This window comes from Actinopolyspora lacussalsi subsp. righensis (assembly GCF_900116555.1).
GTDB classification, from domain to species: Bacteria; Actinomycetota; Actinomycetes; order Mycobacteriales; family Pseudonocardiaceae; genus Actinopolyspora; species Actinopolyspora lacussalsi.
Window position 1 is genome coordinate 1 of the sequence record NZ_FPAT01000001.1, and the last position, 57,671, is coordinate 57,671.

General features: G+C 64.7%; 51 protein-coding genes and 4 pseudogenes (1 of these 55 running past the window's edge). 30 read left to right on the forward strand and 25 right to left on the reverse strand.

Going from position 1 to position 57,671, the window contains the following annotated elements; translation table 11 throughout:
- Window positions 1–69 precede the first annotated feature (69 nt).
- The gene (locus tag BM394_RS00005) at window positions 70–360 is read left to right on the forward strand and encodes a DUF4158 domain-containing protein (protein WP_092972503.1); all 291 of its coding nucleotides are present in this window, start codon (window positions 70–72) and stop codon (window positions 358–360) included.
- Window positions 332–1,069 carry a Tn3 family transposase gene (locus BM394_RS00010; protein WP_175529891.1) on the forward strand — a complete coding sequence of 246 codons (738 nt, stop codon included), beginning with the start codon at window positions 332–334 and terminating at the stop codon, window positions 1,067–1,069. The genes BM394_RS00005 and BM394_RS00010 overlap by 29 nt, the downstream gene beginning before the upstream one ends.
- Here the strand turns inward: BM394_RS00010 and BM394_RS00015 are convergent.
- A complete protein-coding gene (locus BM394_RS00015; RefSeq protein WP_217643252.1) occupies window positions 1,047–1,925 on the reverse strand; it encodes an SDR family oxidoreductase in 879 nt (292 codons plus the stop codon). The two genes, BM394_RS00010 and BM394_RS00015, sit on opposite strands and share 23 nt — an antisense overlap.
- Here BM394_RS00015 and BM394_RS00020 point away from each other — a divergent pair.
- Window positions 1,902–2,126 (forward strand): annotated as a pseudogene (locus tag BM394_RS00020) (helix-turn-helix domain-containing protein); the annotation flags it as partial. The gene BM394_RS00015 and the pseudogene BM394_RS00020 sit on opposite strands and share 24 nt — an antisense overlap.
- 577 nt (window positions 2,127–2,703) lie before the next feature.
- Here BM394_RS00020 and BM394_RS00030 read toward each other — a convergent pair.
- Complete coding sequence (locus BM394_RS00030; protein ID WP_217643253.1) at window positions 2,704–3,657, reverse strand: SDR family NAD(P)-dependent oxidoreductase; 954 nt, start codon at window positions 3,655–3,657, stop codon at window positions 2,704–2,706.
- A 199-nt stretch (window positions 3,658–3,856) separates the two neighbouring features.
- Between BM394_RS00030 and BM394_RS00035 the strand changes: the two genes are divergently transcribed.
- Together BM394_RS00035 and BM394_RS00040 are read left to right on the forward strand one after the other, a co-directional pair.
- The gene (locus BM394_RS00035; protein ID WP_217643254.1) at window positions 3,857–4,648 is read left to right on the forward strand and encodes an SAM hydrolase/SAM-dependent halogenase family protein; all 792 of its coding nucleotides are present in this window, start codon (window positions 3,857–3,859) and stop codon (window positions 4,646–4,648) included.
- Between the two features lie 155 nt (window positions 4,649–4,803).
- On the forward strand, window positions 4,804–5,448 hold the full coding sequence (locus BM394_RS00040; protein WP_092972511.1) for a class I SAM-dependent DNA methyltransferase: 645 nt from the start codon (window positions 4,804–4,806) through the stop codon (window positions 5,446–5,448).
- 486 nt (window positions 5,449–5,934) lie between these two features.
- On the opposite strand, the gene BM394_RS00045 is transcribed toward BM394_RS00040, so the two are convergent.
- Together BM394_RS00045 and BM394_RS23850 are read right to left on the reverse strand one after the other, a co-directional pair.
- Window positions 5,935–6,588, reverse strand: a complete 654-nt coding sequence (locus tag BM394_RS00045; RefSeq protein ID WP_207227266.1) for a response regulator transcription factor — start codon at window positions 6,586–6,588, stop codon at window positions 5,935–5,937.
- Complete coding sequence (locus tag BM394_RS23850) at window positions 6,585–7,262, reverse strand: sensor histidine kinase (RefSeq protein ID WP_092972513.1); 678 nt, start codon at window positions 7,260–7,262, stop codon at window positions 6,585–6,587. Before BM394_RS23850 ends, BM394_RS00045 begins: the two co-directional genes overlap by 4 nt.
- Window positions 7,263–7,615: 353 nt before the next feature.
- On the opposite strand from BM394_RS23850, the gene BM394_RS00055 reads away from it, so the two are divergent.
- Both BM394_RS00055 and BM394_RS00060 read left to right on the forward strand, forming a co-directional pair.
- The gene (locus tag BM394_RS00055; protein ID WP_092972515.1) at window positions 7,616–8,434 is read left to right on the forward strand and encodes an SDR family NAD(P)-dependent oxidoreductase; all 819 of its coding nucleotides are present in this window, start codon (window positions 7,616–7,618) and stop codon (window positions 8,432–8,434) included.
- Window positions 8,435–8,903: 469 nt separating this feature from the next.
- Window positions 8,904–9,533 (forward strand): ScbR family autoregulator-binding transcription factor, encoded by a 630-nt coding sequence (locus tag BM394_RS00060; protein ID WP_092972518.1) that lies wholly within the window; start codon window positions 8,904–8,906, stop codon window positions 9,531–9,533.
- Window positions 9,534–9,887: 354 nt separating this feature from the next.
- Here the strand turns inward: BM394_RS00060 and BM394_RS00065 are convergent, their stop codons facing one another.
- Window positions 9,888–11,420 (reverse strand): AMP-binding protein, encoded by a 1,533-nt coding sequence (locus tag BM394_RS00065; RefSeq protein ID WP_092972520.1) that lies wholly within the window; start codon window positions 11,418–11,420, stop codon window positions 9,888–9,890.
- 196 nt (window positions 11,421–11,616) lie between these two features.
- Between BM394_RS00065 and BM394_RS00070 the strand changes: the two genes are divergently transcribed.
- From BM394_RS00070 to BM394_RS00085, 4 genes and pseudogenes are all read left to right on the forward strand, one after another.
- The gene (locus BM394_RS00070; protein WP_092972522.1) at window positions 11,617–12,552 is read left to right on the forward strand and encodes a DUF389 domain-containing protein; all 936 of its coding nucleotides are present in this window, start codon (window positions 11,617–11,619) and stop codon (window positions 12,550–12,552) included.
- A 354-nt stretch (window positions 12,553–12,906) separates the two neighbouring features.
- Complete coding sequence (locus tag BM394_RS00075) at window positions 12,907–13,167, forward strand: hypothetical protein (RefSeq protein ID WP_092972524.1); 261 nt, start codon at window positions 12,907–12,909, stop codon at window positions 13,165–13,167.
- A pseudogene (gene kynU, locus BM394_RS00080) lies at window positions 13,160–14,453 on the forward strand (kynureninase). The gene BM394_RS00075 and the pseudogene kynU overlap by 8 nt, the downstream one beginning before the upstream one ends.
- Window positions 14,454–14,831: 378 nt before the next feature.
- A complete protein-coding gene (locus BM394_RS00085; protein ID WP_092972526.1) occupies window positions 14,832–15,026 on the forward strand; it encodes a CPBP family glutamic-type intramembrane protease in 195 nt (64 codons plus the stop codon).
- 79 nt (window positions 15,027–15,105) lie between these two features.
- Here BM394_RS00085 and BM394_RS00090 read toward each other — a convergent pair whose 3' ends face one another.
- The 4 genes from BM394_RS00090 to BM394_RS00105 all read right to left on the reverse strand — a co-directional run bounded on the left by BM394_RS00090 (window position 15,106) and on the right by BM394_RS00105 (window position 22,111).
- Window positions 15,106–16,971 carry a glycoside hydrolase family 3 protein gene (locus tag BM394_RS00090; RefSeq protein ID WP_245779869.1) on the reverse strand — a complete coding sequence of 622 codons (1,866 nt, stop codon included), beginning with the start codon at window positions 16,969–16,971 and terminating at the stop codon, window positions 15,106–15,108.
- A gap of 181 nt (window positions 16,972–17,152) precedes the next feature.
- Window positions 17,153–18,193: a LacI family DNA-binding transcriptional regulator gene (locus tag BM394_RS00095; RefSeq protein WP_092972528.1), complete on the reverse strand. Its 1,041-nt coding sequence runs from the start codon at window positions 18,191–18,193 to the stop codon at window positions 17,153–17,155.
- 128 nt (window positions 18,194–18,321) lie between these two features.
- Window positions 18,322–21,132: a beta-L-arabinofuranosidase domain-containing protein gene (locus tag BM394_RS00100; protein WP_092972530.1), complete on the reverse strand. Its 2,811-nt coding sequence runs from the start codon at window positions 21,130–21,132 to the stop codon at window positions 18,322–18,324.
- Between the two features lie 286 nt (window positions 21,133–21,418).
- The gene (locus BM394_RS00105; protein WP_092972532.1) at window positions 21,419–22,111 is read right to left on the reverse strand and encodes a GH12 family glycosyl hydrolase domain-containing protein; all 693 of its coding nucleotides are present in this window, start codon (window positions 22,109–22,111) and stop codon (window positions 21,419–21,421) included.
- Between the two features lie 419 nt (window positions 22,112–22,530).
- Between BM394_RS00105 and BM394_RS00110 the strand changes: the two genes are divergently transcribed.
- Entirely contained in the window at window positions 22,531–25,533 is a 3,003-nt protein-coding gene (locus BM394_RS00110) for a glycoside hydrolase family 3 protein (RefSeq protein WP_092972534.1), read from the forward strand.
- 349 nt (window positions 25,534–25,882) lie between these two features.
- Window positions 25,883–26,887 carry a LacI family DNA-binding transcriptional regulator gene (locus BM394_RS00115; RefSeq protein WP_092973554.1) on the forward strand — a complete coding sequence of 335 codons (1,005 nt, stop codon included), beginning with the start codon at window positions 25,883–25,885 and terminating at the stop codon, window positions 26,885–26,887.
- Between the two features lie 118 nt (window positions 26,888–27,005).
- Here BM394_RS00115 and BM394_RS00120 read toward each other — a convergent pair whose 3' ends face one another.
- Window positions 27,006–27,755 carry a class I SAM-dependent methyltransferase gene (locus tag BM394_RS00120; protein WP_092972536.1) on the reverse strand — a complete coding sequence of 250 codons (750 nt, stop codon included), beginning with the start codon at window positions 27,753–27,755 and terminating at the stop codon, window positions 27,006–27,008.
- Between the two features lie 569 nt (window positions 27,756–28,324).
- Window positions 28,325–29,077, reverse strand: a complete 753-nt coding sequence (locus tag BM394_RS00125; RefSeq protein WP_245779871.1) for an NPP1 family protein — start codon at window positions 29,075–29,077, stop codon at window positions 28,325–28,327.
- A gap of 412 nt (window positions 29,078–29,489) precedes the next feature.
- Here BM394_RS00125 and BM394_RS00130 point away from each other — a divergent pair, with 412 nt between their 5' ends.
- Window positions 29,490–29,744: a hypothetical protein gene (locus BM394_RS00130; RefSeq protein ID WP_092972541.1), complete on the forward strand. Its 255-nt coding sequence runs from the start codon at window positions 29,490–29,492 to the stop codon at window positions 29,742–29,744.
- Between the two features lie 39 nt (window positions 29,745–29,783).
- Here BM394_RS00130 and BM394_RS00135 read toward each other — a convergent pair whose 3' ends face one another.
- The gene (locus BM394_RS00135) at window positions 29,784–31,007 is read right to left on the reverse strand and encodes an MFS transporter (protein WP_217643256.1); all 1,224 of its coding nucleotides are present in this window, start codon (window positions 31,005–31,007) and stop codon (window positions 29,784–29,786) included.
- A 293-nt stretch (window positions 31,008–31,300) separates the two neighbouring features.
- Here BM394_RS00135 and BM394_RS00140 point away from each other — a divergent pair, with 293 nt between their 5' ends.
- Window positions 31,301–32,113: a metal-dependent hydrolase gene (locus tag BM394_RS00140; RefSeq protein ID WP_175529892.1), complete on the forward strand. Its 813-nt coding sequence runs from the start codon at window positions 31,301–31,303 to the stop codon at window positions 32,111–32,113.
- Window positions 32,114–32,149: 36 nt separating this feature from the next.
- Here the strand turns inward: BM394_RS00140 and BM394_RS00145 are convergent, their stop codons facing one another.
- The 3 genes from BM394_RS00145 to BM394_RS00155 are packed head-to-tail and all read right to left on the reverse strand — an operon-like array spanning window position 32,150 to window position 34,407.
- The gene (locus tag BM394_RS00145; protein ID WP_092972548.1) at window positions 32,150–33,349 is read right to left on the reverse strand and encodes a hypothetical protein; all 1,200 of its coding nucleotides are present in this window, start codon (window positions 33,347–33,349) and stop codon (window positions 32,150–32,152) included.
- Window positions 33,346–34,116, reverse strand: coding sequence for a bestrophin-like domain (locus BM394_RS00150; protein ID WP_092972550.1), 771 nt, complete (start codon window positions 34,114–34,116; stop codon window positions 33,346–33,348). Before BM394_RS00150 ends, BM394_RS00145 begins: the two co-directional genes overlap by 4 nt.
- Window positions 34,117–34,407, reverse strand: a complete 291-nt coding sequence (locus BM394_RS00155) for a helix-turn-helix domain-containing protein (protein ID WP_092972552.1) — start codon at window positions 34,405–34,407, stop codon at window positions 34,117–34,119. It abuts the gene before it with no gap.
- 553 nt (window positions 34,408–34,960) lie between these two features.
- On the opposite strand from BM394_RS00155, the pseudogene BM394_RS23570 reads away from it, so the two are divergent.
- The 6 genes and pseudogenes from BM394_RS23570 (at window position 34,961) to BM394_RS00185 (ending at window position 43,654) form a co-directional block, all read left to right on the forward strand.
- A pseudogene (locus BM394_RS23570) lies at window positions 34,961–36,375 on the forward strand (family 2B encapsulin nanocompartment shell protein).
- Window positions 36,376–36,379: 4 nt separating this feature from the next.
- Window positions 36,380–38,524, forward strand: a complete 2,145-nt coding sequence (locus BM394_RS00165) for a terpene synthase family protein (protein ID WP_092972554.1) — start codon at window positions 36,380–36,382, stop codon at window positions 38,522–38,524.
- Between the two features lie 96 nt (window positions 38,525–38,620).
- Complete coding sequence (locus BM394_RS00170; protein WP_245779872.1) at window positions 38,621–40,018, forward strand: family 2B encapsulin nanocompartment shell protein; 1,398 nt, start codon at window positions 38,621–38,623, stop codon at window positions 40,016–40,018.
- Window positions 40,019–40,090: 72 nt separating this feature from the next.
- A complete protein-coding gene (locus tag BM394_RS00175; protein WP_217643257.1) occupies window positions 40,091–41,131 on the forward strand; it encodes a family 2 encapsulin nanocompartment cargo protein polyprenyl transferase in 1,041 nt (346 codons plus the stop codon).
- A gap of 418 nt (window positions 41,132–41,549) precedes the next feature.
- Window positions 41,550–42,017 (forward strand): hypothetical protein, encoded by a 468-nt coding sequence (locus BM394_RS00180; RefSeq protein ID WP_092972558.1) that lies wholly within the window; start codon window positions 41,550–41,552, stop codon window positions 42,015–42,017.
- Between the two features lie 74 nt (window positions 42,018–42,091).
- A complete protein-coding gene (locus BM394_RS00185; protein WP_092972560.1) occupies window positions 42,092–43,654 on the forward strand; it encodes an ArnT family glycosyltransferase in 1,563 nt (520 codons plus the stop codon).
- A gap of 54 nt (window positions 43,655–43,708) precedes the next feature.
- Here the strand turns inward: BM394_RS00185 and BM394_RS00190 are convergent, their stop codons facing one another.
- Window positions 43,709–44,209, reverse strand: a complete 501-nt coding sequence (locus tag BM394_RS00190) for a hypothetical protein (protein ID WP_139235102.1) — start codon at window positions 44,207–44,209, stop codon at window positions 43,709–43,711.
- Between the two features lie 154 nt (window positions 44,210–44,363).
- Between BM394_RS00190 and BM394_RS00195 the strand changes: the two genes are divergently transcribed.
- The 3 genes from BM394_RS00195 to BM394_RS00205 are packed head-to-tail and all read left to right on the forward strand — an operon-like array spanning window position 44,364 to window position 46,905.
- Complete coding sequence (locus BM394_RS00195) at window positions 44,364–44,639, forward strand: FeoA family protein (protein ID WP_245779873.1); 276 nt, start codon at window positions 44,364–44,366, stop codon at window positions 44,637–44,639.
- A 5-nt stretch (window positions 44,640–44,644) separates the two neighbouring features.
- On the forward strand, window positions 44,645–45,493 hold the full coding sequence (locus tag BM394_RS00200; RefSeq protein WP_092973558.1) for a FeoB small GTPase domain-containing protein: 849 nt from the start codon (window positions 44,645–44,647) through the stop codon (window positions 45,491–45,493).
- A complete protein-coding gene (locus BM394_RS00205) occupies window positions 45,490–46,905 on the forward strand; it encodes a nucleoside recognition domain-containing protein (protein WP_092972566.1) in 1,416 nt (471 codons plus the stop codon). The genes BM394_RS00200 and BM394_RS00205 overlap by 4 nt, the downstream gene beginning before the upstream one ends.
- A gap of 119 nt (window positions 46,906–47,024) precedes the next feature.
- Here BM394_RS00205 and BM394_RS00210 read toward each other — a convergent pair whose 3' ends face one another.
- The gene (locus tag BM394_RS00210; RefSeq protein WP_092972568.1) at window positions 47,025–48,215 is read right to left on the reverse strand and encodes a macrolide family glycosyltransferase; all 1,191 of its coding nucleotides are present in this window, start codon (window positions 48,213–48,215) and stop codon (window positions 47,025–47,027) included.
- Between the two features lie 182 nt (window positions 48,216–48,397).
- Entirely contained in the window at window positions 48,398–49,303 is a 906-nt protein-coding gene (locus BM394_RS00215; RefSeq protein ID WP_092972570.1) for an LLM class F420-dependent oxidoreductase, read from the reverse strand.
- A 175-nt stretch (window positions 49,304–49,478) separates the two neighbouring features.
- Here BM394_RS00215 and cmtR point away from each other — a divergent pair, with 175 nt between their 5' ends.
- Window positions 49,479–49,835 carry a Cd(II)/Pb(II)-sensing metalloregulatory transcriptional regulator CmtR gene (cmtR, locus tag BM394_RS00220; protein ID WP_092972572.1) on the forward strand — a complete coding sequence of 119 codons (357 nt, stop codon included), beginning with the start codon at window positions 49,479–49,481 and terminating at the stop codon, window positions 49,833–49,835.
- Window positions 49,835–50,638, forward strand: a complete 804-nt coding sequence (locus BM394_RS00225; protein WP_092972574.1) for a cation efflux transmembrane domain-containing protein — start codon at window positions 49,835–49,837, stop codon at window positions 50,636–50,638. The genes cmtR and BM394_RS00225 overlap by 1 nt, the downstream gene beginning before the upstream one ends.
- Before the next feature lie 203 nt (window positions 50,639–50,841).
- Here the strand turns inward: BM394_RS00225 and BM394_RS00230 are convergent, their stop codons facing one another.
- The 6 genes from BM394_RS00230 to BM394_RS00255 form a co-directional block, all read right to left on the reverse strand.
- On the reverse strand, window positions 50,842–51,330 hold the full coding sequence (locus BM394_RS00230; protein ID WP_092972576.1) for a GNAT family N-acetyltransferase: 489 nt from the start codon (window positions 51,328–51,330) through the stop codon (window positions 50,842–50,844).
- A gap of 133 nt (window positions 51,331–51,463) precedes the next feature.
- Window positions 51,464–51,895 carry a hypothetical protein gene (locus BM394_RS00235; protein ID WP_092972578.1) on the reverse strand — a complete coding sequence of 144 codons (432 nt, stop codon included), beginning with the start codon at window positions 51,893–51,895 and terminating at the stop codon, window positions 51,464–51,466.
- A 66-nt stretch (window positions 51,896–51,961) separates the two neighbouring features.
- Window positions 51,962–52,714, reverse strand: a complete 753-nt coding sequence (locus tag BM394_RS00240; protein ID WP_092972580.1) for a M24 family metallopeptidase — start codon at window positions 52,712–52,714, stop codon at window positions 51,962–51,964.
- Window positions 52,715–53,152, reverse strand: coding sequence for a DUF6314 family protein (locus BM394_RS00245; protein WP_092972583.1), 438 nt, complete (start codon window positions 53,150–53,152; stop codon window positions 52,715–52,717).
- Window positions 53,153–53,172: 20 nt separating this feature from the next.
- The gene (locus tag BM394_RS00250) at window positions 53,173–53,859 is read right to left on the reverse strand and encodes a histidine phosphatase family protein (protein ID WP_175529893.1); all 687 of its coding nucleotides are present in this window, start codon (window positions 53,857–53,859) and stop codon (window positions 53,173–53,175) included.
- Window positions 53,860–53,894: 35 nt separating this feature from the next.
- Window positions 53,895–54,716, reverse strand: coding sequence for an undecaprenyl-diphosphate phosphatase (locus tag BM394_RS00255; protein WP_281246409.1), 822 nt, complete (start codon window positions 54,714–54,716; stop codon window positions 53,895–53,897).
- A gap of 299 nt (window positions 54,717–55,015) precedes the next feature.
- On the opposite strand from BM394_RS00255, the gene BM394_RS00260 reads away from it, so the two are divergent.
- The 4 genes from BM394_RS00260 to BM394_RS00270 all read left to right on the forward strand — a co-directional run bounded on the left by BM394_RS00260 (window position 55,016) and on the right by BM394_RS00270 (window position 57,294).
- Entirely contained in the window at window positions 55,016–55,951 is a 936-nt protein-coding gene (locus BM394_RS00260; RefSeq protein ID WP_092972585.1) for an aldo/keto reductase, read from the forward strand.
- Between the two features lie 119 nt (window positions 55,952–56,070).
- Entirely contained in the window at window positions 56,071–56,730 is a 660-nt protein-coding gene (locus tag BM394_RS00265; RefSeq protein ID WP_245779874.1) for a YncE family protein, read from the forward strand.
- Window positions 56,731–56,767: 37 nt separating this feature from the next.
- Window positions 56,768–57,076, forward strand: coding sequence for a YncE family protein (locus BM394_RS23150; protein ID WP_245779875.1), 309 nt, complete (start codon window positions 56,768–56,770; stop codon window positions 57,074–57,076).
- Window positions 57,073–57,294: a DUF5703 family protein gene (locus tag BM394_RS00270; protein WP_092972587.1), complete on the forward strand. Its 222-nt coding sequence runs from the start codon at window positions 57,073–57,075 to the stop codon at window positions 57,292–57,294. The genes BM394_RS23150 and BM394_RS00270 overlap by 4 nt, the downstream gene beginning before the upstream one ends.
- A gap of 75 nt (window positions 57,295–57,369) precedes the next feature.
- On the opposite strand, the pseudogene lplAB reads toward BM394_RS00270, so the two are convergent.
- Window positions 57,370–57,671 (reverse strand): annotated as a pseudogene (gene lplAB / locus BM394_RS23575) (lipoate-protein ligase LplAB); it runs 748 nt beyond the window's last position.

Sequence of the window (57,671 nt, forward strand, 5' to 3'; positions counted from 1 at the left end):
GGGGTGCTGGTGAGGAAGGTGTCATGAGCCGTCATTCGTTTCGGTTCGGGTGATCGGTAGCGTTCGCGCATGGTGTGGGAGGTGGATCAGGACGGGCTGGTCGTGCACTGGACGCTGGTCGGTGACGATCTGGACCGGGTGGCGGGCAAGCGTGATGCGGCGAAGCTGGGTTTTGCCTTGTTGCTGAAGCTGGTGCAGTCGTTGCGGTTCCGGTCGAACAACACCATGCACGCGCCGATCATCGACGGCGGCGAACTGGTGCGACGCTACGCCGACTCGAGTACGCAGACTTACCGCCGCGGTGAGCAGGTGCCCATCCGGGGTGTGGTGGGTGGGGACTGGCTGGAACTGCTCTACTGAGGCGGCCTCCAGCCGGGTGCAGCGCAGCGTCTACGAGCTGGGCCTGTTCACCGCGTTGCGGGAACAGCTGCGCTGCAAGGAAATCCGGGTTGAGGGGGCGGACAAGTGGCGCAACCCGGAGACCGATCTGCCCGCTGACTTCGAGACCCGTCGCGTGGAGCACTATCGGTCCCTGGCCAAGCCGCTGGATCCGGTGCTGAACGTGCTCAAAGAAGCCGCCCTGCGGGTGGGGCTGCTCGAGCACTTCGCCCTGGCAGGGTGCCGGGAGAGCATGAACCGTGACGAGCTGGCCGAGAAGCTCATCCTGTGCATTTTCGGCTACGGCACCAACATTGGGCTGCGCTCCATCGCCGGTGGCGAGCACGGCCGCGCCGAGGACGAGCTGCGCTACGTCCGTCGCCGCTACCTGTCGGCAGCAGGGGCTCGCTCGTTTACCGCGGTGATCGCCAATGCCACCTTCACCGTCCGTCAGGTGGCGATCTGGGGCGAGGGCAGCTCGGCCGTGGCCATCCATTCCCAGCGGATCTCGTGTACCGCCTCCGAACTCGCCGCGATGATCGAGGGCGCGATCCGGCACAGCACCGACATGCAGCTCGAGGCCAACTACGTCGACTCCCACGACCACTCCGAAATCGGATTCGGCCTGGATCCCCGGCCTCGGACAGACGCGTCCGTAAACGGATCGGTCACTGAACAGGGTCTTGTGTGAGTTCGCCGACGATGGTGTCGAGTTGGGGTGCGAGTGTATGGCGGAAGCAGCGCTCCCAATGTGGTTGGCTCCCATCTGTGTCGGTGAAGTCGTATTCTTCCGCCAGATCCCACGTTGCCAGTGACTGCCCGGTCTTGGACAACACTTCGGGGTCAGTGGCGAGGGTGACCACAGCGCGGCCAAGGAAGGTCGGTGTTTCCGAATAGGCGAAATGCGGGTCTTTGCCGATCCCGTCACGCCAGGTGTGCTCGGTAACGCCGAGGTGCTCGAGCACGGCTTCCGAGCGCAGAAAACCGGGGGTCAATGCGACAGCGGCGACACCATGCTTGCGTAGTTCCGCGGCCTGGATTCGGGCCAGTCGGATCACGCTTGTTTTGGCGAGGTCGAAAAACGGGCTGCCACGGTAACCATCGGGGAACAGCGCGTTGGTGGCTTCGTCGCCGTCGGTGACCTCGACGACCAGGCCGGCGCGACGAGCGGTCATGAGCGGCAGCGCGAAGTGGCTGATGATCAGGTGTATGTCGACTGCGCGGTGCAGCAGGGACAGGCCATCTTTGAGCGGATGTTGCCACAGCGGTGCCCAATGCACCAGTGCGTCGCCGCCCCACACATCGTTGACCAGGATATCCAGGCGACCATTCTGTTCAGCGGTGATGCGGTTGATCAGGTTCCTCACCTGGTGGGCATCCGCATGGTCGCACTGCACAGCGATCTCCGTGCCGCCGGCGGCGGTAACGTACTCGGCGGTGTCCTCGATCGTTTCGGGACGGCCCAGATCGGATTTGGCGGCGCGGGTGCTGCGGCCGGGAACGTATACCGTGGCACCGGCGGCGCCGAGTTCGAAGTCGACCTCCAACGCATGCGCACCCGCGAAGGCATGGCCGTGGCGAAGGCGAAGGGCAAGCTGCGCGGCAAACAGCCCAAGCTCAGCGCCAAGCAGCAGACCGAGCTCTGTCGCATGCACAGCACCGGGGACCACAGCATCAACGACGCTGAGTTGTTCTCGATCGGCAGGACGACCGTGTACCGGACGCTGGAGCGCAAAGGCTGCTCATGACACGTTCCTTACCGGAACCCCTTGTCCTGTGAGGTTTTCTGAGGAACATCGTGACCGAGTCGGACGCGATCGGCGTCTTCGTGGGACTGGATGTCGGCAAGGGCGAACACCACGCCCGGGCTGTCACCCCGGCCGGGCGGCAAGAATATACTGGACAAACGGCTGCCCAACCGCACGCGCCACGGGCGCAGACATCGCGGGTCCGGCTCCCGACGACACCGTGGCTGCCCCGTCGATACTGTGCGGTCACGATGATGATCTCTTCGCCGAAGCCCCCGCGTGCGCAACCGGCTACGCGGGCTGTTGATCCAGATCCACCCGGTCATAGAGGCACCCGACACTCACATCGATGACTGTCGTCCATGACGCCGAGTGTCGGGTGGCCTGACCGCCCTTTCGTGTCGATCCCACAAATCGGTAAGCACATCATGAGGGCGGTCAAAACGTAATAAAAACTACGTGATTCATGATGAGGGACAGTGGCCTCGACTCTCGATCGCGAGAAAAAGGACATGGCGGAAAAATGGCCGAGATTACTTTATTGTTTCGGCTGTCGGCGGCACTCGCGACTATCCTTTTACCACATGAACTGGCCGCCATCGACGATCAATTTTTGTCCAGTGATGTAACGTGACTCATCACCCGCGAGGAATTCCAGCGCGTCAGCCATTTCTTCTGGAGTACCAATTCGCTCCTGAGGTATACTCGTGAACATGCTTTCGCGGTGCTCGGCCGGCGCGTTCTGAACTCGCATCCGCATGTCCTCGGTGTCAATCATACCGGGAATCAGTGAATTCACGCGTATTTTCGGGGCGAGCTCAAGGGCCAAGCACTTGGTAAGGTGCAGCAGACCCGCTTTGCTCGAACAATAGTTCACTCCATTGAATCGAGGGCGGATTCCAGTTGTGGCGGCGATATTGATGATGGAGCCACCACCAGCCTCGAGCATCGGCCCGGCAAATGATCGCGCCATGTAGAAGGGCCCTGAAAGATTTGTATCCAACACCGCCCTCCAGTCACTGTCCGAAATTTCGGTAAGGGGTTTGTCGATATTTCTTCCGGCATTGTTCACCAGAATTCGCGGAGCTCCGTATTCATTGATTATGCGGTTCGCGACACGGGACACTTCCTCAGGGGACGACACGTCCACCTGAATCGCCGTGCTTTCGGCCCCGAGTTCCTTCGAGGCCACGTCGGCGGATTTTTGATCATGTCCGTAAAGTGCTACGACACGGTACCCCATTTTTCTCAACCTCTTTGCGAGGGCGAGCCCAATTCCCTTGGTTCCGCCGGTAACAACAGCTGTTTTCATGGGGTCGGCATCGGGAACGTGTTCGTTCATTTTGATCAAGCTCTCCGAAGCGAGGATGTCATACAAACTGGCGTGAAATATCGCTTCTGTAGTCGCGTACGTGTTCGTTCCAGGCAAACCGATTGGCGAATACCCTTCTTTGGAAGTCTGGGGTAAAAATTTCTTCCAGTCAATCTCCTTTCGGTCAATAACTCGAGCAACGAGATGTACGTACGTCACACTTTGTGCGTATCACGGTAAAACCATGGTCGTATCAAATTCGTGCTGTACAGCTTGCGTACGTCCCGCGTACATCGAAAGTAGCATCGCGGATGGAGATATCTATGAATTGTTTTGTCGTGCGACGCCGAAGATTATATTTAGGAACCCGCACAGAACACGGAAAGGGAAAACAGTGGGAAATCCCATCATCGCCTACATGTCCGATATCGGCTCGCACGACGAAGCGCATGCTCTAGGCAAGGGCCTGATGCACAAGATCGCACCAGGGGTGGATATCGTTGATCTCACTCACCAGGTGAAACCGTTCGATGTTCGTGAGGGAGGGCTGTTCCTCCAGGACACTCCGGACTCCTTCCCCGATGACACGATCATCTGCGCTTACGTCTACCCGGAGACCGGTAGTCTGCTCCGCACAGTCGTAGTCCGCAATGAGAAGGGTCAGCTGCTGGTCGCACCCAATAACGGGCTTCTGACATGGGCACTCGAATCTTGTCCGGCAGTTGAGGCATATGAAGTCACTTCACCCGAGGTGATGAATCAACCGGTCACTCCGACGTGGTACGGCAAGGACGTGGTAGTAGCATGTGCGGCCCATCTCGCGGCAGGGGTCGATCCCTCCACGGTTGGTCCCGAACTGGATCCGGCTGATTTGGTGACGCTGCCCTACAACCCGGCAAAACGCCAGGCAGACGGCTCTGTACACGGTGAAGTTGTCCGTATCGACAAGAACTTTGGCAATGTATGGACCAACATCACCCTGAGTGATCTGTCCGATGAGATCAGCCTGGAGGGTAAGTCGCTTCAGCTGACGGCTAACAACATCACGTTGGAGATCCCTTATTACTCAACCTTCAGTGAAGTTCCCGTGGGAAAGCCACTTGCTTATACCAATAGCCGCGGCAAGGTCGCTTTCGGCCTCAATCAGGGTAGTTTCCTCGAGAAGTACGGATTGAAGCAGGATTCAGCGCTGACACTGATGTTGACCTGATTTCTCTCGCTGGGACGGTGAAAGGAGCGGAAGATGACTCTTTCCGCTCCTGCCACCGACCAAGTGGGATGGCGATCCGTTTCGGTGGATTGCTCGCTCGCGCCAAAAATACACTCAAAAAATACGTTTATTATTCACTCGGAGAGCAGGTTTAAATGACTAGGCCCGAAGTCGTGCAGAAATCTCATCAACTCGGTGGTGATCCGGCGCTGCTCAGTGCGTACTACGGTAACTGGGCCACCACATACGAGAAGGATGCTGGAAATCTGGGATATGTGGGACCACGCGTGGTAGCCGATCTATTCGGGGAATTGGCCACCAGATACTTCCCAGGGCAGAAGGAGATCACAGGGTTGGACGCGGGCTGTGGTACGGGCTTGGCCGGCCCACCACTTCTCGAACGTGGTGTGAGCGCGCTGGACGGACTGGATCTTAGCCAAGGAATGGTTGCCCAAGCCGCTGAAACGGGAGCGTATCGCATCCTATCAAGCGGAGTTGACCTCAATCTCGGACTTTCCCAGTTCGCGGAGGATGTCTATGACGTCACGATAAGCTGTGGGGTCTTCATTCGTGGGCATTTGAATCCCACTGCCGTAGACGGGTTGGTGCGTGTTACCCGCCCAGGTGGAATCATTTTGATCACAACTGGGCAGAATTATCTCGACGAAACGGACTTCGCGGGATACATAGCGGATCTGTCGTCGAAAAATCAGGTCAACCTTATCGAGATTCGCCCCAATCAAAACTATCTTATGGACGAGCCCGCGCATTACTGGGTGCTTCAGGTTCCCCCGGGATAGATATGTGGTCGTTTCTGCTTCTCCGGATCGTGGCTCGGCGACGCTAAAACGGTGAAACTCCTGGTAGAACGAGAAGATTCCAAGATTTCTCTCTGCCAGGAGTTCGTTGCTGCCAAACTCTCTCCCTGGCTGGAAGCAAGTATGCGACCCAGCATCGGTCATCCTGCTTTTGTTATGCCCTCTCAGTACTGAGAGGGCACTTCACCAGCAGAATTCACTGGCCGGAAACAAACAATCTGTTCCAGTGTGCGAAACAGTCGATCGAATCGATCGTTCAACTCTCCGCGAAAACGGATGCATTGAACCACCAATTCGATCGCCGCGACTGTTCTTCTAGTTATCAAAATTCTTCGGTTTCCCGTAGGCTTGTAGCTCGTCGACGAACAAGTACGGTACCCCTGTGGCCATATAGCTATGACGATGGGGCGTTCACGAGTGCTCGCGGTCAATTAAGCACAAACAGGACTATGATTGTATCCGTACAAGCTAATGATTTCCATTCGGAAGCAATCCCATTGAGCTGGCTTTGTTTGTAGCGTTCAGTCGGGAATTCACCTCGAGCTTGAGGTATATGTTGGTCAAATGTCGCTTTACGGTTCCTTCCGATATGAAGAGTTCATCGGCGATCTGTGAATTAAGCAGTCCGCGCGCCACGAGCGCTAGAACCTCTAGCTCGCGCGCTGATAATGGTCCATCTGCGGGATTCTCCAGCCGGTTTAGGGTCTCCTTTGCGACGGACAGTACGACACGGTCGGAAGAACGCTGCATCGCACGGATAGCGGCCAGTAGTTCCTCGCTCGTCGAACTCTTGGAGATGTACGCGTGAGCGCCGATCTCCAGGAGTTTGCTCATCATCCGCGCGTCGTCATGCATGGTCAAAATAGCCACTCGTGGTGGACGCGGAACGCTCAGTACTCGTTCCAGCGTGTCCTCCGCGCCACGTCCGGGCATCTCTACATCGAGCAGCATCACATCCGCGGTACCTCCGTGGAGAAACGCGATCGCACCATCACCGTCATTGACTTCTCCGACGACGCTGATGTCGGGCTCTGCCGTGCAGATCTCGACAATCCCTTCCCGGAACAGAGTGTGGTCATCGGCTATGACCAGTTTGATCATTTCTCCGGTGTCGGTGGTCATCGCGATGCCCCCATCGGCAGGGTCACAGTTACCCGAGTCCCGTTCAACGGTCCCGGTGCTACGATGAACGAGCCACCGAGCAAAGCCGCTCGCTCGTTCATCGAGTTCAGTCCGAGCGTGGAAGAGAACTCACGAACGTCACGGTCGATTCCCGCACCGTCATCTTCCACGACAGCAGTCATGCTGTTCCGTCCGCTACACAGCTGAATGGTGATGTTGTCAGCCTCTGAATGGCGCAACGCATTGTCCACCGCTTCCCGGAGAATTGTGAATACTTCGTCCTTGTCCGGCAGATCCGAGCTGACACTGACACTGCTGGGGCTGTGCTCTGACGCGTTACCGGATGTACGAACACTGGCGGACAATGCCCTGGTGGCCTCCAAAGCTTGCCAGAGGGTTCGGTTCGCGGTGTCGAGCTTGACTCGCGCTCGTTCCGAGTTCCCCTCGTTGGTGTATCTGTCACTCAGCTCCAAGCATTGCAAACCGACCGCGATGGAGTGCGCGACACTGTCGTGTAGTTGACGGCTGAGGTCGAGTCGTTCGAGTTGAGAGAGTGGCTGAGCTTCCTGGAGGTCATCACCGGAAGCGGGTTCCGCGGATGCTTGGGTACTCTTCCTCGCTGGATGTCCTGGTAAGACACGAAGAGACGCTTGTCTCGAATGTGCTGTCACCACAGCTCCTTCCTCGGCAACCGCAAGCTTGCACTATGCGTGTATCAACTCGGTTCTCACGATCGTGATGTGTGGTTACAGCCGAAGCTGTAGTGGGTCGACCACTGTCAGCATAACAAATAGACCGTTCTTTTTTCTATTGTTGCTCATCACTACTTGCGCAAGGTCTGGAGGCACTGCCACTGGCGACTCCGCTGCCGCTAGCCCGAACGGTGTCCGTCCTGCGGCCAACGTCACGTCTTCCTGGTAAACATACGATGATCCCGTACTCAGTACGGTCGTACGACGCGAAGAACCGGATACGGTGCGCCCTTCGTCAGATGTGGCTAACAGGCTTCTCGAGAGATGCTTGGCTCATGACCAACACTGCGAGATCAAATGCTGAAGTTGCCGTCGTAACCGGTGCGAATCAAGGTATTGGACGCCAAATAGCCGAGAAGCTGTCCGGCCAGGGGTACCAACTCGCCTTGCTTGACCAGGTTTCGCCGAAGAAGGTCGTCGAGGGGATCGACGCGGAGGCGATCGCGATCACCGCCGACGTCTCCGACGAAGACGCCGTGAATTCCGCCAAGGACCAGGTTTTGGAGCACTTCGGGGAGGTGAACCTGCTGGTGAACAACGCCGGTATCAACAGGATCGCCTCGGCCGAGGACACGTCCTCCGAGCAGTGGCGCCGTGTTCTCGAGGTGAATCTGACAGGACCATTCCTACTCAGCCAGGCATTCGGTGCGGCCATGCTCGCGACGGACAAACCTGGCTCGATCGTCAACATCGCCTCCATCGCCGCCCTGGGTGGTATTCCGGACAGGATCGCCTACAACTCGAGCAAACACGGTCTGCTCGGGCTGACTCGTACCCTCGCCCTCGAATGGGGAGCTCGTGGTGTTCGGGTCAACGCGGTGTCCCCGGGTTTCGTCAAGACCGAAATGGACGAGGCCGACCTGGCTTCTGGTGCCTATACGAAGGCCGACATCGTCGACCGTGTACCGCTTGCCAGGTTCGCGCTCCCCGAAGATATCGCCGAAGCGGTGGCTTTCCTGGCCGACTCCAACCGCAGTGGTTTCATCAACGGTGTCACGTTGCCGGTGGACGGTGGCTGGCTCGCGGATACAAGCTGGAAATCTCTCCGCCTGAGCAAACGGAACTCCTCCGAAGCCGGGTCCAAAGCAGGGTGAATAGTATTCGAATGTCGCGGAATCTTGACTACGGCATTCGCCATACTCCGGTGCACCAGAGGGAGTACCGTTGATGTGTTCATGTGACGGCAGTTACCGGATTTCCGTGTTAGTCATAATCAGCACGGACTTGTGAGCACTCCGCCGGGACAGTCGTCGCGGTCTCCGTCACAGAGCGGTTCGGTTACCATCGGGCGGGATCCATATCAGAGGGAGCGTGGTTGTCCACACCTGTCCTGACCCCTCGGCGCGGTGGGTCCCGCCTCGGACCGGACCAGTCGGTCGGCCCGTGCGAGTCGATCTTCGGTCAACACGATACGGAGCGGTTCGAACGAGCAGCTTTCCACCAGCTGCTTCGATCAATGTCCTCGATCCGCCCCTTGGAAGCCGAAATCACCGTACCCTGTCCCGCCGCAACCGCTAGCATAGCGATCGCACTCTTTGTTTTCGCGGGAACAGGTGAAGTCCAGTGGCACAGCTGAAGCAGGACCGAGCGTTGTACACACGCGCCAAGATCATCCGAGCTGCGGCCGAAGTGTTCGATGATCTGGGTTTCGCCAGCGCCAGCCTAAGCAAGATCGTCAATCGTGCTGGAGTCACGATCGGCGCGGTCTACTTCCATTTCACTTCGAAGGAAGAACTGGCCAGAGCAGTGATGGCCGAACAAGTAACAGACATGACCTTCCCGGCAGGCGAAGAGGGGCTGCAACTGGTCATCGACATCACCCTGGACGTCGCCCGTCAGCTACAGCACAATACTTTACTTCGCGCCGGTATACGGCTGGCCGTGGAACAAGGGGCGTTCGGTCTGGAAGACGATGCCGCATACTCGTTGTGGACCGAACTGCTCCGTCGACAACTTGCGGTGGCACGTGAGCGTGGAGAGCTTCTCGATCGTGTAGATGAAAGGGAATTCGCCCAGCTACTGGTCGGCGCTTACACCGGTACTCAGCTGGTATCGCAGATTACCGCTGGACACGACGACCTGACTGAACGCATCGCGACGCTGTGGTACTACTTTCTGCCCGGTGTGGCCGTTCCGGAAGTAATCCCCCGACTGAGGTTGGAACCTGCGACCTCCGACACGGAAAGCTTCTAAGGACGTGTTGATGACCACAGATGGAAATATCCTGCTGACCATGCGGACAGTCATTAAAGTCACGGTGACGAATATGTGAGATGTAGGAGCACTGCGGCATCACGTACTGACAGGCGAACAGTAGGAGTACGTTGCTGCGCAACCAGCGAGCGTACCGATGCTTGCGCAGCGCCGGATCCGCATCGAAGTGGAGGGAGTTGGACACGGCTGTTCCGGGAAGACCATGATGGTGAGCCGAGAAGGAGACGAACCCCACTCCACGGCTCACCGCTGGCGGTAAGACCATGAGCCCCGTGTGGATTCCGGGCCCCGACTCACCTTTCCGAGCATCGGAACGACGAGACCGACTCCTGATTACGCCCCAGTCCAGTACGGAGCCCGCAGTTTGAACTTCTGGAGTTTACCGGTGGCGGTACGCGAGAGTTCGTCGCGGAACTCGACCGACGTGGGGGCCTTGTAGCCGGCAGCCCGCTGCTTGCACCAGGCGATCAGTTCGCCTTCGGTCGGCTCCTCGGTCTCAGGAGCCAGCACCACGAGTGCCTTGATGGTCTCGCCCCACTTGTCGCTGGGAACGCCGATGACAGCGACCTCCGAGACCGCAGGGTGCGAGAAGAGAACGTCCTCCACCTCGATCGAGGAGACGTTCTCGCCCCCGGTGATGATGACGTCCTTCTTGCGGTCGCTGATCGTGAGATAACCGTCCTCACCGATGGTGCCGCCGTCACCGGTGTGGAACCAACCGTCCCGCAGCACCGCGGCGGTCTCCTCGGGCTGCTGCCAATAGCTGTCGAGCACGACGTTGGAGCGGGCCAGAATCTCCCCTTCGTTGTCCTCCTCGGTGGAGACCCCCAGCCGTACTCCCAGCGCGGGAGCACCGGCCCTGACGAGCTTGGCGGCCCGCTCCTCGGTGGCGAGATCGTCCCACTCGGAGCGGGAGCGGTTGATGGTCAGCAGCGGGGAGGTCTCGGTGAGCCCGTAGATCTGGACGAATTCCCAACCGAGCTCCTCCTCCACTCGCGCGACCGTCCTGGTGGGAGGTGGCGCACCGGCCACGATGATCCGAACGCTGCCGCGGCCGGGAATCTGCCCCTCCCAGTCGCGGGCCGCGTCGAGCACGGCCGCGACGACGGCCGGGGCCGCGCACATGACGGTGACCCCGTGGTCACGGACACGCCGCAGAATCTCTGCTCCGTCGACCTTGCGCAGCACGACCTGCTTGATGCCGAGCCCGGTGGTGGCGAACGGCATCCCCCACCCGTTCGCATGGAACATCGGCAGGGTGTGCAGGTACACGTCGCGGTCGGTCAAACCCGCGTGCAGCCCGAACGTCAGCGCGTTGACCCAGATGTTGCGGTGGGTGATCTGCACGCCCTTCGGGCGAGCCGTCGTGCCGGAGGTGTAGTTGATGCAGGCGGTGGCGTTCTCGTCCGGTTGCCAGGCACGTGGTTCGGCACCGGCCGGTGCGTACAGGTCCTCGTCCTGGCCCAGCGTGTAGCGGTGCTCGGCCGTCACCGCCCCGAGTTCCTCTTCGAGAGCCGGATCCACGTACAGCGCTCGCGCGCCGGAGTGCTCGACGATGTAGCGCACCTCGTCGGGGCGCAACCGGAAATTGATGGGGACGAGCACCCGACCCGTTCCCGCCACACCGAAGAAGGAGGTGAGCAGCCGCGCGCTGTTGTGGCTGACAACGGCAACCCGCTCTCCCACTCCGATGCCGAGTTCATCGAGATGAGCGGCCTGCCGTGCCGCCAGCCCCGCGAATTCACGATAGGTCAGCTCACCGAGAGACGGTGCCGGCTGGTCGGGTTCGTCGACGACACCGACGCGGTCGGCGTAGACCCGCGCGGCACGATCGATGAAGTCGGAGACGCTGAACGGAACGAACACGGGGCCTCCAGATCACAGTAGCCCGCAACTGTACGAGTCGTGACGCCGCATCTTATACGAAACGTTTGGTTCCATCCACAGCTTGTCGGCGCGAGTCGGTGAGCCCTTCAAGGAAGGGGCCGGATCGCGACGTCGGTACTCGAATCGCCGTGTGCCGATCGGTGCGAAGCACAGCGACAGCGGACAGACTGGACCAATGCTGCACCTGCGCGTGGTGTGCCCGTGCGAACACACCGACTCGGTGATCGACCTGTTGAACACCGACTCCGGCATCGCGCACCTGGTCGTCGTCCGCGAGGTGGCCGTCCGGCCCGCCGGAGACCTGATCGAGGCATCGATCGCCCGGGAGAGTGCCGAACACGTGCTCGACCAGCTCACCTCGCTCGGGGTGAGCCACAGCGGTGAGATCAGTCTGCACAACATCGACACACTGTTGTCCCGCACCGCCGACAGCGTCGAGGCCGCCACCCCCGGCCAACCCGCCGACGCCGTGATCTGGGAAGAACTGGTGGCGACCACCGGTGAGGAATCCCGGCTCAACGGGACCTTCCTGGCGTTTCTCACCCTGGCCTGCCTGCTGGCCGCTGTCGGTGTGCTCACCGACTCGGCCATCACCATCGTCGGCGCCATGGTCGTCAGCCCCGACTTCGGCCCGCTGGCCGCACTCGCCGTAGCCACCATCGGTAATCGCCGCGATCTGGCAACCCGGGCGGGCGTCGCACTCGGCGTCGGCTACCCCGTCGCGATCCTCGTCACCGTCGTGCTGGCCGTTCTTGGACGTGTGGTCGGTATTTTCGACACCGCCGAACTCGGCCGGCTACACACGGCATCCTTCATCTATCACATCGGCCCCTACTCGATCGTCATCGCACTGCTCGCCGGTACCGCGGGCATGCTCGCGCTGACTTCCGAGAAATCCGGCATCCTCATCGGGGTGTTCATCTCGGTGACGACCGTGCCCGCCGCCGGTTTCGCCGCACTCGCCGCCGTCGCCGGCCACTGGGTCCACTACGGCGAGGCCATGCTGCAGCTGCTGATCAATCTGGGCGGTATCATCGTGGCAGGCGTCCTCACCCTGCTCGTCCGTCGGCATCGTGTACTCCCCGACACGCCCCGAAACGCCCCCCGGTAGGAGGTTCCCACCGGCCGCGGAACTTTCTCACCGCCGGACAGGACTTTTCGTGCCGGAAACTGTCGAAACCGTAACTGTCCGACGTACCCTTACCGGATCCATCAGAGTCACGTCGAGCACAGCGACATCGCCGGGCGGAATCGTGCGAGTCGACGACCTCGGCAGCAGCCCGAGCCGGATCGCCGAACTGCTCACCCACGTCCCGTGGACCGTACGGATCGACGAGGCAGCACTGGCCAAGGCCCGCGACATGATCTGGATCAGCACGCTGGACATCCACGGCTACGGCCACCGCACGGCAGAGCTCGAGCGCGCGCAGGACAACCTGCGTCGTTTCGGGAGCACGGTGGCACGGTGCGCTACGGAACCGACCTGGGCAACGGCCCACTGCCACTCGGCGTCAACGCTCGCGAGGTCGCGGCGTTGCAACAAGCCGGCATGTCGGTCGATGACGTACTGCTTGCCATGACCGATCCGGACCTGTCCGCACCACCGTGCGTCATCCCCGAAGGCCTGGATTCCGACCCGACCGGGTCGGTGACGGCGCTGTCGACTGCCCAGGTGGTGCGACTGACCGACGAGGAGCATCCCGGGAAGAGGCGCGCCCATGACTGACCGGACGGAGTTCGCGGCCAAAGCACGCGAACTCGACGAGGCCGACCCACTCGGCGACTACCCGGACCGCTTCCTGCCGACCGACGACGACATCGTCGCCTACTTCGACGGAAACTCACTGGGACGCCCTCCCGCAGTGTCCGCCGAGCGCATGGATCACTTCGTTCGCCACCAGTGGCGAGCACGACTGATCCGGGGATGGGACGACGAGTGGCTCGACTGGCCCACCGCTGTCGGAGATCGACTCGGCAAAGCTGTGTTGGGGGCCGCACCCGGCCAGCTGGTGGTGGCCGACTCGACGACCGTGCTGTTGTACAAACTGGCACGAGCCGCGCTGCGCGCTCGTCCCGAACGTCAGGAGATCCTGCTGGACACCGACAACTTCCCCACCGACCGCTATGTCGTCGAAGGCATCGCCGACGAACACGGACTGACCCTGCGGTGGATCGAGACCGATCCGGACGCGGGTATCACACCCGACCAGGCCGCGAACGCGATCGGTCCGAACACGGCACTGGCCGTGTTCAGCCACGTGGCCTACCGCTCCGGCTACCTCGCCGACGCCGCGGCCATAACGCGACTCGCACACGAAACCGGAGCGCTCGTGCTCTGGGACCTGAGCCACTCCGCGGGATCGGTGCCCGTCGAACTCGACAACTGGGGCGTGGATTTCGCCGTCGGATGTGGTTACAAGTATCTCAACGGTGGACCCGGCGCACCGGCTTTCGCATACGTGAACGATCGCCACCAGCACACGATCCGCCAACCCGTCCAAGGGTGGATGGGGCACCGTCATCCCTTCACGATGAGCCCCGGTCACGAACCGGCTCCGGGAATCCGGAGAGTGCTCAGCGGTACGCCACCCATACTGGGGATGGTGCCGTTACTGACCGGGTTGGAGCTGGTCGAGCAGGCGGGCATCAACGCGATACGAGCGAAGTCGCTGCTGCTGAGCGACTTCGCGCTGGAGCTCGCCGATGCCTCTGCCCCCACTGGGAGTACGGTTCGCATCACCGCGTGAGCATTCTCGACGGGGCGGACACATCACGCTGTGCCGCGGCGACTTCGACGTGGTCAACGAAGAACTGCGTCGGCGCGGCGTCGTTCCCGACTTTCGGTCCCCGGACGGGATCCGCATCGGACTGTCACCGTTGAGCACCCGATTCACCGAGGTGCACACGGGTATGGCCACGCTCGCCGAGGTCGCCGCGGAGCGGCTCGGGAAGAAGGGACAAGACGGTAATGCACCCACCGATGGGGGATTCCGACACCGTCGACGACGATGACGTACGAACTCCGTCGGCCACGAGAAGGACAGCACGAGCGCTGCCGGTGTGCGGACTCGCCCTGCTGGTGGCCGCCCCGCTGTGGCTGCTGCTCACCGGGCACACCAGCTTTCGAGGCTCCTCGGACGAGGGCGCCACCCATGACACTGTGGCAGGCGATGCTGCCACCGCTGGCCGGCATCGTACTGACACGGCTGGTGCCGCTCCGGATCGCGGTAACCGATCCGCTCTCCCGTTCCCGACAGGCTCTGGTGTTCCGGCAGATGTGGGTGCTCCTGACAGCGGCTGTCGCGTTTCCCACCGTGCTAGCCGTGCTGCCCACCGGGATATCCCGCGGAGTGTGGTACGCGGTACTGAAGGTTCTGCTGTTTCGCCACGATGCACCTGCCAACCCACCTGCACCACGAATCAGTGGTCACCGGACTGGCCACAGTGCTGATGTTCCAAGGACTGTTCGGAGTGTTCTGTGGCTACCTGTGGTCCCGGTACCGCAACATCTGGATCGTCATCACGGTACACATCGTTGTGAACCTCGCCTACGTGGACCTGCTGCTCGGCTGGCTCGGTCGCTGAGTCGGGAACGCCGTGTGGAAACGGCGTTCCGGTCCGGAGCTGGACCGTCGGGCCGGAACGCCGAGTCGATCACGGGTTTCTAGTCGCGATAACTGAGCCCGTAGCCGTAGGGATACAGCGGATCCTTACCGTCTCCCCGGTTGATCGGTTGCTGCTCGAACGAGCGCATCCAGGTCATCGGAAGTTCGCCCGTGGGGTTGTACTCGCCGAACAGCACGTCGGCCACACCACCCCCCTGGGTTCCGGGGAGCCAGGAGGCCAGCAGCGCGTCCCAGTTACCGACCTCGGAGGCGATGTCCATGGGACGGCCCGAGGCGAGTACGACGATCACGGGCACGCCGGAGGAACGCAGCTTGGCGATGGTGCTCAGATCCTCCTGGGAGAGTTCGAGCCCGTTGGGACGGTCACCCCGGTACTCGGCGTAGGGTTTCTCCCCCACGACCGCGATCGCGGCGTCGTAACTGCCGTTGATCCCATCACCGTGACGGTTGTAAGTCACCGAGGAGTCCGATACCTCGCGAATCCCCTCCAGGATCGTGGTTCCCTCGGTGATGTCACCGCTGGATCCCTGCCAGGAGATCGTCCAACCGCCACTCTGGTTTCCGATGTCATCGGCATTGGAACCGGCCACGAACAGGTTGTCCGTCCCTGAGGACAACGGCAGCACACCCTCGTTCTTGAGCAGCACCTGCGATTCGCGCACCGCCTGACGTGCCAGTTCACGATGCTCGGTGCTTCCCACCGTCGACAGCAGATCACGCTGGGCGTACGGGTGCTCGAACAACCGAAGCTCGAACTTCTTGGTCAACACTCGGCGGGTGGCGTCGTTGATACGCTGCATCGAAATGCGGCCGGACTCCACTTCCTGTCGCAGGTGGCCCAGGAACTTCTCGTGGTCCTTGGACAGCATGATCATGTCCAGGCCCGCGTTGACGGAACGCCGCACCTCGGAGGCAGTGAGCGTGCTGTCGTTGCCGTCGAGCTGGTGAATCGCGTTGTAATCGGACAGCACGATGCCGTCGAAACCGAGCTCACCCTTGAGCACGTCGTTGATCAGATATTCGTGTTCGTGCAGCTTGGCACCGTTCCAGCTGCTGTAGGAAACCATCACCGATCCCACATCGCGTTCGACGGCCTTGCGGAATGGCGGCAGATGGATCCGACGCAGTTCCTGCTCGCTGAGCTGGGTGTTTCCCTGGTCGACCCCACCGGTCGTTCCGCCGTCACCCACGTAGTGCTTGGCCGTGGCCATGATCGAGCTCGGGCCCCCGCCCAGGGTGGCGCCCTGATAGCCGGTGATCTCGCTGCTCATCGCCGAGGCCAGTTCCGGGGTCTCCCCGAAGGACTCGTAGGTCCTGCCCCAGCGGTCGTCCCGAGCCACGCACAGGCACGGTGAGAACGTCCAGTCGATGCCCGTGGCCGCCACCTCTTCGGCGGTCGCGGCACCGATCCGGCGTACCAGCTCGGGGTCGCGCGTGGCACCGAGGCCGATGTTGTGCGGAAAGATCGTGGCTCCCCGCACGTTGTTGTGACCGTGCACGGCATCGACGCCGTACAGAATCGGAATCCCCCGCGGAGTGTCGAGCGCGGCACTTTGATATCGGTCGTACATGTCTGCCCACGCCTCGGGCGTGTTGGGGCTCGGTGCGGATCCGCCCCCACTGAGCACGGAACCGATCCGGAGTTCGGCGACCTCGGCGGGACTGGCCGCACCCCGTGTGATCTGAACCATCTGTCCCAGTTTGTCCTGCAAGGACATACGTGACATCAGTTCGTCGACCCGCTCCGTCACGGACAGCCGCGGATGGTGCGGGTGAGGGTCGTGGTGATGCGTGGTGTGCGCCGCGGCGGGGGCAAGCGCGCCGGCCAGCAGCGTGACCACTGCCATGCCCGCCACCGCGGGCAGCGATCGCCGAAGGCGGCGACCGGTCGCTCGATGCGACATGAAGACTCCTCACAGGAACGTGAACGATTCGGGTTGCACGCTCGTAGCATGCTTGTGAGCGCTCCCAATACCAATCGGCCGGTCGTCGTCACCGGCACTGCTCCACCCGGAGTTGTTCCCGACCTGTTCGACGGGCCGGTCGTCGTGCCTTCGCTGCACAACGTGAACTGAACAGTCAGTACTACCGGCCGGAGGTCTCCCACGAACTGCCGAGAGTGCTCTGCCGCGTGACCAGTTCGGGTGGAACGACGGCACTGGTCGCCGCCTGGGTGGGATCGTCGATCCGCTGCAGCAGCAGCTCCATGCTGTGCCTGCCGACCGCGTCGAAATTCTGCCGAACCGTGGTCAACGGCGGTGTGAAAAAGGCGGAGTCCGGACTGTCGTCGAACCCCGCCACCAGCACGTCATCCGGTATGCGGAGACCGCGCTCGTGGAAGGCGCGAAGTACGCCGAGCGCCATCTGGTCGTTGGCGACGAACACCGCGCGAACATCGCCGCGCTCGGCCAACAGCTGCCCGTTGGCATAGCCGGAAGCGGGAGTCCAGTCACCTCGCAGTACTTCCGGGACGGTGACCGCCGCACGTTCCAGCTCGGACCGCCACCCCGAGACACGTCCCTGCGCCTCCAGCCAGTCGATCGGTCCGGCGACGTGCCAGACGGTACCGACCTTCCGATCCAGCAGATGCCGGGTGGCCAACCGCGCCCCCTCGACCTGGTCCACGCAGACCACGGGATGTCCACCCCCGCCACCGCCCTCGACCACGACCAACGGGAGGTCGGACGGCACGTGCCGCAGCGCCTCTACCGCCACTCGCTGCGGTGCGATGGCGATGATGCCCTCGACGAACTGGCTGCCGAGACGTTCCACGGCGTGCCGAATGGCGTCCTCGTCGACGTCTTCCACGTTGGCCACGCTGACGAAGTAACCGGCAAGCCGAGCGGCTTGTTCGATGGCGTACAGCGTGCTGGCGGGACCGAACAACGTGGTGGTGAAACTGACTACCCCGATACCCCTCGTGCGTCGTGTCACCAGCGCACGAGCGGCGGAGTTCGGACGATAGTCCAGCTGTTCGATCGCGGCGAGGATTCGGTCGCGAGTCGCCGGTGACACCGAGGGGTGCTCGTTGAGCACCCGGGAAACCGTCTGGTGTGAAACCCCTGCCAACCGAGCGACATCGGCCATCACTGCCGGACGCCGTGGCGAGATGTCGTTCCGGGCCATCGCCAACCTCCGTGCTGTCGGTCCGGAACCGACGCTACCGCCTCCTTCCCACGGCCTCGTTCAACAGTGGACGGACAGCCGGAACCGGCGGTGGAGCTTCCACCGGCCGGTGGCGGTCCCGTGCCGGTTCAGTCGTCGAACCGTGCGCTGCCCGCGGCCGCGACGATGTTTCCCCGCTCGGACTCGCTGAAAACACCATCCTGCTGCCAACGTCGCGCAACCCGGGCGACGTGGCTGGTGAACTCTCCCCTGCTCTCGAACGGCGCCGCCGACCAGATCTCGTCGAGGAAAGTGACACCATCCGAGGAACCGCGGTTGGGCACACCGGAATCGACCGAATCGAACACGACTCGCGGCTCCTGCCTGCGAAAGTAGGCGTGGTAGGCATCCTTCGTGCCCTCGAAGAACGGAGCCAGCTCCACGTCACCGAGCAGGAAGTGTAGTGGCTTGTCCGGTAACTCGGTCAACGCCGGCGACAGATCCCCGGACAGCCGCGCCGTGTCGTACAACGTGAAGTGGAGGAACTCGGAGCGTTCGTCCAGCGCGACGAGGTTGAGTGGGCCGTACATCAGGTTCTGCACCGTCGGATCGTCAGGGGTGGGTTCCGCACGTAGCCGGAACGGCAACTCGACGTCGACAGTGTCACCGGTGCGCCATTCCCGCGAGAGAACGAGGTATCCCTGCTCGCTGGTCTCGACCGGTTGGCGGACCCCGTTGATCCGGACGGCGAAACCGGAGCCCACCCATTCCGGAACGCGCAAGTGCAGTTCGAACCGTGCCGAACCGGTCACCCGCAATCTGCTGTGCTGTTCGTACGGAAAACTCGTGTCCTGTTGGATCGTCACTGCTCCGGAGCTCCAACGCAGTGTCGAAGGCAGGTAGAGGTTCACGTAGAGCGCGCTTCGATCCTCCCGTGCGAAATAGACCGAATCCTGGTACTTCGTCGCGCTTTCCATCCCCGTTCCCTCACAACACGTGGTGCCGTCCTTGGGAGTGAAATCGCGGATCGCGCCGGGGCCGAGGTCGACGAAGTAGGTGGTCAACGGTTTCTCGGTATCGTCGTAGTCACGTTTGGAACCGAGGATCTGGTTGAACAGAGCGCGCTCGTAGTACTCGGCGTAATCGCGCTCGCCCTCCCACCGGAACAACGAGCGTGTCAGCTTGAGCATGTTGTAGGCGCAACACGTCTCGGCGGTCTCGGAGCTCAACAGCTGAGCCACCCGGCCGGGACGGTGGAAGAACTCACCCTCACCGGTTCCCCCGATTCCGAACATCCTGGTCGGTACCACCATGCCCCAGAAGTTGCGTGCCGCCCGCAGGTAGCGCTGCTCACCCGTTCGCTCGTACAGCAGCACCAGCCCGGTCAGGATCGGGATGTGCTGGTTGGCGTGCTTGCCCTCGAGAACATCCGTGTTCTGTGCACAGGCGTCGATGAACGAGTCCAGATCGAAGCACTCGGCCAACCGCAGGTGGTGTGGTTGTCGAGTGTGCTCGTGGGTACGCAGGATCGCCTCGACGACACCGCCGTATTCCCCACTGGAGAAGAGGCTCCACATCCGTTGACGATCAGCCTCGGTCAACTCGCTCAGGCGTGAGTACATCCAGTCGCACATCCCGGAGGCCAGATCGAGCGCGCGCCAGTCACCGGTGGTTTCGTAGGCGTCCAGTAGTCCCTGCAGGATTTTGTGCGCGGTGTAGTACGGCGCCCACACCACGGGATAGCTGCTGCTGGTCAGCGATTCGAGCCGGATGAACTGGGTCTCCGGGTAGGCGGCCAGGAAACCGGAGTGACTGGGTTTTCCCCAGGTTCGGGCGTAGGTGGCGTGTCGGTGGGCGCCAGAGCGGTCGTGCAGTACGGTTCCGCCCCGTTCCCGGCACGGGTACGAGAACCGGTCACCGGAACCGGCGGTGGTCGCCGCCGCCTCGGTGTGCCGGAGCTGTTCGATCTGTCGCGGAGTCAGCACGCTCGACCACAGGTTGAGGTCCGCGTAGCCACCGGAGTGGACGGGATCGTCGTAGTGTGACCGCCCGAGCCAGCAGTGCGCGAGGCTGCCGAGCTCGGCCGGGGTCAACGACAGCTCCGCGTTGCGGCCGACCTCCCTGCCGTTGACGTAGAGTGCGCCGGCCCCCTCGGAAAGGGTCAGAGCGACGTGGCTCCACTCCCCCACCCGAAGCGACTCGGAACCGACGATCCGTTCCTCGCTGCCACCACTTGCCCGGGTGATGGCGAACCGCGGCACTCCGTTGCTGTCTCTCGGGGTGAGGAAGAGGTTCGTGTCGGTGTCGTTGCCGAAGTCGAAGATTCGGGTCCACTCGTCGGCGGTCGCCGGGCGAATCCACCCCGCGAAGGTCATGGCTCGCAGACCGTTGACCGTCTCGGGGGGAACATCGAAGTACAGACAGGCCCCGCGCCGCACCTCGACGGCTCTGTCGAGCGGACCATCCGCGCCACGAATGGCCGGTTCCCGGTTCAGCGCCTGCCGGCACTCATGCAGTGCGGCGACCATCGTGGTCAGCTTCCGGTGGAACACCGCTTCATCGGTGCCGGCGTGTGCCTGGGACAGCATCGTCATGAAGTGACCGGCGAAATGACCTCGTAGATTGCCGTTGCCCTGCCCGTCCAGGCTTTCCCAACCCTCTGGTGCGACGGCGCCGTGGGTGGGCAGGTCCGCGTTCGCGCGGAACGCCAACAACAGCCGGTCCTCGTCGTAGTTCCGCGCGAAATCCAGCATTCGAGCACGTTTTCGGGCGAACAGGCCCCGCTCGAGACGCACATCGGACAGGGAGAACCCGTGTAGTGGTGGCTCGGTGCTTGCCGCTGCCGTTCGTGTTGTCGCGGAAACGGCGGTATCGGGAGTCGTGATGGAAGTCAGGAGGGGAAGAGACACCGAGGCTGCCCCGAACCGGAGCGCGTCCCGACGGTCGAAGTGGCGTGCCATGAGGTTTTCCTGCCTTCGGAGTGGAGCTGAGCATCGGGCAGCTGGTCGCGCGAAGTTGTGTTAGCGCTAACACAAATCGAGTTCGCACAGTAACAACACGTGATCTCGGTGGCCATGCGTGAACCGGTTCAGTCCCGGTAAGCACAGGACCTCTCACGAAACCCGCCGCCTCCTCCGGGCGGTTGACCTCCCCATCGGCAGTGTTCGTCCCAGGAGGTCGAGCACACGCCACCGCGGGACGGCTCGTGCGACGAATCGTCCCCGCCACGAGGTGCACGGCGATTTCTCAGCCGGGCGTTACCGAGTACTCATCGGTGACGAAGTCCAGTCCACCGCTGGAGCTGGTGATCTCGAAACCGAACTGGACCTCGCCGACCGACGCCTCGGCGTCCAGCCATCCCCGCCCGACGAGCCAGGACATCACCGAATCGATGTCCACGGTCGCCGCGGTCGTATCGCCTTGCCGAACGAAGGAGAACACCTCGTTGGAACCATTGGAGCCACGGTGCACGTTCCAGGTGTGGCCGCCGACGGCCACGGTGGCCACCCGGGAACCGATCGGGCCCACGGCACCGTGCTGATTCATCCAGAGCATGATCTCGTAGCTGTGGTTGTCGACCCAGATGTCGTAGGCGGTGGCATACGCCCCGGAGTTCGGAACGGTTACATCGAATTCGCTGGTCAGATCGCCGAGATCGCTGATGGGGCTGTCGATGGTCCTGGCCGAGTGCGGATAGGACTTGACTCCACCGGTATCGGGGTGGTCGGCCCACACTCCCCAGTTTCCGTGGGAATTCGCCCAGATCGACTGGGGGCCCACTCCGCTTCCCCAGACGTTGTTGCGCACCGTGTAGGCACCGTCGGACCAGGTGGCGAACTTGGCCGAGGATCCCCAGGTTGCGGCATGGGCGGTGGTCGTGATCAGGCCGAGGGCGGCGAGAACCGCCACACACGTAACGGCCACTCGGGACAGTCGCATGGTGTTTTCTCCAGTGCTGTTGCCGGTTGTCGTTTCGGGTGTGAAGGCGACATACGACCGCGGTGAGACGGATGAGAGGGATCCGGAGATGTGTCCCCCTCCGGGGTGTGCCGGTTGCGTCACCGGCTACGAACCATTCGCGCGGTAGAAGGCGTCCGTCGGTGATTTCAACAGCGCGGGTAGTCGAATCGCATCGATTGATCCAGCAGCAACGACGTTAGTTCAGAGTGGCGCACCACACAAGGCAGCGAGGGGAAGCATTTGGAGGAAAAGCGCATTCCTGCAAAAAGAGCTGTTGACCCGCAGGCTCCTCGGTGTCACAGTTCCCGTCATCGTTTTTGTCGTGTAAGCGAAGCCGTCGAAAAGTAATCGAATCGCTTCGATTCATTTTCGACATTTTCGGGAAGTGGGTTGCGTCCATGCGTTCCGTTCCGCCCCGACTGCTCTCCCGCCGCCGCGTGTTGTCCCTGGCCGCCGGTCTCGCCGCCGGATCCGCGCTGGCAGGGGGTGAGGGGCACGGCGCCTCGGCCGAGCCGGTCGGCACATCCGGGTTCCGTGACTCCGCCCTTGCTCGAGGAACACGGATCGAGGACCTGCTGAGCAGGCTGACCCTCGATGAGAAGGTCGCCATGCTGCACCAGTACCAACCTGCCGTTCCCCGGCTGGGTATCACGGCGTTCAAAACCGGTACCGAGGCGCTGCACGGCCTCGCCTGGTCCAACGACAGAGCGGCGGACGGCGCGGTGGTCACCGCGACGGCCACGGTGTTCCCGCAGGCCATCGGGCTGGCCAGCACGTGGGATCCCGACCTGATCGAACGGGTCGGTGCGGCCGTGGGCACCGAAGCACGGGGATATCACGCCGAGTCCCCCGACATCTGGGGACTACAACTGTGGGCACCGACGGTGAACCTGCTACGTGACCCTAGGTGGGGCCGCAACGAGGAAGGCTACTCCGAGGACCCGTACCTCACCGGTGCGATCGCCACCGCCTACGGGCGCGGTATCCAGGGTGATGATCCCGATCGGATACGTGCCGCACCGGTACTCAAGCACTACCTGGCCAACAACAACGAGGTCCATCGGCACACCACCTCGTCGATGCTGCCGCCGCGGGTCAGACACGAGTACTACGAGGCCGCTTTCCGGCAGACCTTGTCGGCGGACGCCGCCACCGGGGTGATGTCGGCCTACAACCTGGTCAACGGTAGGCCGATGACCGTCCACCACGACATCGACGAGGTGGTGCGGGGCTGGGCGCGACGAACGCTGTGCAATGTCACCGACGCGGGTGGGCCGAACAACCTCACCGGCGCGCAGGACTACTACGCGAGCCAGCCGGAGGCCGACGCGGCGATTCTGAAGGCCGGGCTGGACAGTTTCACCGTCGACGGCACCGATTCCGGCAAGACCATCGCCGCGGTCAAGACCGCGCTCGAACGCGAGCTGCTCTCCGAGAACGACGTGGACGAGGCCGTCCGCCACATACTGGACATGCGGTTCCGCCTCGGCGAGTTCGACCCACGTGGTGGGCCGTACGGCCGGATCGACAAGCGGGTCGTGGACAGTCCCGCCCATCGGGCGTTGGCCAGAAGAACCGCGACCGAGGCGATCGTGCTGCTGAAGAACGACCGGGACGCGTTACCACTGGACCGGCACCGAGTACGACGCGTCGCGGTGATCGGCCAGCTCAGCGAGACGCTCTACACCGACTGGTACTCCGCCGATCTGCCCTACGAGGTGACTCCACTCAGCGGCGTCACCGCCGCGCTCGGACCGAACACCACCGTCTCCTCGACCGAAGGGGTCGACAGGATCGCACTGCGAACACCGAGCGGGAGCTACGTGACCGCCGCGGCAGGCGAGGAGCCGCTGGCGGTCACCACGGAGCCCGACGCGGCGACGCGGTTCGACGTGTTCGGTTGGGGCGAGGGGATCGTGACACTGCGCGCTGCGTCCAACGGCAAGTACGTCTCGTTCGGCGAGAACAGCACCCTGGTCAACAACGCCGAGCAGCCCAACGGCTGGTACGTGCGGCAACAGTTCGAGTTGATCGACCACGACGGGGGATGCGTGCTGCGCTACGCGGGCAACGACACCGAGGAGTCGTGGTTCGGGGACAGCACCTACGTCGTCGTCGACGGGGAAGGGCGGTTGCGTGTCACGGCCTCCTCACCGGCCGCGGCGACCACCTTCACCCGCGAAGTGGTGCGAAGCGGCAGCGATGCCGCCGTCGAAGCCGCCACCGGCGCCGACGTGGCGATCGTCGTGGTGGGCAGCATGCCGTTCATCAACGGACGGGAGAACGACGACCGCCAGGACATGAATCTGGCTCCGACGCAGCAAGCGGTACTGGAACGGGTGTACCGGGCCAATCCGCACACCGTACTGGTGCTGCAGAACAGCTATCCCACCACGATCACCTGGGCTCAGGACAACGTGCCCGCCATCGTGTGGACCACGCACGCCGGTGCGGAAACGGGCAACGCGCTGGCCGATGTGCTCTTCGGCGCGGCCAACCCCGCAGGGCGGCTCACCCAGACCTGGCCTCGCTCCGCCGACGACCTCGCCGACATCCTCGACTACGACATCGTCAAGGCCGAACGCACCTACCAGTACTCCACCGCGACACCGCTGTATCCCTTCGGGCACGGCCTGTCCTACACCTCCTTCGACTACACCGCGGCGCGCACGAGTGCCCCGGTGATCCACGCCGACGGCGAGGTCAGCGTCAGTGTCACGGTCGGCAACACCGGCCGACGTGCCGGCGACGAGGTGGTGCAGCTCTACACGCACCAGCGGGAGTCCCGCGATCCGCAGCCCCGGAAGCGGTTACGCGCCTTCCGCAGAGTCAGCCTGGCGGCGGGTGAACGTCGGACCGTGACTTTCATGCTACGTGCCGCCGATCTCGCGCATTGGGACGTCACCAGGGAGAAGTGGGTGGTAGAAGCGGCGACGCACGACCTGATGCTCGGTACTTCCAGCACCGATGTCCGCAGGCGGCTCACACTGCGGGTGTTGGGCGAGACCACCCCCCCGCAGAATCCGTACCACCGGACCAAGGCCGTCAATTTCGACGACTATTCGAACATCACGCTCACCGACCGGACGAAACAGCACGGCACCACGGTCACTGCCTCGGATGACGGTGGCTGGATCCAGTTCCGCGACGTCGACCTCGCGGCGGGTGCGAACGCGATCACCGCGCTGGTGGCCAACGGCTCCGCGAGCACCGCGCGCGTGCGCGTACGGCTCGACGGCCCTGATGGGAGACGGCTCGGGACCTTGCGCGTTCCGCCCACCGGCGGTGAACACGCCTACCGAACGGTGCGGTCCCGGCTGGCGCGGGCACACGGCCGTCACGATCTCTACCTCGTTTTCGAGGGCGGGGCAGGTCTCGCCGAGTTCCGACTCGAGGGGTGACGGGCCCGCGATGGCGCTCGCCTCGAGCCGTGGTGTTCAGGTGTCCGGAAACTCGACCACGAGCGCGCCGCCGGTTCGTTCCCGGTCACGGGTGGACCCGGCGCGTTTTCGCACGAGACCGAGCCGTCCACGGTGAATCGCTTCGATCCGCACCGAGGAACCGCACGAGGAGGAAGGCGAGCACGTCGAGCGAAGTACGATGCCGGTGAGCGGTGTTGTCCCGACACGTTCTCCCACCGAGTGTGATTGTCGCCGAACGACAGCACTGCCGGTGTGCGAGCCGGTCCGGCCAGCGCCGTTCGGCACGATATCGTTCGATGCGATTCGACGCACCACGCCGGAGGACGAGATGGTCTCCATCGCCGACGTAGCCCGGGACGCGGGGGTTTCCTCCAGCACCGTGTCCTACGTGCTGTCCGGAAAGCGCTCGATCTCCTCGGAGACGCAGCGCCGGGTGGAGGCCAGCATTCACCGGCTCGGGTATCACCCCCATGCCGGGGCCCGTGCGCTGGCCAGCAGCCGCACCAGTGTGCTGGCACTGATCATGCCGCTGCGCACCGACATAGACGTTCCGGTTCTGATGGGGTTCGTCAACTCGGTGGTCACCACCGCCCGGAACTACGACTACGACGTGCTGCTGCTGACCAACGACGAGGGACCGGCCGGGTTGCGGCGGGTCGCTGATTCGGCGATGGCCGACGCGTTGCTGCTGATGGACGTCGAGGACGAGGACTCCCGGGTACCGGTGTTGCAGTCGTTGTCCTGTCCGGGGGTGTTGATCGGGCTTCCGAACGACCCCGGGGATTTGTCCTGCGTGGATCTGGATTTCTCGGCCGCGGCGAAACGATGCGTTCGGCATCTGGCCGATCTCGGACACGAACAAGTCGCCCTGGTCGGTCCCTCACCCGTGGTATACGAACGCGGTACCAGCTTCGCGGGCCGGTTCCTGCGGGGGTTCACCTCCGCCGCGCGGGAACGCGGACTGCACGCCACCAGCCAGGCGTGCTTGCCCTCCTACGATGGGGTGCGCGACTGCCTCGACAGGATTGTCACCGAACAGCCGCGGCTGACCGGTCTGGTGGTGCACAACGAAGCGGTACTCGACCCCTTGCTGTCCGAACTGCACAGCCGTGACATGCGGATTCCCGAGGACATCTCGGTGGTGGCGGTAACCCCCGACGAGATGGCCGCGAACCGCTCCGTACCGCTGACCACGGTGTCGCTTCCTTCCGAAGACATCGGAAGGATCGCCGTGGAGATGACGATGCGTGAACTCCAAGGAGTGCGGTCTCCCGAGGTCCGACTGCTCTCGCCTCGACTCACTCCCGCCCGAAGTACCGCACAACGACACTGAGCGGCGCACCGTTCCGCACTGTCGGGGTGGTCAACGCTTACTGTCCGGTGCTCGTCGACATCCGTTCGTTCACCGGGCGTAATCGGGGCCACCTTGGAGCCGCGCCCCTGGTGGCAGTTCACGAAACGACTTTCCGAACGAATCGGAAGAGATGGGTCACCACACCGTCCTGCCAGTCGTGCAGATCGCGGATTTCCGGGGTGAAGCCGTGTGCGAGGGCGTGACCCACGATGCCACGCAGGTCGGCGGTGGTGGAGGCGACGACGAAGACCTCACCACCGGGGGTCAGGATCTCGCGTTCGGCGAGCTGGGTGAAGAACCTCTCCAGTAGTGGTGCTCCCACGCACACGTTGCGCACGATGTCGGGATCATCGCTGATTGGGTGGCTCACCGCTGGGGGATTGAAGGTGACGACGTCGCTCTGGACTCCCTCGGGGAAGCCGTCGAAGACGTCGGCCACCACGGGCGTGAAGACCGGGGGCTCCGAAGAACCGACGTGCCGCTCGAAGTGGCGACCGGCGGTGGCCACGCTGTCGGGGTGCACATCCACGGCGTGGATCTCCCGCGCGCCGGCCAGTCCGGCCGCGACGGTTTCGACACCGAGTCCGACCCCCATCGCCACGTAGCGACGATCACGCACTTCGATCCTGCCGTCGAACAGCCGGTCATAAATCATCCGACTGGTATGCCCGGGCAGGAAAACACCCGGTGGCGCGTCGAAGCGCAACCCGTTCCACTCGTACTCGCGATGGGTGTGCAGGTCGGTTCCGGGCCGGTTCAGCTCGATGATCCGTTCGGCGGACAGCGGATCCGGAAGAGCATCGAGCAGTGCTTCCACTCGTGCTGCCTCGATCTGGGATTCAGCCATATTGAAAACGATATTCGTTTTCATAGAGATGTCAACATCGCCTCTCCTGGAATCCTCCCCGCACACACCGTGTGCCCGCTCGGTGGCGACTCCGTGCCCCTTGGAGCCGCCACCGAGCGAGGCGTGTTTCGCACTGGTACCCGAGAAGCACGCCGCGGTTACGTTCCCGCTGCTCCCCGGGTCAGCAAGGTGAAGTTGAATCCCTCCCGCGCCGGGCGGCGAAGTGGAATTCGGCCCCACCCAGGCGACGATGCGACGAGAAGCGCTCATGACTATGTTCCGTTCGTTGACAGACGTGGCGGAGCTTCACGGGTGTGAGACGCTCTGGCGAGCGAAGACTCGTCAGCTGCCTGCTGGAGTCCGTTCATGGCCCGACAGCGGGCGCAGCCTATGATCAGCTCGCTCGTGTCGGAGAAGTCTACGGTCGAGCACCGACAAGTGTTCGTCACCGGACCGGCACCTTCGACGACAGAATCGGATGCGTGATCGACTGTGACCGGTGACTTCGAGTTGACCACGGACGAACTCCGGGCCGTGGCGCGTTCAGCTCCGCCGCTGCAACGCTCGGGTCACGCGTAGGGGTCGAAGGGAATCCCCTCCGGTTTGGCGTTGTTGAGATTGTCCTCGAAGGCGCCGTCGCTGATCGCGAGGCTGGCGCTACCGAAGTCGGCACCGGTCAGGACCGAACGCGTGTCACCGGGAAAACGGTGCCAGCTCACCAGGTCCGGGTAGTGCCAGTCGTTCCAGTGATTCTCCGGTTGTTCGTCCTTGCCTGCCGCCCGAAAGGCGTGGGTGCCGAGCCCGTCCTTGTGGTAGACGACTTTGGCGTGGGTGCCGTCGTCCCAGCCGACCTCGGAGGCGGGGTGCACGTTGTAGTCACCGTGTGCGGAGGTGGCGACGTAGCGGGCACTGCCCTCGTGCACCCACACCACCACGTGCTCGATGTCGTGCCGGTGGCCGAAGGCGTCGAGTCCCGGAACCGCCTGGTCCTTCTGGAAATACATGTCGTAGAGATAAGCTTGCCACCCGTTGTTGCGTTTGGCTCGGGCGTAGACATTGGAGTTTTCCAGGTCGGACGGATCATGGCACTGACCGTCCAGCGCCCCGGAATTGTCCAGTCCCCCGTTGAGGGTCCCGTTCACCCCGATGGCCACACTGGGATAGCACCCGTCGCCGTCGTAGTCGAAAGCGGGCGCCCACTTGGCGTCCTCGGCGGCGAAGTCGGCCGGAATCTCGGGCGGGACCTCCTCGGCAAGGGCGGTGCCCGGCAGAGCGAGCAACAGCAGAACCGTTCCGCCCACGGCCGAGAACAGCTTGGACACTTGCCTACCGGCTCCTCCCCGATCGATCGGAAACCGGGTTCGACGACGTGACTTCGGCGGGGCCGAAGGGACACTCGTGCTCGTCGCTGGTGCGCTGCGGTGCATACGATCCCTTTCGGTTCGTTGCGGTGGCGACGAGCAGTGATCGTAACCATCGTGGGGGACTCACAGGGCATGTTTCGCTGAACGAAGTTTGACCGGACACCGTCGAAGAACCGACATGTTGTGGACGCGTTGCCTCGTGCGGGACGCGGCGAACGACAGGCCGGTCGCTGGTTAATCCGAGTGGTGTGCGGAACCCGGCGTCGCTCGGTGATACGTTGCCGCCTGCTCGGTCGGTGGCGCCCGGTGGTTCCGCCGACCGGCCGGGGCGGGCACGGGACCGGCACGACAGGCGGAAAGGAACATCGGTATGACCAAGAACGAGATCATCGAACGATGCCGGTGGGCACGCGACCACAACGAGAGCCATCCGTCACGGCAGTGGCCGATGGGTGAACAGCTGGCGGTGGCGCTGGTGCTGCGCGACCGTTCGTGGCTGGACTCGACGAACCACACCACCGAAACCGCCACCGACATGGTTTGCGAGCGGGCCGGGCTGTCGGCGTTCGAATTCACTGGTTGGCTCAACGACATCCGTGCCGCCCTCGAAACGGAGCAGCGTTGATTCACGGCAGCTCGCCGGACGAGGAACCGGCTACCATCGTCAACCGCGTTCGAGTGCTTGCTCGGCCGGGTGATTCGGAACTGTGAACCGCCGCAGCGGTCGGTTCGTCACCGCGAGAGCGAGAATCCCCAGACCGCAGCAGAGCGCACCGGATACCGCCGCGAACGTGGCCGAGGTGGCCGCTGCCACGAGCCCACCCCGGAACTCGCCGAGATCCGGCCCGGAGGCACCGACGATGTTGTCCACCGCACTGATCCTGCCGCGATGGGAGTCCGGGATCGCCAGTTGCACCAGCGCACCCCGTGAGATCACCGAGATCGTGTCGGCGGCTCCACCGAGCGTGAGACATCCGAGCAGCAGCCACAGTTGCTGACTCACGCCGAAGCCGGTCAGGGCCACCGCCCAGACTCCCGCCGCGGTCAGCATGACCACTCCCGGGCGAGGGAGCCGTGTGATCGGGCCGGAAGCCAATCCCGCAGCGATGCCTCCCAATGACAGGGCGGACCAGAACAGGCCGAGCGTCTCGGGACTTCCGCCGAACCGCTGTTCGTTGATCATCGGGAACAACACGGTGGGCATGGCGAGGACGGTGGCCAGGACATCGGTGAGGAAAGCACCGTGCAACTCGGGCCTGCTCGCGACGAAACGCAGTCCCGCCCTGATCGTAGCCGGTTCCCGGAGCCTCCCGCCGGATTCCGGAAGCATGGTCGGCAGGCGCAGCACAGCGTAGAACGCTGCCACGAAAGTCACCGCATTCAGCAGGTAGCAGCTCTCCACTCCCCTCACGGCGATGAGTACCCCCGCGACGGCGGGCCCCGAGAGCATGGCCACCTGCGTGCCGAGGTGGTTCAGCGCCATCCCGGCGGTGAGTTGTCGGTCCGGCAGCAGTCGGGCGGTGAAACTCCTGCGGGCGGGAGCGCCGGTGGCACTGCAGCTCTCCTGCGCGGCGACCAGCATCAGCAGCAGCCACCACGAGTCGAGACCTGCCAGTGCCTGTAGGGTCAGCGCTCCGGCGCCGACGAACTGTCCCGAGGTGGTCAACAGCACCAGTCGCCTTCGATCGACGGTGTCGGCCACCACCCCGCCGAGCAGCCCGAACAGTACCGCCGGTACGGCACGTGTGATCCCCACGCTGCCCACCGCCAGCGAGCTACCCGTGCTCTCCCAGGTTTGGTACAGCACGGCCACGGTTGTCAGCTGCCCACCGAATACGGACAGTGTGCTACCTGCCCACCAGCGGCGGAAAGCGGCGTTGCACCGCATCGGACGAGTGTCGAGCAGCCTGTCGCAGACGTTCATGGAAGTTCGCCCTCAAGGGGTCCGACGAAGTCCCGAGTCGTTACCGGGTCCGGCAGTGCCACCGAAGGACCGCGTGGTGACACGCGGCGCGACACAGTAGCACTCTTCACAGTGGTCCGGAGCCGCCGCGGCTCCCCACCGAGTAGCACCACCGCGGGTGTGATCTTGTTTCTGCCGGGCCGATTCCGGCCCGGCCGGCGGCCCGCTGCTCGGGCGCTGGCTCGCTCCGAACGCGACGAAACGGTCTTTCTGCGATGATGAACGGTGCGCACGCCGCCACGGGCCTGTTGACCGGCACCACGGTGGCCAGCTTCGCCCAACCCACCCCACCGGGAGTAGCCCTGGGTGCGCTGGCCGGGGCGGGGGCTGCCTTACTGCCCGATATCGACCACGACCAGTCCACCATCACCAAATCCGCCGGTCCTGTCACTCGAGGGACGGCGGAGCTGTTGCAGACGCTGGCCAGGTGGGCCTATCGCCGTACCCGCTTACCTCACGACCCCAGGGCTTCCGGCAAGACCGGCGAGCATCGAGGGCTCATCCACACACCGGTTTTCGCGCTCCTGGTGGGGACGGCGCTTGCCGGTGCCACACTGGCATCGAAATGGGTGGGCATCGTGGCGGTGTATGTGCTCACCAGTGCGGCGCTGCGTTCGCTGCGTTGGTCGTTGCCCACTCGGGTGCGTGGCACGCTGCAGCTGCAGCGTCATGCCGCACCGCCGCTGTACGCCCTGCTGGCTACCGGGCTGTTGGTGTATGTCCATGCCGTCGCCGACGCCGGTGTGTGGCTGGGTGCGATCGTGGCGCTGGGGATGATCGTGCACAGTGTCGGGGACGGGGCCACCAATTCGGGGATCCCGTTCGTGTGGCCGTTCAAACGTGCCTGCGATCGGTGCCGCCGCGGCACCGGTTGTCCGGGCGCCAGGTGGGACCGGCAACACGTGCTTCCCGAATCGCTGCGGTTTCCCGCCGGCGCGGGCATCGAGAAGTTCGTCGAGACCGGATGTCTGGTGGTCGCGGCGTTCGTGGCCTGGCCCACCCTGACCACGCTGTTGACGGGACCGGCCTGACGCGGGCCTCACGGGTGGTTCTCGAGCGCGGAAGAGTCAACGTAGTCGCCGCAGCACGACTCCGGAACCGATGATCAGCAGTAGCGTGGCCAGCACCCACTGTCGTTTGGTCTCCGTGTCGAGGGACCGCACGGGCCTACGCTGTGTCGGGACGGGTAGAGCGGTCGCGTTCGGTGGGCGGGACTGTGGGACGGAGGTGCTCGGCGGCCGAGACGAGGGGGACGGTCGTGGTGTACTGCTCCGGCTCGGCGTGTTGGTGGGGGGCTGTGGGGTGGTCACCCCTGGAGGGGTTCCGGTGGGTGGGGACGGTGTGGTGGTTGTTTCCGGTGGCGTCGACGGTGGCCGGGGCGGCGTGACGGACGGCGGGGGCGTGGGTGGTGTGGGTTGTGGTGCGGTGGGAAGGCACCCTGCCGCGTCGTTGTGGTGCAACGGCTTGCTCCGTGCCAGTTCGACGGTCTCCGCGGGATCGGCACCGAGCCGGTAGAACCTGCTGTGGCCGGCCACGTTGTCGGCGACGACGTAGCGGCCCCCGTCGTCGGTGATGACGATTGCTCCGTACGGGGCGGGTGGGAGTGCCACCGGCTCGGTGGAGACAACCGTTCCGTTGTCGGCGGCGAGTTCGAGCAGCACCGCTTCGTGCTGGTAGTTGGTCGTCACGGTGAGCAGTGTTCCGTCGGAGGTGATGGCGAGATCGCCGATCGGCAGCGGAACGAGCCACGGCGCCAACCACGTGACGTGGGTGACGGACAGATATGTGGCGCTGTCGGGGTCGATGTCGACGGTGTAGAGCCGATGCCGGGTGACGAGATGCCACTCGTGCCCGTCGACGGCTCCCGCCCGGATCTCGCCCGTCCACGGTGGTGGCACCCGCGGAGCGAGGTCGCGTAGCGGACCGAGATCGTGCGTCGTCCCCTGACGGTCGACGGTGATCACTCTCGTGTCCCGGAAGGGGAACGTACCGGTGCTGCTGAGCCCGTAGGCCTTACCCTGCGCGGCGGAATAGCCCAGTGCCTCGACGGGGCCGGGAGGTGGCGGCAGTGCCTCGGTCGTCATGCCGGGCAGCGTGACGCGCCGAAGCGTGGTGGCCGCTCCGAACGTACTCGTGACGTGCAGCAGTGAGCACTCCGGTGCCGCGACGCGCTCCTGTGCCACCACGACCGGGGGCGAGAGGCACAGCAGTGCCAGCGTGGTCAGCAGCGCGGGTATCGCCCGCGGACTGCGGCGACGCACCCTCATCGATCGGCACCGAGCCGTTCCAGCGCCCAGCGGAACGCCTCCGGATCGATCCGGGAATCACCGGCGAACGGATTCTGCAGGTGATAGATCGCGAACACCAGCAGTGCGAGGGTGCCCGCCAGGGTGGACACGATCATGACGTGCGGCATCAACCGCGTTCCCCCGAACAGGTTCGGCAGCAGCACCACGAGCACGCTTCCCAGGACGAGAACGAACCAGACCACCGTGGACACGTCGCGGTTGAAGGCCATGTTCAGTCGGTCCTGTCGCTGCTGGTGGACCGTCCGGAGACGATCCAACGCCTCGGCCTTACGGCCCTCCTGCCACTCACCGCTGGCGGGAGCGTCGAGAACGGCCCCACGTATTCGCTCGAGCTGGTTCCAACCGTTGCCGGAGATGTCGTTGTCACGCCGCATACCGGGCCATTCCTCGTCGATGACCGTGTTGGCGTAGGACTGGCTGAGAGTGCGGACGCGCTCGGCGGTGTCGCCCGGCAGCGCTTCGGCCGCCCAGGAAACGGCGACCAGGCTCTGTGCCTCCCGGTACGCCCCTTCCCGCGCCACGCCCACCGCGTCGAAAAGAGTCACCATGACGAAAGCCAACACTACGGCGTGCATGCCGCTGACGATGACGAACACCTGACCGGCCGCGTCGTTGTTTCCGGGCCTGCCCTCGTCCAGTCCGAACCGGCGCACCGCGTATCCGATCAGCCCGGCCGAGACCGCCGCGGCGATGACCCACAGCAAACCGCTGATGTAGGTATTCATTCACGTTCCCGTACGTTGGTCGTCGCGATGTGCTGTCGCGGCGCCGCGTCGGGTGAGCTCGTTGACCGGAACCGCCGCTGTTTCCGGAACGAGCAGTTCACCGATCTCGCAGTCGAGTGCGGCACAGATGATGTCCAGGTCGGACAGTTTCAGACTGACCGGTGTGCCGGACCACAGTCCCGACATCTTGCCCGCTGAGACGGTCAGCCCGTACTCGGCCAGTCTGTGCTGCAGCTCCCCCGCTTTCCAGATACCCCGATGCGCGGCCACCAGCCGCAGATTCCACTTCAACTGTCACTCCTTCGTCGGATCACGAAAGCATTCCCTGTTCACAGAACCGGAGGAAATCTCGGAAATCCCGAGAACCTCGCACCGGATAAATGTCGAACATCATCGGACATTAATAGCGACTGATCCCGCAGTTGGCAAGCGCTCCCCCGGAAGGCGCAAGGATGTTTTCCTCCCTCGGACGGAGCATCACGAGGACCGTCCGAACGGTCCATGTTGCGACGTTCGATGCCGCGAATCACAATCGCTCCCCACGCGAACCCGCACTCGGCGGATTGCCGACTACACTGTGTGCTGATCAAGCGGCTAATTCGGTGAAATACAGCTAACAACACAGGCCACGGAAAGAAGCCGAATCCTTCCACTTTCGAGTGACTTTAAGCTGCTCGCCTGTGCTGTTAATCTCGTGATCGTCCGGCGTTGAAAAAAGTTTCCGTCTTCGATGGATCTACTTCCGGGCGTGCAGGGAATACAGGCAGGTCGGGACGGAAACTGGATCCGGATTTTCGGTTTTTCTCACTACTGTTTCGACGCTGTGTGCGACAAGATTGGTGGAATGGACGTGACCACGGTGGATCCGACCGGAGCGGACACGTATTCGCGGCTGAGCCTGGGAACCGAGGCGGCTCGCAATTTGGCGACGACGACGAAGTCGGCGCCGCAGATGCAGGGCATCACCTCGCGGTGGTTGCTGCGGATGCTGCCCTGGACCCAGGCCAACGGTGGTGTCTACCGCGTCAACCGGCGGTTGACGTATCAGCTGGGGGATGGGCGGTTGACGTTTACCAACACGGGGGCGCAGGTGCGGGTGATTCCGCAGGAGTTGCGGGAGTTGCCGTTGCTGCGCGGGTTCGACGACGAGTCGACCCTGTCGGCTCTGGCCGACCGGTTCGTTCAGGAGGAGTACCAGCCGGGAGACCTGATCACCCAGCGAGGCGGAGCCGCGGACCGGGTGGTGTTGTTGGCGCACGGTAAGGCCAACAAGATCGGTCCCGGTGAGTACGGCGACGACAGCGTTCTCGACGTGCTGGCCGACGGCGAGCACGTAGGTGCGCACGTGCTCGCCGACGGGGAGACGAACTGGGAGCACACCGTCAAGGCCATCACTCCCTGCACCGTGCTGAGTCTGCCGCACCACACGGTTTGGGAAATGCCCGCTGCCGACGAACTGCGTTCCCACATCACCGCCGCCGCGCAGAGCCCACAGCGCCCGAGCAACGCGCACGGTGAGGCGTCGATTGATGTGGCGTCGGGTCATTGGGGTGAGTCGTTGTTGGCGGGGACGTATGTGGATTATGAGGTGGCGCCGCGGGAGTATGAGTTGAGTGTGGCGCAGACGGTGTTGCGGGTGCACAGTCGGGTGGCTGATTTGTATAACCAGCCGATGAATCAGACTGAGCAGCAGTTGCGGTTGACGATTGAGGCGTTGCGGGAGCGTCAGGAGGAGGAGCTGGTCAATAATCGTGAGTTCGGGTTGTTGCACAATGCGGATTTGTCGCAGCGGATTCACACGCGGACCGGTCCACCGACCCCCGACGACCTCGACGAACTGTTGGCGTTGGTGTGGAAGGACAAACACAGGAATTCTTCCTGGCGCACCCGCGCACCATCGCCGCGTTCGGCAGGGAATGCAACCGACGGGGGGTCTATCCCCAAAGCATCGACATCAACGGAAACAAAGTCCCCTCCTGGCGCGGTGTCCCCATTTTCCCGTGCAACAAACTGCACGTCAGCGACACCCGCACGAGCTCGATACTGCTGATGCGCACCGGCGAGCAGAACCAGGGCGTCGTCGGGCTGCACCAGACCGGCATACCCGACGAGTATCAACCCGGACTATCCGTGCGGTTCATGGGTATCGACGACAAGGCCATCATCTCCTACCTCGTCAGCGCCTACTACTCCGCGGCCGTGCTGGTCCCCGACGCACTCGGCGTCCTCGAACACGTCGAGATCGGACGTCAGGACTGATCGTATGCGTCCCTTCGAACTTCCGGATTTCTACACGCCCCACCCCGCCCGGCTGAATCCGCACGTCGACTCCGCCAGGACACACACCACACGGTGGGCCCGGGAAACCGAACTGCTCCACCAACCCCGAATCGGCCCCTCGGCCACGACGATTCCCGACGAAACCGAATTCGACGACCACGACTACGCCCTGTTGTCCGGCTATGCCCACCCGGACATCTCGGCATCGACACTGAACCTGCTCGCCGACTGGTACGCGTGGATGTTCGTCCTCGACGATCAGCTGCTGCCCCACGACGAGCACACCAACCCCTCCGCGGAAGCACGACGACACGTACAGCGGCTCCTCGGATTCCTGCGAACCCACGCAGCGCCCGCTCCGGAGCCGAACACACCACTCGAACGCGGGTTGGCCGAGTTGTGGCAGCGTACCGCCGCGACGGCCCCGCCCCGGCTGCTGCGACGCCTGGCCGCCGAGACCCGCCTCCTGCTGACAGCACGAGTACGACAACCGTCCCGCACAGTCACCCCCGCCCCCAACCCCGTGGACCATCTCCGCGACAGCCGCCACTCCAGCGGCGCCCGCTGGGTGGCCACACTGGTCGAGTACACCCTCGGCAGCTCCCTACCACCGGACGTGGCCCGCAGCAGGCCGGTACGACTGCTGCGGGAGTGCTTCGCCGACGCGCTACGACTGTGCAACGACCTCTTCTCTTACCAACGCGAAACCCGGCAAGAACGAAAACGTGACAACACGGTACTGAGTATCGAACGTTTCCTGGAATGTTCACCCCAGCGAGCCGCTGATATCGCCAACGCGGTGCTGACCCGACGGATACATCTGTTCGAAACCACGCTGCACAGCGATCTGCCCACCCTGCTCACCGAACACGCACTACCCGAACAGCAGCGCACAACCGTGTTGGCCTATGCCGACGGGCTGCGTGACTGGTTGGCCGGCGCGCACGAGTGGCACTCGATGTCCACTCGCTACATGAACACCGGACCGATCCACACCACTCGGATACGGCAACCCGCCGGCCTCGGTTTCACAACCGCTGTCCACGACACTCACCCGGTGGACAACACCGGCCCAGCGGTGACATCAGGCGAGACCCGACGGCGGTGGGAACTTCCCTCGTGGAGCGCCCGAAGCCACGACACGAACCGGACCACCACGAATCCGCTGCTGACACGGTTGCGGTCCCGCACCGCGATCTGGGCCCAACGGCACGGGATCCCCGAGAACGCACTATCGAGCACGACACACACCAACGATTACGCCCTGCTCGCGGCCAGAGTGCTACCCGACGGAGGAGAGACCGAGCTGGCTCTGATCGCCGACTGGAGTCTGTGGGCACGGTTCGTCAACGACGATGCTCACCGACAGCGGCATCGGCCTTGGCCACGACTGGCCGAATTCCTGCCCCCCGATCCCGGCGACATCCCAGCCACCACCGAACCGGTCGAACAGGCACTGGCCGAACTGTGGACCCGCACCACCACGATCACCCCGACACGGGCACAGCGTCGTTTCCGACAACGCATCCGGAAGTTCCTGCATCACACGGCGGATGAGCCGTTCGAGCCCGCCGGAAGCGAGCCCGCCGATTTCCTCGCCCCGCTGGAAACGCCGCACCGAACCGCCCGAGCCCACCTTCGGCTGGCTCTGACCGAACTGCGGTTGGGCCCGGACATACCACCAGGAGTGCTACGCAGCCCCGCGATGCGTTCACTGCGGCAGGTCTTCGCCGAGATCACGGCACTGCACGAGGACCTCGTCATCACGCACCACCGCGGCCGGCGTGAAGCCCCGGTGGCAGCGATACCCACACCGAGACGAGCGCACGACGAGCGAAGGCACCACGCCGTGAGCGTACTGACCGATCTGCTTCACACACGGCAGCGACGATTCGAGTCCCTGCTGAACCGAGACATCCCCGAGGCCCGTGCCGAGTACCGGCTCTCCCCCACTGCCGGCAGGCAACTCGACGACTACCTCGACGGTCTCGCCCACTGGATCACCGGTGAGTTGAGTTGGCTGCTGGAAAACGAGCGACACAACCTCAACCCCGCACCCGCGACCCGGTCGCCCCAGCATCGGCTGCCCAGCACCGACCATCCCACCGTGGATGCCTTCCCGGCATAACCATCACTGCCGCCCCGGCCGCGTGCGCACCCTCGTACGCGGCCGCACACCACAACGCACGTTTTTCGCATTCGAGCAGATTGGTAACCGCGCATCGTGACTGTTTCCGACCCGGACACCGCCGTTTCCCCCGAACACTCCAGTCTCACCGTCGAAGCCGCTCGCAAACTGTCGACCACGACGAAGTCGGCGCCGCAGATGCAGGGCATCACCTCGCGGTGGTTGCTGCGGATGCTGCCCTGGGTACAAGTGGAAGCAGGCACCTACCGCGTCAACCGGCGGTTGACGTATCAGCTGGGGGATGGGCGGTTGACGTTTACCAACACGGGGGCGCAGGTGCGGGTGATTCCGCAGGAGTTGCGGGAGTTGCCGTTGCTGCGCGGGTTCGACGACGAGTCGACCCTGGCCGTGTTGGCCGACCGGTTCACGCAGCACCACTACGACCCCGGACAACTGATCACCGAACAGGGTGAGGTCGCGGACCGGGTGGTGTTGTTGGCGCACGGTAAGGCCAACAAGATCGGTCCCGGTGAGTACGGCGACGACAGCGTTCTCGACGTGCTGGCCGACGGCGAGCACGTCGGACAACGAATCCTGGTCGACGACGAAGTCAGCTGGTCCCACACCATCAAGGCCATCACCCCCTGCACCGTGCTCACCCTGTCCCGACAGGACGCGCGTGAGGTGACCGAACGCTTCGATAACCTGTCCCGATACCTACGACAGGCCGAGTCCCAGCCGATCCCACCCCACAACAAACACGGTGAGGCGTCGATTGATGTGGCGTCGGGTCATTGGGGTGAGTCGTTGTTGGCGGGGACGTATGTGGATTATGAGGTGGCGCCGCGGGAGTATGAGTTGAGTGTGGCGCAGACGGTGTTGCGGGTGCACAGTCGGGTGGCTGATTTGTATAACCAGCCGATGAATCAGACTGAGCAGCAGTTGCGGTTGACGATTGAGGCGTTGCGGGAGCGTCAGGAGGAGGAGCTGGTCAATAATCGTGAGTTCGGGTTGTTGCACAATGCGGATTTGTCGCAGCGGATTCACACGCGGACCGGTCCACCGACCCCCGACGACCTCGACGAACTACTCTCCCGCCGCCGCAAATCGGAATTCTTCCTGGCGCACCCGCGCACCATCGCCGCGTTCGGCAGGGAATGCAACCGACGGGGGGTCTATCCCACGACGACACAACGTGACGGTGTCACCCTGCTTTCCTGGCGCGACGTGCCGCTGCTGCCCTGCGACAAGATCCCGATCAGCGACACCGCGACCAGCTCCGTGCTGGTGATGCGCACCGGTGAGGACAGTCAGGGCGTCGTCGGGCTGCACCAGACCGGCATACCCCACGAATGCGCCCCCAGTCTCAACGCGCGGTTCATGGGTATCGAGGACAAAGCCATCATCTCCTACCTCGTCAGCGCCTACTACTCCGCGGCCGTGCTGGTCCCCGACGCACTCGGCGTCCTCGAACACGTCGGGATCGGACGCTGAACCCTTCGGCTCGACCTCAACCACTCGTTTCGCCACCGGCCCGCGAGCCCCTCCTCGCAAGGGATGATCACCTTGGCCACCGTCGAAGATACCGGCAGCATCCGATCCAGCGCCGAGATACTCGATTCCACCCGTGAATTGGTACTTCCCACCCTGCGCGCCACCGTCGAGCAACTGTCCCCGGCAGCCCGCGCCGTGACCACCTATCACCTGGGCTGGCGGGACGAACACGGCACACCGGTCAACGGCCAGAGCGGCAAGACGCTGCGTTCGGCGCTGGTGCTGCTCACCGCCGAAGCGATGGGCGGTTCTGCCGAGGCGGCCGTGCCCGCGGCGGTGGCCGTGGAGCTGGTGCACAATTTCTCCCTGCTGCACGACGACGTCATCGACGGCGACGAAACCCGACGACACCGCCGTACCGCCTGGGCCGTGTTCGGCTCCGGGGAGGCGATCCTCGCCGGGGACGCCTTGCTGGCCACGGCCACCGACGTGCTCGTGGCCAGCGAACACCCCGCGGCCGCCGAAGCCGTGCGCACCCTCAGCAACGCGGTACACACCCTGATACAGGGACAGAGCGCGGACATGGATTTCGAGCGTCGCCACGACGTCACCCTGGCCGAGTGCGAAAGCATGGCCACCGCCAAAACCGGTTCGCTGTTGGGATGCGCGTGTGCGCTCGGGGCCTCGTTCGGGGGTGCGACAGGATCGCGCGTGGACAAACTACGCGCTTTCGGCGAGTCTCTCGGGCTGGCGTTCCAGCACGTCGACGACCTGCTCGGTATCTGGGGCGATCCGCGGAGCACCGGAAAACCCGTCCACTCCGACCTGCGGGCCAGGAAGAAGACCCTGCCGGTGTTGGCCGCGCTGAGCACCGCCACTCCTGCCGCCGAGCAGTTGCGCACCTTGTACTACCGCGGGCATCCGCTGTCGGCTCCGGAACTGGCCCGGGTGGCCGAACTCGTCGAGTCGGCCGGTGGTAGGCAGTTCAGTCTCGACGAGGCCGATCGGTTGTTGTCGTTGGCGTTGGCCGAGCTGGCCACCGCGGGAACGGAGCGGAGAGCCGGTTCGGAACTGGCGGAACTGGCCCGGGTGGTCACTCGGCGGGATCGTTGACTCGAACGAGGAAGTCCGTTGATCCCCCGCTCGGACACGGGATAGCCTCGCCCCCGGTGGGCGCGGGGGTGCCGTGGGGTCGTGATCGCCACGGTCGCGCGCCTCGTGACCGCAGGGACCGCCCGATGTGTCGGTGTTGTCGACATGGGTACCGAAAGTCGCGGCACGGTCACGGAACACGCCCGACCGCCGCGGCGGCGACAAGAGGTAACAAGTGCCACACTCCCCTGCTTCGAACCGCGCAATACCAGCTCAGCGGGACCTCGAAGAGGTTCGCAGCACCGCTGTGATCTTGCTGTGTCGTTGTCCAGCGCAGACGGGTGGTGCTTTATCGCAGTGTTACCGGTAGGCTCTGTCACACCGGACGGGATCACCCACCGGTGTTACTGACCGTTGCTCCTATCACGAGTCAAGACGGATGACACTTCAAGACGACCGTGCTCGGACCTGGTTCCAGCCCATGGTGCCAACCGAACAACCGCACAGGGATGCCGCAGGCGACACCGGGCCGCTGACCACCCGGATCGAGGGGGAACTCGTCTTCCCTGAACAGCCACCGACCCCGGCTCCCTGGGCGGAACGGCTCGAAGTCACCCAGCCGTTCATCCCCGCGATCCGTGACCAAACTCCGGAGTTCGCCAAACGGTTGACCGCCGAACCGGTGACCGCCGCTCCCCACCCGCCGGACGACTCTCCTACAGTCAGTGCCACGCCAGTGGGAGAACCGCAGTCGTCCGTGCCCAGCGAGACCACCGAAACCTCGACCCCGTCGAACGGAGCCGAGGTCGGACAACCGCAGAAACGACGCAGCCTCGCCCGCCGTGTCGTGCGACGGATCCTCGGCCCGGACCTGCTTCGCAAGGATCCGGCTCCGAAGAAACGCTGAATCGTCTTCGGTTGGGATCGGGCATAATCGGAACGGTCCACACTCGACCGATTCTTCTGTCGTCAGGGAGCGCATTGTCCACAGCACCACCGGCCACGGCCGGCAGAGTCGATACCCTGCCCGCTCCCGGCTCCCGAGACACCGGGCGGTTGCCGTTCGCCGCGGTCTCCGTTGGTGTGATCGCTGTCGTCTTCGCCGTGGTGTGCGCGTTGACCACGGGTCGCTACGGCTACTTCGGGGACGAGCTCTACTTTTTGGCGGCGGGCCATCACCCCGCGTTCGGCTACGTCGACCAGCCCCCCGGCCTGCCACTGCTGGCCAGCGCCATGCAGGCCCTGTTCCCCGAATCGCTGAACGCCCTGCGAGCACCGTCACTGCTGGCCGCGGTCGGCTACATCGTGCTGACCGCGTTGAGCGCCCGCGAACTGGGTGCCACACGCGTGACACAGGCGTGCGTGGCCGGGGTGGCCGCGTTGACCCCACATCTGGTGGCGTCGGCGCACCTGCTGGTGACCTACTCGTTCGACCAGACGCTGTGGGCATGGGTCGTATGGCTGTTGCTCCGCTGGGCACGCCGCCATCACGACGGAGAACCCGCGAATTCGACCTTGGTGGCCGCGGGGGTGGTCACCGCCGTCACGGTCCAGTTCAAACTCCTCATCCCCGTGCTGTGGCTGGTCGTGCTCCCGGTGGCGGTGCTGTTCGGTCCTCGTCGATTACCGCTTCGCCCCGGACTGTGGGCAGGCGGTGCGATCGCGATCGTCTCCGTCCTGCCTGGAGTGTGGTGGCAGGCACGGCACGGCTGGCCTCAGCTGGCCATGAGCCGAGTCGTCGACAGCGAAACCGGCGGTGCGTGGGCGTTTCTCAACGCCTCGGTCAATCAGCTCGGCCCCGCGGGCACGGTATTGGCGTTGCTGGGACTGTGCGGGCTGTTGATCAGCCCGAGGTTGCGTCCATACCGGTTCCTCGGTGTGAGCGCGCTGGTGGTCACGCTGGTGTTCATACTGCTCAGCGGCCGTTCCTACTACACCGCCGGGCTCTACGCCGTGCTGTTCGGTGCCGGTGCCGTAGTGGTGCAACAGTGGTGGTGGCGTCTCGACGCTTCGCGGTACCGGTGGACGCGGTGGTCGCTGCCGCTGATGGCGCTGGGGTGCTGTGCGTTGAGCCTGAGCGCGGCCGTGAACACGCTGCCACTGACCCCGGTTTCGCGGGTCAGTCCTCATAACGTGGTCGTCACGGCCAGCCTCGGCTGGCCCGGCATCACCGAGCAGGTGGCACGGGTCCACCGCGAACTGCCCGACGACGACGTGCCGACCGCGGTGATCACGCATGACTACTGGTCGGCGGGAGCACTGCATCACTACGGGCCGGAGCGCGGTGTTTCCGAGGTCTACAGCCCCAGCCGTGGCTTCTGGTACTTCGGCAGACCCGACGACGCGGTGCGTCGTGTGGTCTACCTGGGTGGCGATCCACAACAACTGCGCCAACTGTTCGGCACGGTCCGTGCGGCGGGATCGGTCGAGAAGGATCCGGCTTTTCGGACCTACTACGACAACATGCGTATCTGGGTGCTGCGGGACCCGAAACTGCCCTGGTCACAGATCTGGCCCCGCCTGCATCACATGAGCCTGTGGTGAACGCCGCGGTAGTCCTCTGCCCGGGGTGGCCCATGAAGCCCACGGGCCGATGCCTCAGTGACCGCCGTCGGGCTCCGCGCAGCCGCCGTCCGAACTCGGGCCCTCGGTCCGTATCGACACGTCGTGGTCATCGATCTCGCCGTTGACGCAGATGCCGTTCCCGGCGCTCGACCAGAAGTGGACACCGCCGGAAACGGCGGTCACTTCACGCGGTCGCAGTCCCGCACGGCGCAGCGCACCGTCCACTGGACCGGGGCTGAGCCACTGGTGATCGTCGAGACCTACCAGCTCGGACCGTAGCAGCGCCACGGGCTCGACGGCCGCTCGTCGCTGCTGGCTGTTCAAGGGATAGCGCTCCTGAAAACCACGGTTCTCGGCGTGCTGGCGGGTCCGGTCCGTCCGCGGTCCCGTCAGCCGGGTCGGTTCGGCCTGGGCGATCGTTCCGGAGGCCGAGGGCGCCTGCGGGGTGATCATCGACGGTGGAAGGCCCGAATCGTCACCCGGGGCCGGTGTGATCCCGCAGCCGGTCAGCGTGAGGCAACCGAGTAATACCAATCGGCGGGTCCATGCTGTTCGGAACACGTACCGATGTTGTCATCGACCACGCCCGGTGTGGGCGAATCGCCTGTCACGAACTGTTTTCAGCATGGCCACCCGGGTTTTGCGTCCCACCTTAACAAGAGTTTTCGGCTCGCCTAAACTTTTGGTTGTGCACGACGTAGCAGTAGAGGGGCAGCAGGTGGCGAGCACGGCCACGACGCTGGACCGACTCAAACGAGGCCAGACGGCCACGGTGACAGCGGTCAACATCCACGGGTCCCAGCGACGACGCCTGATGGATCTGGGGGTGCTGCCCGGGACCCGGATCCACATCGATCGGGTCAGCCCGCTCGGCGACCCCACCGCCTATCTCGTACGGGGCAGTGTGATCGCACTGCGCCGCGAACAGGCCCGCGGTATTCACATCACCGTCGAACAGGAGTGACCACCGTGGCAGAAGACCTACCCGTCCCGAGCGCGAGCCCACCACCCGCCGCGAGCGCGGCATGCGGAACCTGCGTGTTCAACAACGCCGCTCAGCTGCGCACGCTCGGCGTCGACGTCTCCGGACACGACCACGTGGTGGCACTGGCGGGCAACCCGAACACCGGCAAGAGCACGGTGTTCAACGCGCTGACCGGGTTGCGCCAGCACGTCGGCAACTGGCCCGGCAAGACCGTCACCGGCGCCGAAGGGGGATTCGGGTATCGCCAACGACACTACAAGCTCGTCGATCTTCCCGGCACGTACTCACTGCTGTCCGACAGCCAGGACGAGGACGTCGCCCGGGACTTCCTGCTGTTCGGCCAGCCGGACGTGACAGTGGTCGTCGTCGACGCCACCCGCCTGCAACGCAACCTCAACCTCGTGCTGCAGATCCTGCAGATCACCGGCCGGGTGGTGGTGGCGCTCAACCTGGTCGACGAGGCCCATCGGCACGGTCTCTCGCTCGACCAGCGCCACCTCGCACGCGAGCTCGGGGTGCCGGTGGTGCCCATGACGGCACGGAATCGCCAAGGACTGGACACGCTGCTGGAGGCGATCGAACAGGTCGCGCTGGGGACAGTGGCCACCCGGACGCGGCGCGTCCGCCACGGCGACGACCGCACCGAACGCGCCGTCTCCGAACTGGCCGCGCGACTCCGTCGGGACCACCCCGGCCTGTCCAACACCAGGTGGATCGCGTTGCGCCTGCTGGAAGGTGATCCGGGCATCGAACGCGCCGTCACCGACGGCACCCTGGACCGGCTGAGCAGACCGACACCACACGCCGTCTCCTCCGAAACGACAGGGACATGACCAGCTCCTCGATCCTCGACCACGCGGCACGGCTGCGCCACGACCTACCCGAGGGATTCCGCGACGAGGTCGTCGAATCCCTCTACAGCGACGCCGCGCGCATCACCGAAACCAGCGTCACCGAACGCCACGACGGAACGAAACCGACCCTCGACCGCGTGCTCGACCGGGCGCTGACCCACCGGGTGTGGGGGTTCGTGGTGATGGGCCTGTTGTTCTTCGGCGTGTTCTGGTTCACCATCTCCGGCGCCGCGGGCCCGTCGAGCCTGTTGTCGAGTGTGCTGGTCGACTACGGTCACAGCCGGTTGCACGCGCTGGCGGCACCACTGCCGATCCCCGACTGGGCGACCGGGTTGCTGCTGGACGGGGTGTATCTGTCCACCGCCTGGGTGGTGGCGGTGATGCTGCCCCCCATGGCCATCTTCTTCCCACTGTTCACCCTGCTGGAGGACTTCGGCTATCTGCCGAGGGTGGCGTTCAACCTCGACCGGCTGTTCGCCAAGGCGGGCGCGCACGGCAAACAGTCCCTGTCGATGATGATGGGCTACGGCTGCAACGCGGCCGGGGTGACCGCCACCAGAATCATCGACAGCCGTCGGGAACGGCTGATCGCCATCATCACCAACAACTTCAGCGTCTGCAACGGACGCTGGCCCACCCTCATCCTGATGGGCACGATCTTCATCGGGGCGCTCGCCCCGCCCGCCCTGGCGGGCGTGATCGCCGCGGGCAGCGTGGTCACCGTGGCGTTTCTCGGCGTGCTGGTCACCCTGCTGGTGTCCTGGGCGCTGTCGAAAACGGTACTGCGTGGTCACAGTTCCACCTACTCCCTGGAGCTACCCCCCTACCGCCCACCGAAGGTGTGGCGCACCCTCTACACCAGCCTCATCGACCGCACCCTGAAAGTGCTGCGCCGCGCGGTGGTCATGGCCGCTCCAGCCGGAGCGGTCGTCTGGCTGATCAGCAACGTCACCGTCGCCGACGCGAGCATCGCCGCGCACCTGGTGGGCGCGCTCGACCCGCTGGGATGGGTGCTCGGCCTCAACGGCATCATCCTGCTGGCCTACGTCGTGGCGATCCCGGCCAACGAGATCATCATCCCCACCATCCTGATGCTGACGATGACGCTGGGGCCCAACCTGTTCGACGCGCAGCAGGGTGTGATGCTCGAGCTCGGCACTGCCCAGACCCACACGGTGCTGACCCAGGCCGGCGGGTGGACCCTGCTGACGGCGGTGAACCTGATGCTGTTCAGCCTGCTGCACAATCCCTGCAGCACCACCATCCTCACCATCTGGAACGAAACCAAAAGTCCGAAATGGACCACGGTGGCCACGCTGCTGCCGATCGGGCTGGGTTTCGCCGTCACCGGGATGACCGCGACCGTGGCGCGTCTGGCGGGCTGGGCATAGCCACCACCGGTGCGGCGCCCTCGACTTCCCGGCAGGGACGGACGGGTCGGCCGGTGTGCCCCGCGGAACCAGGAACGCCCGACGAGCGGCGCCGAGCTCGTCCAGGGCGGGCCGGGAAATCAGGACCGCGCCAGGTGTGCCTCCAGCGCGTCGACACCGGCCACCGCTCCGCCGGTGCCACGTATGCCCGCCGCGGTGGCGGTGACCGTGGCGCGCATACGTTCGTCCCCGGCGACCTCGTCGACGGTCTTGCGCAGCGTGGCGGCCTCGACATTATCGGGCAGTCGCCGTGCCAGGCCCAGTTTCTCGGCCTGATCGGCGTTGGCCCGCTGCTCGACCATCTGCGGATAGGTCACCAGTGGCACCCCGTGATACAGCGACTCCATCGTGGAGTTCATCCCCGCGTGTGAGAGAAACACCTCGGCGTGCCGCAGCACCTCGAGCTGTGGAAACCGGGGACGCACGTCGAAATTGGCGGGCAGCGGGCCCAACTCGTCGGGTTCGATCCGGTCCCCGATGGACATCGCCACCTGCCACCCGCTGTCACCGAAGGCGCGAACACATTCGCGGTAGAAATCGGGGCGCTCGTTGAACGTGGTGCCCAGCGAAATGAACAGCAGCGGCGCGTGCTCGTCGCGGGGTGTGAAGGAGTCCCCTCGTGCCCGGTCTCCCATCGACGGCCCCAGGAACCGGAATCGCTCGTCGAAGGTCTCGGCGGCGGGCTGGAACTGGTGGGGCACGAAAACCAGGTTCAACCCGGCCGGGGTGGGTGCCAACATCGATTCCGGAGTCGACACGCCGAACTGCTCGGCCAGTTCGTGGTGACGCGTGGCGATCTCCCGCAACGCCGGGTGGTCCGGGTCGAAGCCGTCCGGCAGAAAGTACTTCATCAGCGAGAACCGCTCGTTGGCGGCGAAGCTGGGCACCAGCGCCACCGCGGGAACCCCCAGTGCCTCGGCCAGCATGGGCCCACCCAGGCTCATCATGTCGTAGCACACGGCTTCCGGCGGGTCCGCCGCGAAGTGCTCGCGCAACACCGGAAGACTGTCCCGGGTGTGATCGAGCATCATGTGCATCATGTGGGAGATCATCTCGACGGTGATCTCGTCCAGCGACGGTGTCGGCGGCACGGAAACGTCCACTCGCGTGTCGACACCCCGTGCCCCCGCGGCGGCAACGGTGTCCAGTTTGTGGTTGCCGGTGGCATAGCTGACCCGATGGCCCCGGCGGCACAGTTCCTCCACCAGCGGCAGGGTCGGGTTCACGTGCCCGTCGAACGGCGGCGCGACGAACGCGAAATGGCGGGGCATACTTCCTCACAACGACTTCGGGAGAAATAATGGCACGACTGCCGGTTTCCGCCGTTCGATTATTCCCCGACGATTCCGCTCACGCCCGTACATACCCCCAAACGTGACATCATCAACATCGCTGTGTGGTGCGAATACGCCAAAACGGGCAGTCCGGGGCCACGAAGGGAACGGTTCTCGTTCTACCGTTCCCGATGGTCGGACTTTTGTTTCAGCTGGAGAGCGGGGGCGAGTTCGCGCAGTGCGGGCAGCGGGTCGTCGTCGAGGACTTGCACGAGCACGTGGTCGGCGCCCGCGTCCAGGTGCCGCCGCACGTGCGTGGCGACCGTCCCGGCGTCTCCCATGGCGACCATGCCTTCGGCCAGCTTGTCCGAGCCGCCGACGACCAGGTCGGATTCGTCGAATCCCTGCCGCAGCCATGAGTTCTGGTAGTTCGGCAGCTGCGAGTACATGTGCAGGTGCTGGTGCGCACGCCGCAGACCGGCCTCCCGATCCGTGGTGAGCGCGACAGCCTGCTCGCTGACCACCCACTTGTCGGGACCGAGCCGCTCGCGGGTGTTCGCGGTGTGCTCCGGGGTCACCAGGTACGGGTGTGCCCCGTCGGCGGCGGTACCGGACAGCTCGATCATCTTCGGTCCGAGCGCGGCCAACAGCCGGGCCGTGCGCTGCGCACCCGGTTCGATCCCGTCCGGGACCGCGTCCATGGTTCGCAGGTAGTCACGCATGGTGCTCAGCGGCCGGGAGTAGGAACCGGCGTAGCTGTGCTCCACCAGCGGGGCGTGGCTGACCCCCAGCCCGAGCACGAAACGGCCCGGGTGCAGCGCGGCGAGGGTACGGGCACCGGACTCGCTGGCCGGGGCGCTGCGGGCGTGGATGTTGGCGATGCCGGTGCCGACCACCAGACGTTCGGTGCCGCCCAACAGCGCGGCGGCCTGGGTGAAGGTCTCCTTACCACCGGCTTCGCCGTAGAACAGCGAACCGTAGCCGAGCCGCTCGATCTCACGGGCACGGGTGAGCACATCGTTGATCGGCCACAGATCGCTGGTCCACCACACGCCCACGCGAGAAACGAAGTCGATCTGGGACATGCCGCCGAGCTTACCGGCACCGGCCGGAGACTCGCACGATCAATCGACCCACAGCGGAAACGCTCCACGAACGTGGATGTCTCGTGAAACATCGGTTGGTGACGCGCTCCCGTACAGGAGATCATGAACAGTTCATCCTGGACTGTAGTTCAGTGTTCGATGTATTGTTGCGTGTATGTTGACGTGTGAGACGCGGGAGGCGGTGCTGGCCCGGTTGGGGCGGGCGTTGGCAGATCCGACGCGGTGTCGGATTTTGGTGCGGCTGCTGGACGGGGCGCACTATCCGGCCCAGTTGGCCGAGCAGCTGGGGCTGTCACGGTCGAATGTGTCCAACCACCTGGCCTGCCTGCGTGGCTGCGGGCTGGTGGTGGCCACGTATCAGGGGCGGCAGGTGCACTACGCGCTGGCCGATGAGCATTTGGCCCAGGCGCTGTCCGAGCTGGTGCAGGTGGTGCTGGCGGTGGAGCCGAGCGATGCGTGCGCTGCCGAGGACGCTCACGCGCGGGACGAGGTCCGGGGGGTGACTGCCTGATGACGGCGGGCTCCTCGCGTTACCACCTGCGGCTCGAGAGCACGGGTGAGACCGGGTGTGTCGACGGGTGCTGCACCCCGCAGACGGGTGCGGCTTCCGCGGGCGCCACCGCGGTGGGCCCGGACTCGCGGCGGCAGGCGGCGCTGTCCCGGCGGATCCGGCTGCTGGTGGCGGCCACGATCTCCTACAACGTGATCGAGGCTGTCGTGGCGATCACCGCTGGCACGCTGGCCTCGTCGACGGCGTTGATCGGGTTCGGGCTGGATTCGACGATCGAGGTGGCCTCGGCGGCGGCGGTGGCATGGCAGTTCTCCGCCCGCCAAGTCGCGACCCGTCAGGCGCGGGAGCGCACCGCGTTGCGGATCATCGCGGTGTCGTTCTTCGTATTGGCGGCCTACGTCACCGTCGAGGCGGTTCGCTCCCTGGTTGGCGGAGCCGAGGCCGAGTCCTCCACGGTGGGCATCGTGCTGGCAGCCCTGTCGGTAGTGATCATGCCAGGCTTGTCGTTGGCCCAGCGGCGCACCGGACGTCAGCTGGGCTCGGCCAGTGCGGTGGCCGATTCCAAGCAGACTTTGTTGTGCAGCTACCTCTCCGGGGTGCTGCTGGTCGGGCTGGTCCTCAACGCCGTGTTCGGATGGTCCTGGGCCGATCCGATCGTGGCGCTGGTCATCGCCGCGGTCGCGGTCAGGGAAGGCCGGGAAGCCTGGCGCGGCGACGGCTGCTGCGCCCCTACTGCGGCACTGGTCGGCAACCACCCTGCCGAAGGCGACGACTGCTGTGACCACGAGGGTGACAAGCAATGATTCGCCCGGTGCACGTCCCGGTAGCGCCGCCGCAGCAGTGGGCCACACCGTCTCTGACCCCCGCGGTTCCCGGTTGAAGCAGCTCGTGACGGTGACCCCGTAGAGATGGGATGAGAGGTGAGGGTTCCGTTGGATGTGGAGGCTCTGGTTGTCTGTGCGCGGGTCTTGGGCGGGGCCGTGAACGGGCGGGGTGGCCTCGTGGGTCACTCTGCCCTGATCAGGGGGCTTGGGGTGTGATCTTCGGTGTGGAGTTCTGTGAAGCCGAGCTTGGTGCACAGCGTTGGTGGGATGAGGGCGAGGTCGGCGGGATCCAGCACGGGCAGCCTCCCGCGTGTTTCGACGTGTTTCACCGATTCCTTGAGCAGGTACCGCGCGATGCCGTAGTCGTGCTTGGCCGGTTTCACGAACAGTCGCCCGATCACCAGCAGCTCGCCGACCTGCCGAGAGGTCTGTGCGGCGACCTCGCGGACCCAGCGGGCCTCGGGCGGGAGGTAGATCTGGACGTGGCCGACCACGTTGCGGGTCGGGGCGACGCGTACCGGTGCCTGGTCGAACACCCACGAGCGCTCGGTCTCGACCTCCTGCAGCCAGTCCCGCGGGTGCCGTGTTCCGAGGACGCGGGCGTGCTCGTCCAACTCGCCCAGCAGGTCGCACAGTCGGTCGAGGTCGTCGTTGCTGCGCTCACGGAGCATCGTGGTTCCAGACTAACGGTCGCCAGCCTGTGTCGCTTCGGCACGCGCACGGCGTCTGTCGAACCGTGAGCGATCCTTATGACTCTGCTTCCGCTGTCGTCCTCGCGTCCCGACTGCCCAGCGGCAGGAGCTCTCACCGGCCCGACGGGGGCTTCCCGGCTCGCGTGCCGCTGGAACGAACGGCGGTGGTCAGTCCGGTGACAAGCCCCGTTCCGGCCAGCATGCCGGTAAAGACCAGCACCGCGCCGACACCCCACAGCCCGGTGCTGTCGGTGTTGGCGGCCGTCCACGACCACGCCGCGGTGAACGACAGCGGCATGATCGCAAGCACCAGCCACCAAGGAAGTCTGACAGTGGCGAACACCCCCAGCCCGAGCAGGCACACCACGCAGCCGATCACCTGCCACGCCTGGTACGGGCCGCTGGCCGTCCCCGTCGCAGGGTCGGTGTGATAACTGTGGTCCCACGCCATCCAGCCCCACCAGCACGACGCGGTCAACAGCGCCAGCACCACGCCGCTGATCAGCTCGCGGTAGATCCCTCTCGTGAGTCGCCGTCCGCTCATACCCCCACGGTGACGAGCTCACCCGTGACCGGGCATCCGTTTCTGCTCAGCAGAAAACGCCGGTGATCACGAGCTGGTCAGCACCCGCGGCCCCCAGCGGGTGACCGCCACGGTGTGGCCGAACACGCACGCCCGACTGCCGTCGCCGGTGGTCACAACACCGTCCTGCCCACGCACACCCTCGTCACTGCCGCTGTCACAAACCCCGGCCGCGACCGTGAACACCAACCCCGGACGCAACGCCACACCCGTCGACCGCTTCCCAGGTGCCGGAACCACGGGGCCCTCACACACCCGGCGGCCGATCCCGTAACCGCACCCCACCGGCATGCCGCAGCCGGCGCCCCGCGCGACCACCCCGATCGCGTGCGCGACCTCCCCCAACCGGTTGCCCACCGACACGGCCGCGATGCCGCTACGCAGCGCCTCGGCAGCCGTCTCCGTCAACCGGAGGTCCGACTCGGCGGGAACCCCCACCGACGTCCCCAACGCCGACCAGGCGCACCAACCGGCCACGCTCGCCGCACATTCCACAGTCACCAGTTCACCGGCACGCAGCCACTCCCCCGCCGGCGGGCCACCACAGACCACGTCGTTACGCGAGAGCGACAACGCACGTGCGCCACCGCCGGGGATCGGTACCGCCGGCGCCGCGCCGCACTCGGTCAGCGACGCCACCGCGGCCCGCTCGAGGTCGGCGGGAAACACCCCGGGAAGTATCCGCCCGCTCACGTCCGTCAACGCGGCTGCCACGGCAGCACCCGCCGAGCTCAACAGCCCGATCTCGTCATCACCGCGGAGTTCGACACGGTGACGCATTCACATTCCCCGTCCCCCGGAGTCACCGCGACGGAACTCGGTACGCAGCGTGTGGTTCTTCGTCGGCCCGAAGACCTCCCAGCACTGCCACCACGTGTCGGCGTCGAGCACCTCGAACTCACCGCGATAGAGATCGTCGCGACACGGATGAGTGGTGTCGCAGTGCCCCTCACGCAGATCCAACTCGTGGAAGAAATCACCGTAGTCGAAATACACCGCGGCCTGCCCCGGCCCGGTCAGCTGATACCGCAGTTGCCGAAAAGCCGAGCCCTGATAACCACCGAGCCGCAGCGTTCCCCACTCCCCATAGGTCAACACCTCACCAGCGGGTGTGAACGATGCCGAACCGGTGAACTCACCCCACCGCTGCCCCTCCGGCGAGAGAATCGTTCGGTGCAACGACCACGAGCCCACCAGAAACGCGCTCAAATCGAGCACGGGATAACGGCGCGAACCAGTCAACCGCCCGTCGACCCCCCAACCACGGCATCGCCCGAGGTGTCCTTCCGCTCGGCGGGCAACAGCCCAGACAGGTCGGTCCCGGTGTCATTGATCCGAAGCACGAACGGCCTCGTATCGGTGTAGCGCACCACGCTGAACGAGCACGGCTCGACCACGATCCGCTGAAAACCGTCCAGATGCAGCCCCAACGCGTCGGCCAGAATCCCCTTGATCACATCGCCGTGCGTGCACGCCAACCACACCGCTTCCTCGCCGTACTCGGCCGCCAACCGCGCGTCGTGCGCACGTACCGCGGCCACGGCCCTGGCCTGCACCCCGGCCAGCCCCTCACCACCGGGAAACACCGCGGCCGAAGGATGCTGCTGCACCACCTTCCACTGCGGCTCCTCACTCAAATCCCGCACCGAACGCCCGGTCCAGTCACCGTAGTCGACCTCGGCCAGATCCTGCTCGGTCTCCACCGCCAGACCACGCTGCCCGGAAAGCCCGGACAGCGTGTCGACACAACGCCGCAACGGAGAAGCCACCAAAGCTCGCAACGGGACGGGCGCAAGCCGCTCGGCGAGGCCGGCCGCCTGTTCCCTCCCGCGCTCGTCCAACCCGACACCAGGCGTGCGACCGGCGAGCGTACCGGCGCCGTTGGCCGCCGAACGGGCATGTCGCAGCAAAATCACCGTCGCCACGGCGCCAGCATACGTGCCGCCCGGGCCCCGCTGGGTCAGGCCTGCAGCACCCCGAACGTCAACAACACGTACACCGCCACACCGACGACCACACGCCACCAGACGAACAGGTAAACGCTGTGCTTTTCCACATACCGCAACAACCACGCGATGCAGGCGTAACCGACCAAACCGGCCAGAATCGTGGCCACCAGCATCTGCGGACCGCTGGGCTGCACCCCCGGCCCTTCGGGATTGAACACATGACCCAGCTCCAGCAACCCCGCGGCGAACACCGCCGGAATCGCCAGCAGGAAGGAAAACCGCACCGCCGTGCTCCGGTTCAACCCCAACGCCAACCCCGCGGTGATCGTGCCGCCGGACCGGGAAACACCCGGCACCAGCGCCAACGACTGCGCCAACCCCATCAGCACACCATCGCTGAGCCGCAACTCCGCCTGCTTACGCAACTGCGGCCCGTAACGCTCGGCCACCCCCAACAACAGACCGAACACGATCAACGTCGTAGCGGTGATCCACAAACTGCGCAACGCACCACGAATGAGATCCTGAAAAAAGAACCCCAGAATACCGATGGGAATGCTACCCACGATGACATACCACGCCAACCGGTAATCCTGCGTCCGGCGAATCTCGGCGTTGACCATCCCGCGAAACCACGTTCCGATCAACCGCACGATATCGCCGAAAAAATAGATCACCACAGCCAGCTCCGTGCCGATCTGGGTAACCGCCGTGAACGAAGCCCCGGCATCGGTATCGAACAGCAACTGCGACACGATCCGCAAATGCCCCGACGACGAGACGGGCAGAAATTCAGTCAGCCCTTGAACCACCGCAAGCACCACGGCCTGCAACCACGTCAACGAAACCCACTCCAGCACAGTCGAATTTCGCGCCCACCCACCGGGACGCCATCTCTACAACCCCTCCCGCCCCAAAGATCTTGCAGCATCCCCCGAACCAACCCAGGAGCGCCCCCACCACCGACAACCTCCAGGGCAAACCCGCTTTCCCGCAGAAACAGGCCACCACGCAACACCCGTGCCCCACCCCCACCACCACAGCGGCGCTGTGATACGAGCCACCACGCGGACGAATCGTGTCGGCCCCGACACACAGCGAAACGACCACACCAGGAATACGCTGTGCCCTCGTGCGACAACGACAACTCGGCAACACCGGCCTACACGTGTCCCGACTCGCACTGGGCACCATGAATTGGGGATACAGCACCCACACCGACCAAGCAGCCGCCCAACTGGCCACCTTCCACGAAGCCGGCGGAACCCTGCTGGAAACCTCACCCACCTACCAACAGGGCCGCAGCGAAGCCATCCTCGGTGAACTGCTGGAAACCACCGTCCCGCGCGAACGGCTGACCATCGCCACCCAAACCGAGCTCCGAGCCACATCCCGCACCAACCTGCTCGACTGCCTGCACGGCTCACTACGCCGCCTGCGCGTGGAACACATCGACCTGTGGCAACTACGAGGCTGGAACCCGAACATCCCCCTACAGGAAACCCTGGAAACACTCCAACACGCCGTCAACAGCGGCAAAGTGCGCTACATCGGGCTGTCCGAACAACACAGCTGGCAACTGGCCACCACCGCCACACTGCGCCGGACACTCCCCACACACCTACCACTGGCCAGCACACAAACCGAGTACTCCCTACTGCGGCGCACACCGGAAAACCGACTCCTCCCCGCGGCCGAACACCACCAGCTCTCCGCACTCGCCCAAGCACCACTCGGCCGCGGCATCCTCACCGGCAAATACCTCGACGAAACCCCACCCGACTCCCGCCGTGCGGACCCGAACCTGACGGCCTACATCGACCACCACGACACCACCCGCGCCGCACGCATCACACACGCCGTGACCACAGCCGCCGACGGACTCGGCACCTCACCTGCGGCCGTCGCGCTCGCCTGGATCCGCGACCGCCCCACCGTGGGTGCCCCCGTGCTCGGCGCCCGCACCCACGAACAGCTCAAAACCTGCCTCGGCTGCGAGGAGATCACTCTCCCACCGGCCATCCAAGCCGCACTCGACGACGTCAGCGATCCGCACAACGACCACTGAACCACCGACCCCACCCCGGCCACCCCGCACACCGCGACGAGCAACCCTGTCACAACCCCACAACCGAATGCGGGACCCTGGGAACCAGTCCGTTCCCGCACACCCAGGGGAGATCGTCGTTGCGTCGCCTGATCACCACATGTCTGGCCGCAGTCGCACTACTGACCGCATGCTCCGGCGACAACACCTCCCGCCCACTGCAGGTCACCGACCAGCTCACCTCGGCCACACCTGCCCCCGCCCCCCAACCACGCACCCAACCGGCAGGCACGGTCGTACCCGCCCCCGCCACCGAACACATCACGCTCGTCCCACGACGACACACCCTCGCCCTGACCAACACCGACCCCGCCCGAATCAGCCTGTTCGACACCAACGCACCACGACAGAAACCCCGCACCGTCGAACTTCCCGCCCCGGCGAGCTCACTGCGCCTCGGCCCGGACGGCACCACCCTGCTGGCAGCACTGCCCGAGGCCGACACCGTCGCCCGCATCGATCCGAACACCGCACGGATCACCCAACGCACCGACGTGCCGGGCTCGCCCACCAACGCACTCGACGTCGGCGACGAACTCTTCGTCAGCCGCTCACAAACCGACGACGTCGCCATACTGCGCGACGGCGAGATCCAACAACGCGTCGACGGATGGATTCCCCGGCGCCGACGACCTCGTGCGACGCGGCTCCACAGTCGTCGTTCTCGACCGGCTCACCACCTCACTGACCCCGATCGAGATCAACTCCGGCGACAAGCAACCAGCGCTACGCGCCGGTGAAGGCGCCACCAACGCGATCGCCGACGAATTCGGCCGCGTGCTGGCGATCGACACCCGCGGCGAGGAGATCATGGCCTTCGCCACCGACCCCCTGATCATGAAACAGCGCTATCCCGTCCCCGGCTCCCCCTACGCACTCGCGTTCGCGCCCCGGCGCGACCTAGCCTGGGTCACACTGACCGCACGCAACCAACTCGTCGGCTACGACACGGCAGGCGGGCAACCGCGTGAAGCCCACCGCCTACCGACCGTCAGGCAACCGAACTCGGTGGCGGTGAACCCCCACACCGGGACGATCTACATCGCCTCGGCGACCGGGGACGGCCTACAGGTGGTACGAAATTGACCGACACCGGATCCACGGGAGCGGACCCCGACTGGGAGTACCAACCGCTGCGCCTACCAGCCGGGGTATCCCGGCTCAGCGCGGCGACCAGACTCAGCATCCACGCCGAATTCGCCGGCTGGGAACTCTCCCGCGTGCTGCTGTACTCCGACGGCACCCGCAAGGTATGGCTACGTCGCCGACGCACCACCCCAGGCCTGCCCAACCCACTGCCCTGAAGGGGCGAACCCGGCAGTAAAGCCACCCGAAACCGCACAAGCCCACACCATTCCCGCGGCCCGGGAAACCACCGATCAGGGAACCCGGTGCAACCACTCCTCGGTGGCGAACTTCTCGGAGATCAACTCCTCGGCGCGGCGCCGCTCGTCCTCGGTGATGCGATCCTCGACAAGTCCGTGCCGGGCACCGAAACCGCCCACCAACCGATCGATCACGACCTGCCGCTCCAATCCCGTCTGACGTCGCAGTGGATCCACCCGCTTGACGACACTGCCGACCCCCTTGTCCGAGAGCTTCACCCCACCGACCCGCAGCACCTGCCCAAGCTTCTCCGCATCCACGTCATAAGACATCGTCACGTGATGCAGCACCGCCC

Excerpts from the sequence above, each read along its gene's own strand:
- BM394_RS00145 (WP_092972548.1), bottom strand. The coding sequence starts at position 33,349 with ATGAGGGTGCGTCGCCGCAGTCCGCGGGCGATACCCGCGCTGCTGACC.
- BM394_RS00100 (WP_092972530.1), bottom strand. The coding sequence starts at position 21,132 with ATGGCACGCCACTTCGACCGTCGGGACGCGCTCCGGTTCGGGGCAGCC.
- BM394_RS00150 (WP_092972550.1), bottom strand. The coding sequence starts at position 34,116 with ATGAATACCTACATCAGCGGTTTGCTGTGGGTCATCGCCGCGGCGGTC.
- BM394_RS00055 (WP_092972515.1), top strand. The coding sequence starts at position 7,616 with ATGACCAACACTGCGAGATCAAATGCTGAAGTTGCCGTCGTAACCGGT.
- cmtR (WP_092972572.1), top strand. The coding sequence starts at position 49,479 with ATGTTGACGTGTGAGACGCGGGAGGCGGTGCTGGCCCGGTTGGGGCGG.
- BM394_RS00230 (WP_092972576.1), bottom strand. The coding sequence starts at position 51,330 with ATGCTCCGTGAGCGCAGCAACGACGACCTCGACCGACTGTGCGACCTG.
- BM394_RS00045 (WP_207227266.1), bottom strand. The coding sequence starts at position 6,588 with ATGACCACCGACACCGGAGAAATGATCAAACTGGTCATAGCCGATGAC.
- BM394_RS00040 (WP_092972511.1), top strand. The coding sequence starts at position 4,804 with ATGACTAGGCCCGAAGTCGTGCAGAAATCTCATCAACTCGGTGGTGAT.
- BM394_RS00090 (WP_245779869.1), bottom strand. The coding sequence starts at position 16,971 with ATGTCGCATCGAGCGACCGGTCGCCGCCTTCGGCGATCGCTGCCCGCG.
- BM394_RS00120 (WP_092972536.1), bottom strand. The coding sequence starts at position 27,755 with ATGGCTGAATCCCAGATCGAGGCAGCACGAGTGGAAGCACTGCTCGAT.
- BM394_RS00210 (WP_092972568.1), bottom strand. The coding sequence starts at position 48,215 with ATGCCCCGCCATTTCGCGTTCGTCGCGCCGCCGTTCGACGGGCACGTG.
- BM394_RS00130 (WP_092972541.1), top strand. The coding sequence starts at position 29,490 with ATGACCAAGAACGAGATCATCGAACGATGCCGGTGGGCACGCGACCAC.
- BM394_RS00180 (WP_092972558.1), top strand. The coding sequence starts at position 41,550 with ATGACACTTCAAGACGACCGTGCTCGGACCTGGTTCCAGCCCATGGTG.
- BM394_RS00105 (WP_092972532.1), bottom strand. The coding sequence starts at position 22,111 with ATGCGACTGTCCCGAGTGGCCGTTACGTGTGTGGCGGTTCTCGCCGCC.
- BM394_RS00005 (WP_092972503.1), top strand. The coding sequence starts at position 70 with ATGGTGTGGGAGGTGGATCAGGACGGGCTGGTCGTGCACTGGACGCTG.
- BM394_RS00215 (WP_092972570.1), bottom strand. The coding sequence starts at position 49,303 with ATGTCCCAGATCGACTTCGTTTCTCGCGTGGGCGTGTGGTGGACCAGC.
- BM394_RS00140 (WP_175529892.1), top strand. The coding sequence starts at position 31,301 with ATGAACGGTGCGCACGCCGCCACGGGCCTGTTGACCGGCACCACGGTG.
- BM394_RS00240 (WP_092972580.1), bottom strand. The coding sequence starts at position 52,714 with ATGCGTCACCGTGTCGAACTCCGCGGTGATGACGAGATCGGGCTGTTG.
- BM394_RS00165 (WP_092972554.1), top strand. The coding sequence starts at position 36,380 with ATGCGTCCCTTCGAACTTCCGGATTTCTACACGCCCCACCCCGCCCGG.
- BM394_RS00225 (WP_092972574.1), top strand. The coding sequence starts at position 49,835 with ATGACGGCGGGCTCCTCGCGTTACCACCTGCGGCTCGAGAGCACGGGT.
- BM394_RS00135 (WP_217643256.1), bottom strand. The coding sequence starts at position 31,007 with ATGCGGTGCAACGCCGCTTTCCGCCGCTGGTGGGCAGGTAGCACACTG.
- BM394_RS00110 (WP_092972534.1), top strand. The coding sequence starts at position 22,531 with ATGCGTTCCGTTCCGCCCCGACTGCTCTCCCGCCGCCGCGTGTTGTCC.
- BM394_RS00035 (WP_217643254.1), top strand. The coding sequence starts at position 3,857 with ATGTCCGATATCGGCTCGCACGACGAAGCGCATGCTCTAGGCAAGGGC.
- BM394_RS00070 (WP_092972522.1), top strand. The coding sequence starts at position 11,617 with ATGCTGCACCTGCGCGTGGTGTGCCCGTGCGAACACACCGACTCGGTG.
- BM394_RS00235 (WP_092972578.1), bottom strand. The coding sequence starts at position 51,895 with ATGAGCGGACGGCGACTCACGAGAGGGATCTACCGCGAGCTGATCAGC.
- BM394_RS00095 (WP_092972528.1), bottom strand. The coding sequence starts at position 18,193 with ATGGCCCGGAACGACATCTCGCCACGGCGTCCGGCAGTGATGGCCGAT.
- BM394_RS00115 (WP_092973554.1), top strand. The coding sequence starts at position 25,883 with ATGGTCTCCATCGCCGACGTAGCCCGGGACGCGGGGGTTTCCTCCAGC.
- BM394_RS00205 (WP_092972566.1), top strand. The coding sequence starts at position 45,490 with ATGACCAGCTCCTCGATCCTCGACCACGCGGCACGGCTGCGCCACGAC.
- BM394_RS00085 (WP_092972526.1), top strand. The coding sequence starts at position 14,832 with ATGCACCTGCCAACCCACCTGCACCACGAATCAGTGGTCACCGGACTG.